Source organism: Bacteroides sp. 2_2_4 (assembly GCF_000157055.1).
GTDB lineage: Bacteria > Bacteroidota > Bacteroidia > Bacteroidales > Bacteroidaceae > Bacteroides > Bacteroides ovatus.
In genome coordinates this window covers 433,356-491,026 of the sequence record NZ_EQ973359.1, presented here as the reverse complement: position 1 = coordinate 491,026, position 57,671 = coordinate 433,356, and the positions used below count along the sequence as shown (strand labels likewise).

53 protein-coding genes and 1 tRNA gene (1 of these 54 only partly in view) are annotated in these 57,671 nt (G+C 41.9%); 34 read left to right on the top strand and 20 right to left on the bottom strand.

All coding sequences use genetic code 11. The features are described 5' to 3' along the window. The 27 genes from BSCG_RS14995 to BSCG_RS15120 form a co-directional block, all read left to right on the top strand. Positions 1-758: the 3' portion of a phage major capsid protein gene (locus BSCG_RS14995; RefSeq protein ID WP_008775916.1), read on the top strand. 817 nt of this gene lie to the left of the window's left edge; the window shows 758 of its 1,575 coding nt (coding positions 818-1,575); its start codon lies beyond the left edge, outside the window; it ends in the stop codon at positions 756-758. Positions 759-762: 4 nt separating this feature from the next. Further along, a complete protein-coding gene (locus BSCG_RS15000; protein WP_008775915.1) occupies positions 763-1,185 on the top strand; it encodes a hypothetical protein in 423 nt (140 codons plus the stop codon). Between the two features lie 8 nt (positions 1,186-1,193). Next, positions 1,194-1,736 carry a hypothetical protein gene (locus BSCG_RS15005; RefSeq protein ID WP_008775914.1) on the top strand — a complete coding sequence of 181 codons (543 nt, stop codon included), beginning with the start codon at positions 1,194-1,196 and terminating at the stop codon, positions 1,734-1,736. Further along, complete coding sequence (locus tag BSCG_RS15010; protein ID WP_032849492.1) at positions 1,733-2,305, top strand: hypothetical protein; 573 nt, start codon at positions 1,733-1,735, stop codon at positions 2,303-2,305. The genes BSCG_RS15005 and BSCG_RS15010 overlap by 4 nt, the downstream gene beginning before the upstream one ends. Continuing rightward, a complete protein-coding gene (locus BSCG_RS15015) occupies positions 2,302-3,141 on the top strand; it encodes a hypothetical protein (protein WP_004300278.1) in 840 nt (279 codons plus the stop codon). The genes BSCG_RS15010 and BSCG_RS15015 overlap by 4 nt, the downstream gene beginning before the upstream one ends. After that, entirely contained in the window at positions 3,138-3,293 is a 156-nt protein-coding gene (locus tag BSCG_RS29965; protein WP_004300280.1) for a hypothetical protein, read from the top strand. Before BSCG_RS15015 ends, BSCG_RS29965 begins: the two co-directional genes overlap by 4 nt. A gap of 49 nt (positions 3,294-3,342) precedes the next feature. Then, positions 3,343-3,864 (top strand): hypothetical protein, encoded by a 522-nt coding sequence (locus BSCG_RS15020; RefSeq protein ID WP_008775912.1) that lies wholly within the window; start codon positions 3,343-3,345, stop codon positions 3,862-3,864. A gap of 30 nt (positions 3,865-3,894) precedes the next feature. After that, positions 3,895-4,056 carry a hypothetical protein gene (locus BSCG_RS29960; RefSeq protein WP_171034495.1) on the top strand — a complete coding sequence of 54 codons (162 nt, stop codon included), beginning with the start codon at positions 3,895-3,897 and terminating at the stop codon, positions 4,054-4,056. Then, the gene (locus tag BSCG_RS15025; RefSeq protein ID WP_032849491.1) at positions 4,056-7,982 is read left to right on the top strand and encodes a phage tail tape measure protein; all 3,927 of its coding nucleotides are present in this window, start codon (positions 4,056-4,058) and stop codon (positions 7,980-7,982) included. The genes BSCG_RS29960 and BSCG_RS15025 overlap by 1 nt, the downstream gene beginning before the upstream one ends. A 2-nt stretch (positions 7,983-7,984) precedes the next feature. Next, positions 7,985-8,566 (top strand): hypothetical protein, encoded by a 582-nt coding sequence (locus BSCG_RS15030; RefSeq protein ID WP_008775909.1) that lies wholly within the window; start codon positions 7,985-7,987, stop codon positions 8,564-8,566. 384 nt (positions 8,567-8,950) lie between these two features. Next, positions 8,951-9,424: an RNA polymerase sigma factor gene (locus tag BSCG_RS15040; RefSeq protein WP_008999349.1), complete on the top strand. Its 474-nt coding sequence runs from the start codon at positions 8,951-8,953 to the stop codon at positions 9,422-9,424. Between the two features lie 160 nt (positions 9,425-9,584). Then, a complete protein-coding gene (locus BSCG_RS15045; protein WP_008775906.1) occupies positions 9,585-9,791 on the top strand; it encodes a hypothetical protein in 207 nt (68 codons plus the stop codon). Beyond that, positions 9,778-10,833, top strand: a complete 1,056-nt coding sequence (locus BSCG_RS15050) for an LPO_1073/Vpar_1526 family protein (RefSeq protein WP_008775905.1) — start codon at positions 9,778-9,780, stop codon at positions 10,831-10,833. Before BSCG_RS15045 ends, BSCG_RS15050 begins: the two co-directional genes overlap by 14 nt. A 112-nt stretch (positions 10,834-10,945) precedes the next feature. Further along, positions 10,946-11,134 carry a helix-turn-helix domain-containing protein gene (locus BSCG_RS15055; protein ID WP_008775904.1) on the top strand — a complete coding sequence of 63 codons (189 nt, stop codon included), beginning with the start codon at positions 10,946-10,948 and terminating at the stop codon, positions 11,132-11,134. A 104-nt stretch (positions 11,135-11,238) separates the two neighbouring features. Then, positions 11,239-13,230, top strand: a complete 1,992-nt coding sequence (locus tag BSCG_RS15060) for a hypothetical protein (protein ID WP_004311560.1) — start codon at positions 11,239-11,241, stop codon at positions 13,228-13,230. Between the two features lie 4 nt (positions 13,231-13,234). After that, positions 13,235-14,548: a hypothetical protein gene (locus BSCG_RS15065; RefSeq protein ID WP_008775903.1), complete on the top strand. Its 1,314-nt coding sequence runs from the start codon at positions 13,235-13,237 to the stop codon at positions 14,546-14,548. Between the two features lie 11 nt (positions 14,549-14,559). Continuing rightward, positions 14,560-20,733 (top strand): hypothetical protein, encoded by a 6,174-nt coding sequence (locus BSCG_RS15070; protein WP_008775902.1) that lies wholly within the window; start codon positions 14,560-14,562, stop codon positions 20,731-20,733. A 2-nt stretch (positions 20,734-20,735) separates the two neighbouring features. Beyond that, positions 20,736-21,524, top strand: a complete 789-nt coding sequence (locus BSCG_RS15075; protein ID WP_008775901.1) for a hypothetical protein — start codon at positions 20,736-20,738, stop codon at positions 21,522-21,524. Positions 21,525-21,549: 25 nt separating this feature from the next. Continuing rightward, on the top strand, positions 21,550-22,359 hold the full coding sequence (locus tag BSCG_RS15080; RefSeq protein ID WP_008775900.1) for a DUF1566 domain-containing protein: 810 nt from the start codon (positions 21,550-21,552) through the stop codon (positions 22,357-22,359). Positions 22,360-22,505: 146 nt separating this feature from the next. Next, complete coding sequence (locus BSCG_RS15085; protein ID WP_004300306.1) at positions 22,506-22,913, top strand: four helix bundle protein; 408 nt, start codon at positions 22,506-22,508, stop codon at positions 22,911-22,913. A gap of 14 nt (positions 22,914-22,927) precedes the next feature. Next, positions 22,928-24,349, top strand: coding sequence for an RNA-directed DNA polymerase (locus BSCG_RS15090; protein WP_008765933.1), 1,422 nt, complete (start codon positions 22,928-22,930; stop codon positions 24,347-24,349). Next, the gene (locus tag BSCG_RS15095; protein WP_004300310.1) at positions 24,312-24,590 is read left to right on the top strand and encodes a hypothetical protein; all 279 of its coding nucleotides are present in this window, start codon (positions 24,312-24,314) and stop codon (positions 24,588-24,590) included. Before BSCG_RS15090 ends, BSCG_RS15095 begins: the two co-directional genes overlap by 38 nt. A gap of 203 nt (positions 24,591-24,793) precedes the next feature. Next, complete coding sequence (locus BSCG_RS15100; protein WP_004300312.1) at positions 24,794-25,081, top strand: hypothetical protein; 288 nt, start codon at positions 24,794-24,796, stop codon at positions 25,079-25,081. Beyond that, positions 25,078-25,605 carry a hypothetical protein gene (locus tag BSCG_RS15105; protein WP_004311566.1) on the top strand — a complete coding sequence of 176 codons (528 nt, stop codon included), beginning with the start codon at positions 25,078-25,080 and terminating at the stop codon, positions 25,603-25,605. The genes BSCG_RS15100 and BSCG_RS15105 overlap by 4 nt, the downstream gene beginning before the upstream one ends. Then, on the top strand, positions 25,589-26,167 hold the full coding sequence (locus BSCG_RS15110) for an N-acetylmuramoyl-L-alanine amidase (RefSeq protein WP_008775898.1): 579 nt from the start codon (positions 25,589-25,591) through the stop codon (positions 26,165-26,167). The genes BSCG_RS15105 and BSCG_RS15110 overlap by 17 nt, the downstream gene beginning before the upstream one ends. After that, positions 26,164-26,634 carry a DUF6808 domain-containing protein gene (locus BSCG_RS15115; RefSeq protein WP_008775897.1) on the top strand — a complete coding sequence of 157 codons (471 nt, stop codon included), beginning with the start codon at positions 26,164-26,166 and terminating at the stop codon, positions 26,632-26,634. Before BSCG_RS15110 ends, BSCG_RS15115 begins: the two co-directional genes overlap by 4 nt. Before the next feature lie 158 nt (positions 26,635-26,792). Then, positions 26,793-27,506, top strand: a complete 714-nt coding sequence (locus BSCG_RS15120; protein WP_004318758.1) for a hypothetical protein — start codon at positions 26,793-26,795, stop codon at positions 27,504-27,506. A 301-nt stretch (positions 27,507-27,807) separates the two neighbouring features. Here the strand turns inward: BSCG_RS15120 and BSCG_RS15125 are convergent, their stop codons facing one another. From BSCG_RS15125 to BSCG_RS15160, 9 genes are all read right to left on the bottom strand, one after another. Continuing rightward, complete coding sequence (locus tag BSCG_RS15125; protein ID WP_032849490.1) at positions 27,808-28,257, bottom strand: DUF5053 domain-containing protein; 450 nt, start codon at positions 28,255-28,257, stop codon at positions 27,808-27,810. A 41-nt stretch (positions 28,258-28,298) separates the two neighbouring features. Next, complete coding sequence (locus tag BSCG_RS29955) at positions 28,299-28,469, bottom strand: hypothetical protein (RefSeq protein ID WP_004313367.1); 171 nt, start codon at positions 28,467-28,469, stop codon at positions 28,299-28,301. 97 nt (positions 28,470-28,566) lie between these two features. Beyond that, on the bottom strand, positions 28,567-29,790 hold the full coding sequence (locus tag BSCG_RS15130; RefSeq protein WP_004318751.1) for a tyrosine-type recombinase/integrase: 1,224 nt from the start codon (positions 29,788-29,790) through the stop codon (positions 28,567-28,569). Positions 29,791-30,157: 367 nt separating this feature from the next. Continuing rightward, positions 30,158-30,856 carry a LytR/AlgR family response regulator transcription factor gene (locus BSCG_RS15135; RefSeq protein ID WP_008775895.1) on the bottom strand — a complete coding sequence of 233 codons (699 nt, stop codon included), beginning with the start codon at positions 30,854-30,856 and terminating at the stop codon, positions 30,158-30,160. Positions 30,857-30,952: 96 nt separating this feature from the next. Further along, positions 30,953-32,014 carry a sensor histidine kinase gene (locus BSCG_RS15140; RefSeq protein ID WP_008643898.1) on the bottom strand — a complete coding sequence of 354 codons (1,062 nt, stop codon included), beginning with the start codon at positions 32,012-32,014 and terminating at the stop codon, positions 30,953-30,955. Between the two features lie 38 nt (positions 32,015-32,052). After that, complete coding sequence (locus tag BSCG_RS15145) at positions 32,053-33,273, bottom strand: ABC transporter permease (RefSeq protein ID WP_008775894.1); 1,221 nt, start codon at positions 33,271-33,273, stop codon at positions 32,053-32,055. Between the two features lie 177 nt (positions 33,274-33,450). Then, positions 33,451-34,194 (bottom strand): ABC transporter ATP-binding protein, encoded by a 744-nt coding sequence (locus BSCG_RS15150; RefSeq protein ID WP_004300330.1) that lies wholly within the window; start codon positions 34,192-34,194, stop codon positions 33,451-33,453. Positions 34,195-34,242: 48 nt separating this feature from the next. After that, the gene (locus tag BSCG_RS15155) at positions 34,243-35,463 is read right to left on the bottom strand and encodes an efflux RND transporter periplasmic adaptor subunit (protein WP_008775893.1); all 1,221 of its coding nucleotides are present in this window, start codon (positions 35,461-35,463) and stop codon (positions 34,243-34,245) included. A 46-nt stretch (positions 35,464-35,509) separates the two neighbouring features. Then, complete coding sequence (locus BSCG_RS15160) at positions 35,510-36,907, bottom strand: TolC family protein (RefSeq protein WP_032849489.1); 1,398 nt, start codon at positions 36,905-36,907, stop codon at positions 35,510-35,512. A 218-nt stretch (positions 36,908-37,125) separates the two neighbouring features. Between BSCG_RS15160 and BSCG_RS15165 the strand changes: the two genes are divergently transcribed. The 3 genes from BSCG_RS15165 to cydB are packed head-to-tail and all read left to right on the top strand — an operon-like array spanning position 37,126 to position 40,106. Further along, the gene (locus BSCG_RS15165) at positions 37,126-37,362 is read left to right on the top strand and encodes a DUF4492 domain-containing protein (RefSeq protein ID WP_004313359.1); all 237 of its coding nucleotides are present in this window, start codon (positions 37,126-37,128) and stop codon (positions 37,360-37,362) included. Between the two features lie 20 nt (positions 37,363-37,382). Beyond that, on the top strand, positions 37,383-38,930 hold the full coding sequence (locus BSCG_RS15170) for a cytochrome ubiquinol oxidase subunit I (protein WP_004313358.1): 1,548 nt from the start codon (positions 37,383-37,385) through the stop codon (positions 38,928-38,930). Between the two features lie 33 nt (positions 38,931-38,963). Further along, on the top strand, positions 38,964-40,106 hold the full coding sequence (gene cydB / locus BSCG_RS15175) for a cytochrome d ubiquinol oxidase subunit II (protein ID WP_004313357.1): 1,143 nt from the start codon (positions 38,964-38,966) through the stop codon (positions 40,104-40,106). Positions 40,107-40,355: 249 nt separating this feature from the next. Here cydB and BSCG_RS15180 read toward each other — a convergent pair whose 3' ends face one another. From BSCG_RS15180 to wecB, 4 genes are all read right to left on the bottom strand, one after another. Then, positions 40,356-41,312 (bottom strand): D-2-hydroxyacid dehydrogenase, encoded by a 957-nt coding sequence (locus BSCG_RS15180; RefSeq protein WP_008775891.1) that lies wholly within the window; start codon positions 41,310-41,312, stop codon positions 40,356-40,358. Positions 41,313-41,459: 147 nt separating this feature from the next. After that, on the bottom strand, positions 41,460-42,731 hold the full coding sequence (locus BSCG_RS15185; RefSeq protein ID WP_004316871.1) for a replication-associated recombination protein A: 1,272 nt from the start codon (positions 42,729-42,731) through the stop codon (positions 41,460-41,462). A gap of 6 nt (positions 42,732-42,737) precedes the next feature. Then, complete coding sequence (locus BSCG_RS15190; RefSeq protein ID WP_004311580.1) at positions 42,738-45,314, bottom strand: DUF5686 and carboxypeptidase-like regulatory domain-containing protein; 2,577 nt, start codon at positions 45,312-45,314, stop codon at positions 42,738-42,740. Between the two features lie 366 nt (positions 45,315-45,680). After that, on the bottom strand, positions 45,681-46,766 hold the full coding sequence (gene wecB / locus BSCG_RS15195) for a non-hydrolyzing UDP-N-acetylglucosamine 2-epimerase (RefSeq protein WP_004311581.1): 1,086 nt from the start codon (positions 46,764-46,766) through the stop codon (positions 45,681-45,683). Between the two features lie 92 nt (positions 46,767-46,858). On the opposite strand from wecB, the gene BSCG_RS15200 reads away from it, so the two are divergent. After that, a complete protein-coding gene (locus BSCG_RS15200; RefSeq protein WP_004311582.1) occupies positions 46,859-47,482 on the top strand; it encodes a trimeric intracellular cation channel family protein in 624 nt (207 codons plus the stop codon). Between the two features lie 198 nt (positions 47,483-47,680). On the opposite strand, the gene BSCG_RS15205 is transcribed toward BSCG_RS15200, so the two are convergent. The 3 genes from BSCG_RS15205 to BSCG_RS15215 all read right to left on the bottom strand — a co-directional run bounded on the left by BSCG_RS15205 (position 47,681) and on the right by BSCG_RS15215 (position 49,929). Continuing rightward, positions 47,681-48,178 (bottom strand): DUF4251 domain-containing protein, encoded by a 498-nt coding sequence (locus BSCG_RS15205; protein ID WP_008775890.1) that lies wholly within the window; start codon positions 48,176-48,178, stop codon positions 47,681-47,683. 182 nt (positions 48,179-48,360) lie between these two features. Next, positions 48,361-49,323, bottom strand: coding sequence for a M48 family metallopeptidase (locus BSCG_RS15210; protein ID WP_008643886.1), 963 nt, complete (start codon positions 49,321-49,323; stop codon positions 48,361-48,363). Between the two features lie 45 nt (positions 49,324-49,368). After that, positions 49,369-49,929, bottom strand: a complete 561-nt coding sequence (locus BSCG_RS15215; RefSeq protein WP_004311585.1) for a LemA family protein — start codon at positions 49,927-49,929, stop codon at positions 49,369-49,371. Positions 49,930-50,169: 240 nt separating this feature from the next. Between BSCG_RS15215 and BSCG_RS15220 the strand changes: the two genes are divergently transcribed. Then, the gene (locus tag BSCG_RS15220) at positions 50,170-50,673 is read left to right on the top strand and encodes an RNA polymerase sigma factor (RefSeq protein ID WP_004300346.1); all 504 of its coding nucleotides are present in this window, start codon (positions 50,170-50,172) and stop codon (positions 50,671-50,673) included. A 270-nt stretch (positions 50,674-50,943) separates the two neighbouring features. On the opposite strand, the gene mtgA is transcribed toward BSCG_RS15220, so the two are convergent. The 3 genes from mtgA to BSCG_RS15235 all read right to left on the bottom strand — a co-directional run bounded on the left by mtgA (position 50,944) and on the right by BSCG_RS15235 (position 53,896). Then, positions 50,944-51,687: a monofunctional biosynthetic peptidoglycan transglycosylase gene (mtgA, locus tag BSCG_RS15225; protein ID WP_004311587.1), complete on the bottom strand. Its 744-nt coding sequence runs from the start codon at positions 51,685-51,687 to the stop codon at positions 50,944-50,946. Then, complete coding sequence (locus tag BSCG_RS15230; protein WP_004311588.1) at positions 51,665-52,381, bottom strand: OmpA family protein; 717 nt, start codon at positions 52,379-52,381, stop codon at positions 51,665-51,667. Before BSCG_RS15230 ends, mtgA begins: the two co-directional genes overlap by 23 nt. A 162-nt stretch (positions 52,382-52,543) precedes the next feature. Further along, entirely contained in the window at positions 52,544-53,896 is a 1,353-nt protein-coding gene (locus BSCG_RS15235; protein WP_008643882.1) for an MATE family efflux transporter, read from the bottom strand. Positions 53,897-53,987: 91 nt separating this feature from the next. Here BSCG_RS15235 and BSCG_RS15240 point away from each other — a divergent pair, with 91 nt between their 5' ends. Together BSCG_RS15240 and BSCG_RS15245 are read left to right on the top strand one after the other, a co-directional pair. Then, positions 53,988-55,373, top strand: coding sequence for a GDSL-type esterase/lipase family protein (locus BSCG_RS15240; RefSeq protein ID WP_004315933.1), 1,386 nt, complete (start codon positions 53,988-53,990; stop codon positions 55,371-55,373). A gap of 192 nt (positions 55,374-55,565) precedes the next feature. Continuing rightward, positions 55,566-57,437: a PAS domain-containing sensor histidine kinase gene (locus BSCG_RS15245; RefSeq protein WP_032849488.1), complete on the top strand. Its 1,872-nt coding sequence runs from the start codon at positions 55,566-55,568 to the stop codon at positions 57,435-57,437. A gap of 72 nt (positions 57,438-57,509) precedes the next feature. Here BSCG_RS15245 and BSCG_RS15250 read toward each other — a convergent pair. Then, positions 57,510-57,582, bottom strand: a tRNA-Lys gene (locus BSCG_RS15250). Between the last annotated feature and the right edge of the window lie 89 nt (positions 57,583-57,671).

Genomic DNA, 57,671 nt, shown 5'->3' with positions numbered 1-57,671 from the left:
TTGGTATTATTAATAATACTGGGGTGACTTCTGTAGAGAAGATTATCAGTACAGCCATTGTTACAGGTGCCGCCGGTGCTGTAAAAGCTATTACCGGATATAACGGTGATAAGGATGTGATTGTAGAGTTTGCAGAACCACAGGATTTGATTCTTGATGGAATGAGTATCACGTTCGCTGGTGCCGCTGTTCTTACAGAACTGAACAAAACACACGCTCTTGTGAAAATGGAAGATGGTCGTATCCTTATTTCTGGTGTCGCGTTCTCCGGTGCTGAAACGGCTACGGATAAAATGACATTCAGTGTTCATGAAGCCGGCTTTAAGAACATTGAGGAACCCAACTCTGAAGATGTAGTGAAAACAGCTTTCGCCGCAATGACATATGCCCAGTATTTTCCGAATGCTATTATTCTTAATCCAATGACTGTTAACGGTATGGAATCAGAAAAAGATACGACAGGACGTAATCTTGGTATCGTTAAAATGGTTGATGGGGTGAAATATATTGCCGGTCGTCCGATTATCGAGTATGGTGGTATTCTTCCAGGTAAGTATCTTTTAGGTGACTTTAACCAAGCCGCAAATTTGGTTGATTATACCACTTTGACACTTGAATGGGCTGAAGATGTGGAGACCAAGCTTTGCAATGAGGTTGTGTTGATGGCACAAGAAGAAGTTATCTTCCCGATTTATATGCCGTGGGCTTTCGCTTATGGGGATTTGGCCGCATTGAAGACTGCAATAACTAAAGCGTAGGATTATGGATTACATACTTAGAGGTAATGATAAGGATGTAGCCAATGTGCTTAAAGAGCAACGCATTCGGATTGGTAGAGGGGTGGTTTCATTCACCCCTATTTCCGAGTGTGGTCTTGTTACAGAAGAAGATGCTCGAAAGACATTGGAATGTATGCTCACAGAGAAAGATGCGAAAATCGGTGAACTTACTGAATCCATTACGGAGAAAGATAAAGCTATTGTTGAACTGACAGATGAACGTGATACAATGAAAGCTCGTATTGCAGAACTTGAAGCCCTGATTCCTTCTGATAACAAGAATCTTCCGGCTGCCGATTCAAAAGAATTGCCTGCTGGAGATGCTAAGGAAGTAACTGTTGTTGATGATAAAACCGTTTCCGTGGAAGATGAAAAGAAAACCGGAAAGGGTAAGGCTTCTAAATAACTATTGCCATGTTGATTGATGTTTCATATTTTACGTCAGGTCCCAGGCATATTGAGAATGCTTCGGTCGCTGAAATGCCTTCGCCCCAGTCTCTTGCAGTAAATGAGGTGATAAACGGGTATATCAAGGCATTTCAGACCGAATTTCTTCATACTGCTGTCGGTTTTAGTCTTTCACAAGCTATTACTGATTATTTGGAGATCGTAGAACAGGAAAAAGAGGATTCTTCAGATGAGGTTGATATCTTGGAAAAAGATGAACCTCAATCCGGATATGCACTTTTATGTGAAAAGCTAAGTGAACCGTTCGCCGATTATGTGTTCTTTCACATTTTACGTGATATGAATACACAGGCTACTATCACTGGTCTTGTAAGATTGAAATGTGCTAACGAGTATATATCTCCGATTAAGAGACAGGTTAGTGTCTGGAACAGCATGGTGAAGAAGAACCGACTCTTTGTAGAATGGGCGATGTCCGATGATTGTCCTTTCACCGGTTTGAAGATTCAAAAGAACCTATTAACTCCCATTAATGCTTTCAATTTATGATGGAATTGGATATAACAGAACTGTTTGAAGAAGTAGTTAGAAAACTTCCTGAAGGACTTGAAATCCTCTACCCTAATGGGAAAGGTGGGGCAAAAATTGTAAAGTCACCAAGATTGAATTACATCTTTGGTAGCAGTCAATATATCAAAGATATTTTAGATGAATACAGTAAGTCTTCTGCCCAGTCTGAAAGGAAGTTTCCATTGGTTGCACTATTCACTCCAATTAGTGAGGATAGAGGTGATGCGGATTATTTTTCAAAAGCAAAGGTTTCGTTAATTATAGCATGTTCTTCTTGTAAAGAGTGGAGCAATGAGATGCGCAGAACCACATCTTTTAAAAATATCCTTCGGCCAATCTATAAACGTTTATTGGAAGTATTATATGAAGATTCTCGGTTCGACTGCGACTATGACGAAAAAGTGAAACATAGTTATTCAGAAAACTATTCATATGGCAGATACGGAGCCTATACAGATTCCGGTGAGGCTGTGAGCGAGCCGATTGATGCCATAAATATACGCTCGATGGAAATAAAAATTAATAATCTTAATTGTAGAAGAAAATGAGAAAGATTAGAACGTGTAAGGGTTCCCGGATGAACACTGGTAGTTCTGCCTGTAGCATTGACTGGAAAAAAGTCAAAGGTGCTATCTTGACAGAACATGGTGTCAAACTCCCTGCTGATATAACAGGTGAGAAGTTGCTCGAATTGTGCCATGCAGACCGTCCCGGGCGTATTTACCCTATTTTGCCATTCCTGGAGTATGCCAAGAATGGTGGAGAGCCTCAAGTTAATCCTGTAGGGTACGGTGCAAGTGAATACAACGGGCTTAGCGCTCAAACAGACACCTTCACTTTGAAGAAATTTGATGAGGTTTTGAATGCCCAGCTTCTGAAATGTGCCAATAAAGGATGGGACGTTTACTTTTGGAATCAGGATAATATGTTGATCGGTTATAATGATGACACTGATATCCTTGCCGGTATTCCGATGTCTACTGTTTACCCGACCGTGACACAGTACCCGACCAGTAGTGCTAAGTCTGCGATGACTGTTAGTTTTTCACATGAAGATGTGGAAGACAGCCAATTGCACTTTGACTACGTGCAGTTAGACTTCAATCCCAAGAATTTCGTTAAAGGCTTGGTTGATGTTGTGTTTCAAAAGTTGGAGGCCGAAAATACTTACAAAATAGTTGAAGTTGTTGGTGGTTATGACCGTACAGAAGAATTTGGCAGTCTTATTGCTGATGGTGCTGCTGAAGTTATGAATAACGTAACTTCTGCTACATATTCGGATGGTATCATTACCATTGTTCCTAAAGCCGGGGCGGTTCCTTCGTTGAAAGCTCCTTCTGTATTGTATGAAAAAGGAATCAGAGGTATCGAGCAGGTGTCATGAAGGTAGATAATGTTACGTTCGTCGAGGTTGCTGTGAAGGGCATGACGAAGGAAGAGTTTATTAATGCGCACATTAAAGTCGTGTGGCAGGAACTGAAGGAAGCTGACCGTAAGAAGAAGCTCTCGGAAGTGTACGATGCGATAACTAAGTAACCGACGGGCTGGGGTGTGATTACAGCCCAGCCCGTTATATTTTTACTGTATGGCAGATTTTGATGAATTACATAGAGTTATTCATTCCATTGCATCCGGGTTTGAAGAGGAATGTATTAGGTGTATGGAAGAACATAAGAATGTGCTCGTTGATTGTATTCAGGAACAATTATATTCCGGCTTGGACGGTACCGAACATCTATTGAATCCTGATTATGATACTGACACCTATTTTAACGAGCCCGGTCCCTGGCAGAACCGTGCGGAACAATATAAACGATGGAAGGAGAGGATAACTCCACCTCTTAGAAGTGAGATACTTTATTTGCCACCGCGTCCGGTTGAGGTACCTAACCTCTTTATTACTGGTACTTTCTATGATAGCATAACTGCCGATAGAATTGATTCCGGGCTTCGATTCTCAACGAAAGGATTTACGGACGGTAGTTCTATTGAGAAGAAATACGGTGAGCAGATTTTAGGCATTGGTGATACAGCTAAAGAGTACTTTAATATTATGTATCTCCGTCCCTGGATGGAACGTTTCTTTTCAGAATGTGGATATCGGTAGAAAATGGCTTGTAGTTGCGAAATAAAAAAGATGCAGAGTGAACTGGAACGTATCAGTGATCTTGCAAAGAAAGCAGCTGTCTTGGATGGTTGCATGTATGTTGTTTATCAGAAAGAAGATGGTACCTATGCTTTTGATAAACTTGGAGTTGAGATAAAAGGAAAGATTATTGAATATAGACATTATCTGTAATTATGGATTTAAAATTGAAAGATTTCGTTGATGAGAGCGATTTGCAGAAATTGGTGGAGCTTGATAATACTATTGAGCGTGTGAGGGCTGATTATGTTAATGCGGCCAAAGAATTAGCAAAAGGTTTGAAACTAAATGTAGAAGGTGTTGCTGATCTTGAAAAGTTGAGTAACCTTTATAATACTCAAGCAAAAACGGCTGGTTCTGCATCTGCTGAATTAACCGAAGCTCTTAGAAAACAGTCTGAAATAACTCAAACTGTCAGTAAGAAGATAGAGGAAAAGCTAAATGTAGAGAAATTATCTGCTGCTGAACTGAAGAAACTAACCAAAGCAAACTCGGATAATGCTGTGTCCTTGGAAAAGGCTGCTAAAGCAGAAGCTAACTTGACAAAAGCGCAGAATGCCGGTAATACTACTCGTAAGAAAGCTGTTCTATCTGAAGAAGAACGTTTAAAACTTATCAGAACTGCTATTATCTTGACTAATCAGGAAGTACATAGCCGTTCACAAGCAAAGGAAATGAATAAGCAGCTGCAAAAGGCTGTTGATGTTTTGAAAGATACGGATGAAAACTATATTCGTACACTTGCCCGTCTTAATTCTACAATCGGAATCAATACCGATTACATAAAGCGAAATTCCGATCGATATAGTCAACAGAAAATGACTATCGGTGCATACCGGGAAGAAGTAAAGGCTGCATGGGTTGAGATACAGAACGGTAATAAATCCATGCAGAATATGGGTGTTATTGCCCGGAATGCCGGTAGGATGCTTAATACAGAGCTTGCTCCTGGGTTAAGTAAAGTTGGTGCTGGTTTAAAAGGGTGGGCAGCTGGATATATTGGTGCACAAGCTGTTGTTAGTGGAGTTGTTGCTTTATTTACAAAACTGCGTGAAGGAGTAGGTGATATTGTTAAATTTGAATTAGCTAATAGTAGGCTTGCTGCAATATTAGGAACCACTTCTGATAAAGTGAAGGAGTTAACTGCGGATGCTCAACGTTTGGGTGCTACAACGAAATACACTGCATCCGAAGCTACGGATTTGCAAATAGAACTTGCTAAACTAGGTTTTACTCGAAAAGAAATATTAGATGCAACAGAGCACGTTCTAAAATTTGCACAAGCTACCGGGGCAGAATTAGCAGATGCGGCTTCATTGGCAGGTGCTTCTCTTCGTATGTTTAATGCTGATACAAGAGAAACTGAAAGATATGTGTCTGCGATGGCTGTCGCAACAACCAAAAGCGCATTGTCGTTTTCATATCTCGCTACTGCATTACCAATTGTTGGACCGGTTGCAAAAGCCTTTAATTTCAGTATTGAAGATACTTTGGCTTTGTTGGGTAAATTATCGGATGCCGGTTTTGATGCTTCAATGGCTGCTACTGCTACTCGTAATGTTTTTCTAAATTTAGCTGATAGTAATGGAAAGCTGGCAAAGGCGTTAGGTAAGCCCGTTAAAACATTGCCTGAGTTAGTTGAAGGATTGAAATCGCTAAAAGAAAAAGGGGTAGACTTGAATACTACTCTTGAATTAACTGATAAGCGTAGTGTTGCCGCTTTTAATGCCTTTCTCACCGCTGTTGATAAAATATTACCACTTAGAGAACAGATTACTGGTGTAGAACGTGAATTGGGCGATATGGCTCACACGATGGGAGATAATGTTCATGGAGCTCTTGCTAACTTATCTTCAGCATGGGAAGCGTTTATGCTTTCTTTCTCCGAGTCAACGGGACCTGCTAAGGAGTTTCTTAATTGGATGGCTGATAAAATAAGAGGTATCGCCAATGATTTGAAATCTCCTGAAGAAAAAATAGAAAAGATAGATTATAATTTTAGAACACTTGCAAAAAAAGATGCGAACAAAAAGTTATTGGAAGTAGAAAAAGATTTTCAGGCAGAATATAAGAGGCTTATTGATGCTGGTGATACAGAGGAACAAGCATACACAAAAGCTGTTATTCAAATGAAAAATAAACGTATTGAAGTAACGGCCCAAGAGAGAGAAGCTTTAAAACGGATGAAAACTCGTGCTCAATATGCAACATCAGAGTTTGAAGATATGTCTTGGATAAAGAATGGTGCTGCTAAAATGTTTGGCTATTACACATCGGAAGCAGAAAAAGCGGATAAGGCTCAGTTGGAATTTTCTAAAAACTTATTTAAAATAGCATCTAGCGATGAGTTTAATCGTGGACTTGATGTGATTGCAGAAAAGTTCCGTCCAAAGGGTAACGACAAAAATGGTTCAGGTATAACAGTCCTTACTGATAAAGAAAAACGTGAACAGGAAAAAGCTCTCAAAGAGAAGCTGAAAATTCATGAAACTTATCAGGAATCAGAACTAGCTCTTATGGATGAGGGACTGGAGAAAGAACTTGCTAAAATTGGTGTTGCTTACTCAAAGAAGATTGCTGCCGTCAAGGGTAATAGCAAAGAGGAAATTGCTACTCGTCAGAATTTGGCGAAAGAAATGCAGGATAAATTAGATGAATTCTCTATTAAGTATAATTCTGACCGTGAAAAGAAAGATGTTGAGAACGCTCTTGCTGTTGTAAAAAAGGGGTCCCAGGAAGAACTTGATTTGAAATTGCACCAGTTGGAGTTGCAACGTGAAGCAGAAATTGATGCAGCAGAGAAAACAGGTGAAGATGTTTTTCTCATTGACGACAAATATGCAAAAAAGAAACAAGAACTTTACGAAAGACATGCATCCGATCAGGTGCAATTAATAGCAGAGAATGCAGCGCATGAGCAGGAAATCCGGGATGCTGCATATGTTATGGATACGCTTGCTCTTAAAAAACAGTTAGCTTCTAAGGAAATAACCCAGCAAGAGTATGCAGAACTTGAGTATCAGTTAAAATTAGATTATGTACGTAAAACCTCGGAAGCTGCCATTGACGCTTTGGAATCCGAACTTGCTACTGCCAACTTGAGTACGGACAAAAGGGAGAAACTTGAGGAGAAACTTGCAAAATTGAAAGCGGACCTTGCCCAAAAAGAAGCAGAAATAGAAATAGATGCTATCAATAAAGTTACTAAAGCGGATGAGAAAGCACAGAAAGAACGTCAGAAGAACTTGAAAAAATGGCTTCAAACTGCATCTCAAGCTGTGGGAGCTATTGGAAACTTAGTCTCTTCTATTTATGATGGTCAGATTCAGAAAATAGAAGAAGAGCGGGAAGCTAATGAGGAAAAGTATGATGAGGATATTGAACGAATTGAGAATCTGGCAGAGTCTGGAGCTATATCCGAAGAGGAAGCAGAAGCGCGTAAACGGGCAGCAAAGGATCAGACAGAAGCCAAGAATAAGGAGTTGGAAAAACAAAAGCAAGAGATTGCCCATAAACAAGCTGTTTGGCATAAGGGAGTACAAGTTGCAGAAACTGGAATTGCAACAGCTCGTGGTATTATGGAAGCTTTCCAGTTAGGTCCGATTGCCGGTGCTGTAATGGCTGCTGTTATTGGGGCGATGGGGGCTATGCAAGTAGCAACAATTCTTGCCACTCCTATTCCTTCTTATGCAGAAGGTACTAAAGGTAATGATAGGCATCCCGGCGGTGCTGCTTTGGTTGGTGATGCCGGTAAACATGAAGTTATCATGTATTCCGGAAAAGCATGGATTACTCCTGATACTCCAACTTTAGTTGATATTCCTAAAGGTGCGCAAGTCTTTCCTGATGTTGATAAGGTAGATATCTCTAATTTTGATATACCGGATTGGGACTTTCCCACATTTTCACCGACATATTTTGCATCCTCTTCCGGTGATACCACTGTTTTCAATGATTATTCCCGATTAGAAAAAAGGGTTGATAAAACAAATCTCCTTTTGATGAAGAGTCTTAAAATGCAGCGTCAGGATGCGTCTAACCGTGAATTTGAACTGTATAAGTTGTCTAAACTGAAATAGCTATGATTGAAAGATTAAATCAGATAACATTGAATGATTTCATTGAGCTTTCATGTGGAAACTATGCTTGTTTGCTTTCGGACCGCGGATCTATGTCTGAAAGCACGCTTAAAGAGATGGCATCTAAATTAATTATCGAATACAGAAGCATTGTTAATCCTTCAGGTATGCAGGCTATGATTATGGACAAAGAGGATATGGTGAAGGAACGTGCCAAACTATTGAGCCTTCGTATATGTCAGACTCTTGTTTCTCTTGGCTTTTATGATGATGTTCGTCAGGTGTTGGGTCAACTAAATGTAGATATCCGAAATATGAGTGATGAGCAAGTTATATCGAAGCTTGATTATTTGCTTCATTCTGCAATTTTTGAGCAAAAACGGAACGAGGAAAGACGCAGTGAGGGACATAAAGGAAGTAAGGCTACTCCTGAACAAATTCGTTCTTCTTTTGATGCCGAGATTGCTTTTCTAATGACATTCTTTAAAATGAGTATTGATTCCCGCGTAATTAATGCTGCTGTCTATGCGAATATCGTTCATCAAGCTGATGTTGAAATATCGATCAGAAAAAGAAGCACATGATAATATTGGTATTACATATATGCTGTAATTCGATTAATTTTTAATTAAAGCGAATTATTTCATACAGTCGTTTGTACATCTCCTTTAGAATCACAAACGACTTTTTTATGAATAGAAAAAACAGCATCCATTGTATAAATAGGCATTTATACAATGTCTTATTGTCAGAATTACGTACATTAGAGACGAAGTGTAATCGGATAACGGCAGAAGTGTCCGAGGTAAAAAAAATGATTGCCTTATTGCCCCCCGATATAGGCACTCTTATTAGTTCAATCGAGCGTTCTGCTAAGGAAATGCACGAACAAAGTATCATGCACCGGAAATATGTGGAAAGGTGCATTAATGGCGAACCGAAGATACACCTAATAAGGAGGGCTGACGATGGACTTTGAAAAGGAATTATCAGAAATATATCCTTGGATATTAAAGGTGGCAAGAAAATTCTGCTGTTCCATGCAAGATGCTGAAGACTTAGCCGGTGATACAGTTTATAAGCTACTTGTGAATCGTGATAAATTTGATTGTTCTAAACCACTTCAACCGTGGTGCCTTATTATAATGAGGAATACTTATATAATAAGATACAATAGAAATTCCCTTATACATTTTACAGGGCTTGATATGGTAGACGGAAGTGCCATTTCTAACTGTACAGCTCATTCAATACTGTTTGATGATTTGGTTTCCACAATACAACAGTGTGCTAAAAAATCCCGTTGTATTGACAGTGTGATGTACTATGCAGAAGGGTATTCTTATGAAGAAATAAGCGAAATATTAAATATACCAGTTGGAACTGTTAGGAGCCGTATTTCCTCTGGTCGGAAGTTTCTTCTTCAAGAAATAAGTTCTTAAACAGTTAAATAGCGTTTGAAAAAGGTTGCAGAAGAAAGAAACTTTAGATAAGTTATGTTATAGCGTAACTTTTGGCTATATTTGCAATAAAATTAAAGTGATATATTTGAACGTTTTTTCTAGTAGGAACTTATTATGTATTTATTAAATGTAAATAAAAATGGAAGCTCAAGATTTGATAACTATTATTTTTTCATTTTGCAGAAATAATGCTGGCTGGCTTTTTTCTGGAATAGGCGTAAGTCTTTTGGGATTTATAATAAAGAAAGTATTGTCGAGAAAGAAAAAAACAACAATACATCAGGAAGCTAATTCTAATAAACAATCTAAAATTACACAGGTAGGAGGGCATTATGAAAGACACTAAGCAAAATGCAAATAATAATACAAATACTACTGTTATTCAAGTGAATGGTGATTATTATTCAGGAATTACAGAAAGCCAGGCCAAAGAGATAGCCCTTGCTACTGTTAGAAATGAATTTTCCATATTATATGGGGAAGCCCAAAATATATTTGAAAAGCGTGTTCAAGAAATCGTCGATGAATCATTACTTAGAATACAACATGATAGCCCAGAATCGTTTAAAAGATTTAATGAACCCGCTATCCAAATGATTTTAAATACTGTTTATAAAGAATATGCAAAAAGTGGAGATTCTGATTTAAAGCAAAGATTAATAGATTTGCTTATTGCTAGAATTAAAGTTTCCGAGCATACTTTTACCCAAGTTCTTATTGATGATGCTATAAGAATAACCCCTAAAATAAGAATACAACATTTACAATTTCTGACATCTTTATTTTTTATATATAGTGGTTTGGTAACTTTTACTTGTATAGCAGAATATGACGAATGTATAACTATGTTGGCTAAGAATTATCCACTTTATCCTAAAGAAGCTTCTCTTTTCAATGTAAACGATGTCTATTTTCTTGCACTGTTAAAACATACCGGCTGTATTACGTATGCAGAAAGTTCTTCTTCATTAGTAGAAGAAGAAATATTAATTTGCTTTGGAGGTATTTTTAACAAAGGATTTAAAATATCTGATATAGATTCAGCTTTAAAAAAAGAGTTGGAAGAACATAATTTAATATGTACTAGTGAAATACAACCTGGTAATGTAAGAATAAATACACGAAATGAATTTGTTCTTCGTTTGGATGTTAATAAAATATCGAAAAAATATAGGAAAAATATGTATGATTTATACGTCAACAATTGTAGTACAGTAGAAGATTTAAGAAATTACAATAAATCATTAGATAATAGAGTTCACGCTATGTTTGAATCCGTGAATTTCCTAAATAGAACGGAACATTACAGTTTATCGGAATTTGGTCTTTTCTTAGGACAACAGAATTTTTATAAAATGTTTCCTCGTTATTATACTTCTTTTGATTAGAGTTAAACAATGTGCCTTTGGAAACAAGAATCTGAAAGAGGTTAGACAGGTTTGCCCTACTTTAGGGTGAATTGTCGTTCAAGAATCATATATTTGTCTCAAAATACTATTTATGATACGTGAAGTGATATTAGAAGCTCTTAAAAAGAGAGGAATAAAACAGATTGAATTAGCCGATCATTTAGGGATAAATAAAAGCCCTTTGAATGCTTTTTTGAAGGGAAAAGGAAAGATTAGTATGGAGAACATTGAAAAGTCCTTTCTATTTCTTGGTATAGATATTATTTTGAAAAACAAATAGTTATATCATATTTTAGCAAAGCGTGATTTTCAAGAATTTAGCCAATCGGAAAACCGGTTGGCTTTTTCTATATATTTGCTCGTGAACGTTCAAAAGGAGTTAAAATGCTTTGTAAATATGTACTTACCGTTGATAGTATTTCCTATGATATTCCCAAATCTTGTATTCAGAATTGGGATGAAATAAAGTTTTCCCGTAAACGCTCCGGACTTGAAGGAATAACTAGAACCTTTACTTCAAAATTCCAGTTTGTTGGAGAAGCCTATGATCTCATATTGGAGGAGTATTTGAGCAAATACCTGGCTTCCAATGCTAGTATCACCGTTTATACTATAACTAATTCTCATACTTATGAAGAATTCTTCAGTTGCCGACTGGATTTCGGTTCATTGACCTATGATGGAAATACTGTTTCTATTAATTCGATAGATGATAGTGTCGCTAATATCATAAAGGCTAACAAAGGAACGCAGTACGAATATTCGGTAGATGAGATAAAAGATGTATATCAGCTTTATTATGATTCTGTAAGTATGAATTATAGTCAACCGCATACATTAGGTGGTAATACTGTAGAAAATGATGCTTCTTTGCAATATATTGTAATTGACAAAGGAATATATGTAGAAGCTATAACATATTCGCTTCCCTTATATATTTCAGGTGGTGAACTTCCGTCACGGGATTCACCTCTTGAGTTTTATGATGCACCACAGGAATCGAAAGATGATCCAAATGTATTTGTTAAAGCCTTGTCCGACATTGATATAGTATTGAATTTTAGTTTTGAATACTATATCAGTTATAGTGATGCGTATACAACTAAAGCTGAAATTGTTCTAGGTGGGCGTTACGAAGATGGTCGTTTAGTCGAGTTGAAAAGATGGGGGTATAATAAGGGGGATGTTACTCCAAGTAATCTGAATGAATCCATCAAGATTCATCTGACTAAAGGGCAGGCTTTATTTTTTGATTTGAAGGTAACATTTAACAGAGTTAATGCTTCTACTGGCAATATTTATTTTCGTAATTTCAAATTTGAGACACGCTTTACTTCTCGAGCTAACCCTATCTATGTGGATGCAATAAGACCTATTGATGTGTTAAACCGATTGCTTAAAAGCATGAATGGTGGAAATGAAGGTATCTATGGTGAAATAGCTTCAGGTGTTGATGAAAGGTTAGATAATTGCGTGATATTAGCTGCTGAAAGTATTCGTGGAATCCCCCAAGCTAAGCTATATACTTCTTATACAAAGTTTAAAAACTGGATGGAAACAGTTTTTGGCTTTGTGCCTGTGATCAATGGTGTCACTGTTTTTTTTAAACACCGGGACAAATTGTTTAGTGATAACAATGTAAAGGATTTAAACAGCAGCTTTTCTAGTTTTGAGTATAAGGTTGATTCATCAAGAATATATTCTTTGGTTAGGGTAGGATATGATAAACAGGACTATGAAAGTATGAATGGTCGTGACGAATTCCGATTTACTACTGAATATACTACTGGCATTGATATAACTGATAATGTATTAGAGTTGATTAGCCCTTACCGTGCTGATGTTTATGGAATTGAATTCTTATCGCAAAAGAGAGGCCAAGATACAACGGATAGTGAAAGTGACAATGATGTGTTTTTTGTTTGTGCCAGTACTACATTACATGATAATGGCGGAGTACAAACATATAAAGAGTATAGGCTTATAAGGAGCGGTTGGGAAATAAGTGGTGTACTTGATCCTGAAACGATGTTTAATACCATGTATTGGCAAGGAGGCATATTGCAAGCAAATGCCGGCTATATTGGTATGTTCACTAAAAAACTATCTTATTCTTCTTCTGACGGTAATAGTGATGTTGTTGTCAATGGTATAGGAATGAAAGATGATTTTAACGTTGAAAGTGGTATTATAACTTGTGGAGATGTTTCATTCACAACTTATAATGAAGATATTCCACCAACAGATGATGAAACGATTAAAATCTTAAAAGATGATCTAGTTTACGAGGGCTACATCAAAGAGGTGAGTAGTACAGTTGAGAGAAACGAGGGAGTGAAGTATGATTTATTTGTCCGTTCAATAACAAAAGCCTAGAAATATGATTATAAGCCCGTTTACCCCACTGTTTTTTTCTCCGTCTACCGATAAATTTGGAGCGAAGAGTAAATATGTGCAATTATTCGCACGTACAGACAGGATTTTTGTTGAATTGATTTTGACAGCCAAAGAGCAGGAGCCTATAGTTTACATTAATAATCTTTTAAGTAATATATCTACACCTGTATCATTAAGCTCATGGAAGATGAATGATGATAAGATTCTTTATTTCTATAACATTTCATTGCTTCCATGTGGATACTATACTGTAACAGTTAATGGGAATACGAGTGAGATTTTTAAAGTTACGGACGATGAATGTGAGTTATCAGAAACCAGCCTTATTCAGTATTCAATGAAAGATAATAAGCAGCGTCTTGATGCTGTCTGGTGGATAGATGGGATGCAATACTTTTTTGATTTTCGCGTTCCTGGTGGTTTCAAAGATAACGGATGGACGTTCGGTGTGGATAATGAGCAGTTCGTGACCTCTGATGAGGATATTGTTGAGCTATTCAGCCACGAATATACAACAGTATTATTCACGCTTGGAAATGGGATGGGATGCCCTGTGTGGTTTGCTGAATTATTGAATCGTGTCTTATGCTGTAATTACGTCTACTTTGATGGTGTTCGATATACCAGAAAGGAAAGTAATGTTCCGGAACTTAACCAGCAAATAGAGGGATTGAAGAGTTTTGTGTTCAATCAAATGTTACAGAAGGTAAGAACGATGAATCCAGTTTTGGAATGGAATAACCAGCTTGCTATGAGGTGTGTACAAAGCGGTGCTTATAGGATAGCAGATGATGAAGGAATGCGTAGTATCAAGTATGGTTCAGAAAGTGGGGTTGCAGAGGTCGGAGCATATATCAATATGACTAAGGCTATTCCTAATACTGGAGTTTCTATTAATAGTGATACTATGGTTACTGTCAACAGTATTCATCACCCAGGTGTTGATAAAAATTCATATTGGGATTTGATTGCAATCAAGACGACTGACATAGATAACAAGTATATTGGTAGAAGAGGTTACGGTAAACTTACAGTTAATGGACTGGATAGACTAAAGAACGATTTGGACAACGGTTCGATAAATTTGCGTGCTGTACTATATAAAGGAGATTCGTATACTAACCTCATTGAAGGGAGTGTAATCAGTAGGGATGGTGTATGTGTCTTGAAAGGTATTAACGGTGGAGATATTGGTGCTCTGAAGGAGTTCCAACTTTATCTTGATAATGTCTATGATTGCGACATAGATAATCTTGGTATGACCATTGAGCTTGTATGGGTATATGAAAATGATTAAAAAAGAGAATTATGACAGAAACAGAAAAACAACAGATTATTAGCCTTGTGTTACAAGCGTTGAAGACAAACAGTCTTACAATAGAGCAACTGACTGATACAACAGAGCTATCCAAAGATATGTACGTTGAAGTTAGTGGCGGTCGGAAAATATCTATTGATTTACTTTCAAGTACCATTGCTAAAATGGTGAATGGTGATTTTGATGCATTAGTGGAGAATGTCAATAAGATTGCAAAAGATTTATCGGATGGAGACGCCGAGTTATTGAAACGTATAACAGGAGTGTCTGATAAATCCAATCCTTTGACTGACCCATTTAAAAGTATTGGCTCTTTTACTACTATTGGTAGCTTTAAAGATAAATTAAAAACAATGTATTCCGGGGATTCTTCTATTGGGAATTATCGGTGTATTTTGTCTGTTGATTCGTCTAAGATTCCTGTAAATATACAAATTGAACGGTTGGAGCTTAATAAGGTTTGTCAATCATTCACTTCGTGTATACAACTGGCTACCATGTCAGACAATGCCGAAGGTGTATATTTAGGTACAGTTTGTACAATCTCACGAATAGGTATTGTTTCCAATGAGAGTGTTACATGGGGCAAATGGACCTCTGTAATAAATGACTTTGAGGAAAGGATAGGAAAAGCGAACGGTATCGCTCCTTTGAACGAAGAAAGTAAAGTTCCTTCTGAATGTCTGCCTGAACCGTTGTCTCTTGGGGAAGATGAAGAAGAAGCTTTCCCCGGCAACCGTGGAAAGTCTTTGGAAGATACAATGAAAAATATCCCTTCCGATATAATCAAACCGGGTTCTTTCTCCGTCCTGTCTGACGATTCCTATCTCAATGTGTATTTTAAGAAAGTGTCCAAAACAACCGGTAAAGAAACGGATGACAGCTTCCGTCTGCCTTCTGCTACCCTTGAACAAGCCGGCCTTTTGTCCGCCGAGGATAAGCAAGCCCTTGAGGATATGAAGAGCGGCACGCCCGCTGACGATGTAACACACCCCATCGTCATTGTTGATGAGATCCGCCCATTGAAAGACGGCTACTATACCCTTGAAACCGCTATTGCCGCCATTGTCTCCTATCAACAGGAATCTGGCGTCAAATATGAGCGAACGGGTCTCATCATTACTTACAAAACAGGCGAGTATGAAATGGAAACCCGGCAGTTCCAGGGTGCTGTGTCCGATTTTGCGACCCCTTCTCTTTGGAAACCCTTCGGGAATGGTGGTGGCGGTTCCGTTTTTGAAACTTCCGATGAACCGGCGGAAGGGGGAAAGGACGCCTTTTCAACTGGTGGCGCCTATGCCTATGTTCCGGCCAACCTCGACGTAAACGTGGAAACAGAAGGCATTGTAAAACTTCAGATGAAGAACGCTGCCGGTGAAACCCTTGGCGATGAAGTGCAGTTCGCTATCGGCACGGGTGGCGGCGGTCAAACTGGTGGTACCATTGTTGCCATTGCTTTCCAGTCGACACCTGTCTATGGCTCTTACGGCTCCACGCTACTAACCTTTGCCGCCATCCGTTCCGTGACCTCGAACGGTGTCGAATCCTCTGACAACCTGATTGAGAAACTGGAACTCGTAGACCGTGAAAGCGGGCTTACCGTCTGGACTGAAACCGTCAACAAAGCATCTTCCGGTGACATGAAGGACTTCTCCTTTGAACTGGACTTCACCACATACTTTACGGCTGCTGGTACTCGGAAATTCAAGCTGATAGCTACTGACGAAAGCGGCAACACTGGTTCCAAGAATGTCAATGTAACAGCTGTTGATATTACCTGTACCTGTGTGCAGGTGCTCAACTATACCCCTGAAACTCTGCTTACTCCGACAACTGAAAGTTTCAGCCTTCCACTCTATAAGTTCGGAAACAACACCTCTGATAAAGGTATCAGTGCCCAGGTTGACATCAAGATTAATGGTGAATGGCAATCCCTGTCTACCACCGTTGTAAATGACAACTACTCGCACTCCGTTGTAATCCGCCCTGCTTCCCTCGGCCTAGAACACGGTACCTATCCCTTGCGCATCCAAGGAACGGATGTCGCATCCGGAGTGAAAGGAAATGTCATCTACACGGCTGTCATGGTAATTGACCCGAATAGTTCCACACCTCTTGTCGCCTTGAGATACGATGATAAAAACGGTGGAGTAGTCCGACTGTACGAAACCGTAGAACTTGATGTTGCCTGTTATGACCCGTTGGAAATGACTTCACCCGTCAGCGTGAAAGCCAATAACGTGCAGGTAACACAAATTGCTGCCAGTCGTAACAAAACCTATCAGGTCAAACAACAACTGCAGGGCTACAAGGCTGACGGCACCGATACGGTCAACTATACTGCCGTATGCAAGGACGTGACTAGCGAACCTGTCCGGGTGACAGTTAGCGGTTCCGCCATTGACGCCGCCATAAAAGAAGGCGCCATCTATAACTTTGACTTCTCATCCCGTACCAATCAGGAAACTGACCATAGCATTGTCAGCGGTAATTATGAAATGAAAGTGGACGGTGCCAACTGGACTACCAACGGTTTTGGCACATTCTTGGGTGAGAACTGCCTTCGCGTAGCCGAGAATGTGGGCGTGTCATTAAACCATGCCCCGTTTGCCGGCTCGTCCATCGAATCCAACGGTGCCGCCATCCAGTTCGCTTTCGCTTCCAAGAACGTGACCGATGATGATGCCCTGCTCCTTAGCTGCTATGACGAAACGTCCGGTGCCGGCTTCTATGTCACCGGCCGGGTGGTCGGCATCTTCTGTAACAATGGTGTCGCCCGTCGTGAAGAACGCGCCTACCGGCAGGGTGAAAAGATAACCGTAGCCGTAGTTGTTGAACCTGCAAGCAACTACGTCGAACGTGACGGCACACGATATTCCATGATGAAACTCTTCCTCAACGGTGAGGAAGTCGCCTGTCTTGGTTATGTTCCGGGCGGCGGCTCCCTGATTCAAACCAAGTATATAACGATGGACGGCAAACTGGGTGATTTGTATCTTTATTACATGATGGCCTGGAACTCCTATATGGAATGGGCACAGGCGTTCAAGAACTACCTTGTCCGTCTGACCGATACAGAGGTAATGGTGAAGGAATACGCCTTTGAGGACGTCCTTAAAAGCCAGACAGCCGAGGGTAGTACCCAAAGCCGCCCGTCAGCTGCCGAAATCTATTCACGCGGTATGCCTTACATTGTCGAATGCCCCTATGAAGGCTCCGATATAGAAGCACTGGACAGCACCACTTCCACCAGTACGAAGATATACATCACGCTCTATTACTTTGACCCCGAACGCCCGTGGCGTAATTTCAAGGCCGTGAGTGTCCAAACCCGCAACCAGGGAACCACCTCTGCCAAACGCCCGGTAAAGAATAAACGCTACTACCTCGCCAAGAGTAAAGGCAAAAACAAGGACACTCGAATCATACTACTTAATCCGGACGATACGACGGAGGAAGGACGCCGTGCAATAGCCTTGGCTGCCATCAACAAAGTACAGGTCGGTGATAATACAATCCCGGTCGATGTCATTACCGTAAAAGTCGATTACTCCGATTCCGGCAATGCGAACGACTGCGGCGCCTGTGAAATGATGAACGTTACATACCGTGCCTTGGGTGGTAACTATATGACACCTGTCCAACGTGCATTTGACGGAACATTTGACAGCGGTGACTTGCATATCGAAGGCTTGCAGATGAACCACTCCACCGCCAATCACCCGGTAGCCACCTATCGGTGTAAGGATGACAGCCTGCAAAACGTCTATTTCCATGCCAAAGGCAACTGGAAAGAAGACAAAGGGGAACAGTTCGCCCTCGGTTTCAAAGATACCCCCGGCTATAATAAAGGTTGCCTGAATTATGGTGACTTCATAGAGTTCTTCGGTACTCCTGACGAAACTTTAGACGCAATTGAGATACGCTTCAAACAGACTGACGGACTCGATACGGACAGCGTGTACCTGCTTTCCCTATATTGCGGTAGTTCGTACCGAATAATGAGGTATCAGGACGGCTCATGGAAAAAGCAGTCCGGTTCCATGAAGTATGAAAACGGCAAATGGAATGTCACCGGTGATGTCCTTAATCCCGTTGAAGGCTTCGAACTTCTTAATTACCAAGGTATGGACTGGTTTCAGGGCGTCGGTTCTGTTCAGGATATGATGGCCATGAAAACGGACAAGTCCTCATGGGTTCAAAAACTCGTGGATAACGGAACTATCTCTGCTGATACCTTCCCGGCATGGACTTACTACTTTGAATCGCTTGTCGATGATGACCAGCTCGCCATTGATTACGCTTTGGGTAAGAAAGTGCCCTATAACCTCTACCGATGGTTGCGCTTCTGTGATTCCTGCGATTACTCCAAAGGCGGGAACTGGCAAAGAACATGGAAGGAAAACCTGTATAAATACGCCTGCCCAGAAAGTGTCTTGAGTTATGACATCTTCACCGACTACCTTGCCGCCACTGACCAACGCGCCAAGAATATGCAGCCGATGTGGTTCTTGGAAGAGTATGCTTCCGTAACAGACGGTGTGTACAGCTCCGAGGATGCCATGCGCATGTACCTGAATAAAATCTATGACTGCGATACGCTCAATAGCAAGGACAACGACGGTGGTTGCACGGTTGACGCCGAGGTGGACCCCAACCGGACGAGCGATGAAACATTCACTAACCCTTATGCTGGCTACGGCTCCGTTCTGTTTAATAACATCTATCTCCAGCAAGTAGTGTGGACTGACTCATCCGGTACGGAACTCTCCCTGCGTACCGTTGCCGCCGCCATGCGTAACGTTCAGGCGACCATTGACGGCGTCACCCTGCACCCGTTCTCACCCGAAGGAGCTACGCATTTCTTCATTGATAAACGGCTCAAAAAATGGCAGAAACTGGTTAGTTCTTACGACGGTGAACGGAAATACATCTCCTATACCGCCACCTCTGATGCTATTTACTTCTATGCCCTGCAAGGTCTTGGACTTACCGCCCTTCCGTCTTTCATCGAAAGACGTTGGCGTATTCGTGACGGCTATTTCCAAACCGGTGATTTCTTCAGCGGTGTAATTTCCGGGCGCGTATCTTCCAAATCAAACGCCACCATCCGGATTGTCGCTGCTAAAAACGGTTACTTCGGTGTCGGCAATGACGCTAGCGGCAACCTTTCCGAAAGCTGCTTCCTTGAAGCGGGCGAAGAATATGTATTCACCAACTTCTCACATGAGGAAGGTGCCTTGCTGTATATCTATCAGGCTGACCGCATGAAGTTGCTCGACCTGTCTGAAATCTCCCTGTCAAGTACGGTGAGCTTCTCCGCCATGCAACTTGTGGAAACCCTTATCTTGGGCTCTGACACCCATACAGAACAATCCATCGGTTCTTACGCACCGCTTACCTCGCTGAACTGCGGCGAAATGCCCTTCCTCGTATCACTCGATATCCGGAACACACAAATCGCTACGCTCGTTACCGACAAATGCCCACGTATCGCCCATATCAATGCGTCCGGTAGCAAACTGGAGAACATCACTCTTGCAGAGACTTCTCCGATTAATGACATCTCTCTTCCACCAACAATGACAAGCCTCCGTTTTGTCGGTCTTCCTGAACTGACCTATACAGGTCTTTCCGCCCCGTCCGGCCTGCAAATAGAATCCATGCCGAACGTCCAACGCCTGCGTCTTGAAACGTCGCCTAAACTTGACGCCATTCAGATGCTCCGTGACGTCCTCGCTTCACAAACGGCATCCCGTAAACTTTCCATGCTCCGTATCTCGAACATGACCCTGAAGGCTGACGGCTCCGAGCTTCTTGCCATTCTCGAATATGGAGTTGCCGGAATGGATGAGGACGGCAACAGACAGGATAAACCGGTAGTCAACGGCACGTATGAACTGACAGTTATCCGTGAAACGGATGAAATCGAATCCCTTGAATCCGGTATCGACGGCCTTGTCATCCTTACCGTCATAGATGCCTACATCGACCTGATCAACTGGTTCAATAATGAGTCTTATGGCGGGGAACCGTACTACGATAACGTAACGCTGGACAACATCAATGAAGTCCTTGAATATTATAACGGCGAAACCTACGAAGAATATCTCGAACGGTTTGCTGAAGACAATATGGATATTAATGATTTAATAAACAAGTAACTATGACTAATGAACAAAGCGCCACGCTGCTTCGCTTGAACAAACAGGCACAAGTAGCAGCACTGAACGCCGTTGGATTCTCGGATATCACCGAGAATTCCCGCGCATCTGAATTTGGACAACGTATCAAGTGGGCTGCCGGCCTGCTTGATTTGAATCTTGCCTGTAACCGCATCTCGGATAACTCCAAATGGTATTTCACCCGTGAGGAATGGGATTCCCTCACGGTTACCAACAAACAGTTGTTTATCAAACGCGGTCTTCGTATCCGGGCACATGGACACTCCTTCGTAATTTCCGCCCAGGAGTGCTATAATGCCGACATGACTACCACCTTCTACTGGGGCGGTCAGGGCAAAGCCATAGATGGCCTGAATCAAAAAGGACTGGGCGCCATGTATGGCTGCTTCACGGGTGAGGAAGATACCGACCTGATTATCACTGGCCTGAAAGACCAAAACAATAGCGGTGTAATCGGTGCGCCGGCTGCCGAAGCCGCCCGTGCATACCGTGCCTACACTTTGGAAAGTGACGGTATCGAGGATGAATCCAACTGGTTCCTTCCTTCATCCGGCCAAATGCTTCTGATGTACCGCTATCGCGATAAAATCAATGAGATGATGCGTACCTTCTGGAGTAGTGACAGTATGCTGATGACCGATAAATACTACTGGTCATCAACAATTTGGGATGTTAACTCCGTCTGGACGTTCGAACTGAATACCGGACGTATTACGAACCAAAACAAAAATTCAAATCTTCTCCATGTGAGAGCTGTTGCTTCTGAATAGTATTAACCTAAAATTATATAATAAAATGGATAAAAATATCGCTAACGCAATGCTTATGCGCCTGAATAAACAAGACCAAGTTGCAGCTTTGCAATCAATCGGTTTTACAACCGTCAATGAAAATACCCCGGCGAGTGACATCGCCAAATATATGCAATGGGCAGGTACGCTTCTTGACCTTTCTTTGGCTACTCTCCGAATTGAAGACGGTGAACAAGTCTTTTTCACGGCTTCCGAATGGAACTCCATGAGCGCTAATAACCGCTCCAAGTATATCCGTATCGGCATCCGACTTCGTGCCGAATGCCACCAGTTCATTATCGCCAAAAGTGACTGCGTTGACGCAGGCGGCAACAAAACGTTCAAATGGGGTGGCTACGGAACCGACCTACGCGGCCTGAAAAACTACGGTAGTGGTAACCAAGGACTCTATGATACCTTCGACGGCAAGGAAAATACCGATGTTATAATAGAAACCCTTGCAGGCGTCAAGGACACCCAGGGAACTGTCGGCGCCCCTGCCGCCGAAGCTGCCAGAGCCTATAAAGCCTGTACGCTTGAATCTGACGGAATTGAAGATACAACCGTGTGGAACCTGCCCGCACTGGGTGAACTTATGCTTATGGCCAAGTATAAAACCGAAATCAATGAGCTCATAACTTCTATGTTTGGTAATCAAAATATATTTACGAACGACTGGTATTGGTCTAGTACCGAATATGACGCTTCCAGCAGTTGGTGCGTGGGCTTCAACGGCGGCAGCGTCGGCACGAACGGCCGCCAGTACGCGTACCGGGTTCGTCCCCTCGCCGCAATAAACACTTTATCCCTTTAATTCTTTATCCCTTAGAGAGTTAGCTAAATAAAAGCCCCGGTAGGGGCTTTTTAGTTTCACTTTTTTGAGCTAAAATTGTGTTAATTGCTTTACAGTTATTAACTTTGCGCCCTCTAATACATACATTAAAATATTAAAAAATTAACATGGCACTTACACAAGACCTTCCTATATCAAATTCGATGTATAAGCTTCTGAACCTTATCATTGATGCCCGGCAACAATTCCCCAAGGCGTTCCGGTATGAATTTGGTACGGAGTTGATGATGCTTGCCGTCCATTGTTGCGAATATATCCGTTATGCAAATACAGATATGAACCTTGAGCACCGTGCAGATTATCTGATGAAGTTTTTGTGTGAGTTTGATGCATTGAAATTACTGCTAAGAGTGTGTGAAGAACGACATTTGACCAGCCTGACTCAAACTGCCGAAATCTGTCTGCTTGCAGAGAGCATCGGTAAGCAAAGTACCGGTTGGTACAAAAAAACGGTTGCAGATCTCCAACGGCAAAAAGCTAACGGATCGCAACAAGTCGCAAAGCCGGAGTCATAATCGCCAAGGGGATTATGAGTGAGCAATTAGAATTATTTATTGGGCATCCCCCCGGTGATGAGCCGGGAAAGACTAAGATAGCGGATGCAACGGCTTCCAGCAGTTGGAACGTGAACTTCAACAACGGCAACGTCAACACGAACAACCGCCAGAACGCGAACCGGGTTCGTCCCCTCGCCGCAACAGGTAATATAATCTATGACATACTTCTTAGCAGTATTTTCGAAGCATCCGAAGATTGTGCCAGACAGAAAAGAACGAGTACAGATTGTGTTGAGTTCTATAATGATTATCAGTCTGCATTGGTGCGGCTATGGTATTCTATTATTTACGGTGAATATGTACCGGACTTTTCAAAAGTATTCATACGGACTTACCCTGTATATCGGGAAGTCTTTGCCGCCGCTTTTATTGATCGCGTTGTCCATCACTGGATCGCTCTTCGTATCGAGCCGATCTTAGAGGAACGCTTCCGGGAACAAGGAAACGTCTCCAAGAACTGCCGGAAGGGTGAGGGATGCTTGTCTGCCGTGCACTATCTGAATAACATGATAGTCGAGGTCAGTGAGAATTATACTGCCGATGCGTACATTTTCAAAGATGACCTGTTCAGTTTCTTCATGTCTATCTCGAAATCGTTGGTATGGGAAATGCTGAACATATTCGTAAGGGACAATTATAAAGGTGATGATATTGAATGTTTGCTTTACCTTCTAGCCGTTACTATCTTTCATTGTCCACAAAATAAGTGTATCAGACGCTCTCCCGTCTCCATGTGGGACAGACTTCCCAGTAATAAAAGTCTGTTTCATAATGATCCTGACAGGGGAGTGGCTATCGGGAACCTGCCGTCACAACTCATAGCCAACTTTCTGGCGTCTGTATATGATTATTTCGTGATGGAAATATTGGGATTCATGTATTATGTACGCTTTGTTGATGACTTTTGTATCGTAGTGAAATCACCGGAAGAAATATTGTCTAAAGTCCATCTTCTTGATGGTTTCCTGAAGGAACAACTCCTTTTACGGTTGCATCCACGCAAACTGTATCTTCAGCACTATAAAAAAGGAGTCTTGTTTGTTGGGGCGTTCATTTTGCCGGGTAGAATTTATGTATCTAACAGGGTGGTTGGTAACACATATAACGCTGTCAGGAAATTTAATAGAATAGCTGAAAATGGATTTGCAGAAGCGTATGTTGAGAAGTTTGTGAGTACGATGAACTCTTATTATGGCCTGATGAAACACTTTGCAACGTACAATATCCGCCGTAAAATTGCAGCGATGTTGCTTCCTGAATGGTGGGAATATGTTTATATCGAAGGACATTTTGAAAAGTTTGTATTGAAGAATAAATATAACCATAGAAAACAACTAATTAAACATATCAAAAAACATGGATCAAAAAAATATCTTACCGCGTGGGATTGCTAAGCCTATCGAGCAACAGCCGGACGGAACTTGGATTGTACGTCATCACTTTCGGGTGGTTGGTACCAGTGAGAATGGTGAAGAACTGGTAACTTTTGCCAGTTCGGAATATCCCGAGAAACCTACCTTGCAACAGATTCAAAGAAGTATTGACCGTTATCGGGTGTGTCTAACAATGTATGGAGATACAATTTCAGACGAAATAGAAAAGGTTGATCTTTCCGTGTATATGTTTACGGATTAATAGTTCAATCTGTTGGTTGTTTAGGGGTGCTTATCAAGCATCCCTTTTTTATTTATGGAAAAAGTGAAAATTATAATGTCTTGTTTTATAGATATTTATCATAGAATTGATTTCCAAGATTTTCCATTTTTGTAAAACTCGTTATTATACTCAATACATTTGTTCCATACAGAATATTTTATTAATAATTAAACGCTATGAGTATGGGTATAAAAGTATTGTATGATTGGCTTTTGCAATCTAACCGACCGGCACACGTCAAAGCCGGGATGTTCGTCTTTGTTGTAATGCTTGTTTTCTGTTTCCTTCTATTAGGCATTGATTTCTGTAAATCTGCTATTGTTTCTTTAACGACAACCGCCATTGCCGCAATAGTGGTTGAGTACATTCAGAAAAAGTGCGGGTTCATCTTTGATTGGCTTGACGCATTAGCTACTGTTTTGCTTCCTGGGCTGATTACTGTGTTTTCAATATTGGTAGTAACTTTATGATTAATATTATGAGATGGCTATATGAGTTATTTAATGTAGACCAGATACGAATTATTTTCGTTTCGATGTTCAGTTCTCTTCTTGCTTATTTAACGCCGACTAAAGGTTTTCTTATAGCATTAGTTGTAATGTTTGGATTTAATATTTGGTGCGGAATGAGGGCTGATGGTGTTTCAATTATACGTTGTAAAAATTTTAAGTGGGATAAGTTTAAAAATGCCTTGGTCGAACTTCTCCTCTATCTTATAATCATTGAAGTAGTCTTCTCCTTTATGAGCTTGATAGGAGATGGTGAGAACTCATTGTTAGTTATTAAGACTATTACGTATGTATTTTCTTATGTATATCTTCAGAACGCATTTAAGAATCTGATTATTGCTTATCCTAGAAACAAAGGGTTTCGTATAATTTACCATGTAATACGTTTTGAATTTAAGCGGGCTACGCCTACACATGTACAAGGAATTATTGATAGAATCGAAAACGAACTAGATAAAGAGGAAAGATATGAAAATATTGATTGATAACGGTCACGGTAGTAATACTCCGGGTAAGTGTTCTCCAGATGGCAGGTTAAGGGAATACTCCTATACCCGTGAAATTGCTGGGCGTGTAGTATTTGAATTGCGTAAATTAGGTATTGATGCGGAACTGGTCGTGAAAGAGGAAATAGATGTTCCTTTGTCAGAACGTTGTAGGCGAGTGAATGAATATAAAACTTCTGAAGCAATTCTTATTTCTATCCATTGCAATGCAGCCGGTAATGGTTCAAATTGGATGCAAGCACGTGGTTGGGAAGCATGGACCAGTGTGGGACAGACAAAAGCCGATAAGCTGGCTGACTGTCTGTATGCTACTGCTGAAGAATGTTTGTTTGGAATGAAAATACGGAAGGATATGGCAGACGGTGATCCAGATAAGGAGAGTCGTTTTTATATCTTGAAACATACGAAGTGTCCGGCTGTTCTGACGGAGAATCTGTTTCAGGATAACAAAGAAGATGTGGATTTCCTGCTGTCAGAGGAGGGGAAACGGACTATTGTTTCTCTTCATGTGAAAGGCATTTGTAAATATCTAGGCATATGAAGTCTCTTCCGTGGATATTAGTCTGTCTATTGTTTGGCGTGATCGTGTGGATGCGTTGTCATCTGCACGATCTGTCAACTGTGTACATTAAGGGAGATACTGTACATGTCCGGGACACAGTAAGAGACACAATACCCAAACCGGCAAAGAGAACTCCAAAGCGTATCGATACGGTATATTTACCTATCTTGATAGATACTACGACTGACAGAACCGTAGAAGGTGATTCAATTCCGGTACTTGTACCTATTGTAAGCAAGGAATATAAAACTGATAATTACCGGGCCATAGTTAGTGGATATAAGCCTAGTCTTGATTTCATGGAGGTGTACAGAGACAAGGAAATTATTACTCTTTCACCTTTACAGAAGAAAAAACGTTGGGGATTAGGCTTACAGACAGGATATAGTTATCCGGGCGGTTGGTATGTTGGGGTGGGAATAAGCTGTAATTTGCTTATGTGGTAATGAAAAAGGAAATACAATACACTAGTATTCGTAGATTACTTCTCCATTATTTTTTTTACTGCTAAATTCTTTTTGGATATTTCACATATTATTTATAATTTCGTATTTACATTTTAATCTAATCTTATGATGTAACTTATATAAATTATATTGAAGGTATGAAATATATATGTTTATTTCTTTTTGCGTGTATTTCAATAATATCCAAAGCACAAACTTTAATTCTATCAGAAAATGATTCTACGGTTATGACAGAATATAATGATGGGAATCTTTGGGCATATAGAAATGCGAATGGTTTTATCGTTGGCCTTACGACTTATGAAACGAAGGATGATTATGGAAAATATTATCGGATTGATGTTTTCATCAAGAATCAGTGTGATTCGTCGGTCATATTTACGCCGGACGATGTTACTTCTCATTTGCTGACTAATAGAGGAGATAATTATCAATTAATGGTATACACAAATGAAGCTTTTCAGAAAAAGATAAGAAAGTCTCAAAACTGGGCTATGGCCTTATATGGCTTTTCTTCTGGGCTTAGTGCAGGAAGTGCCGGATATTCTACATCTTATTCCACATCGTATTCGTCAAATGGTACCGCTTATACAACAGTGACCAACCATTATGATGCAAATGCGGCTTTTCAAGCTAATATGGCATCATCTTATCAACTACAAACATTGGGTAAAATGATGGATAATGATAGGGAAATAAAAAGGCAAGGATATCTAAAGAAGACAACAGTACATCCCAATGAGGGTATAATAGGATATATGAACATTAAAAGAAAAAAGGGAAAGATTCTAACTATAAATATACCTATCAATGGTTATGTTTATTCTTTTGATTGGGATGTAAGTAAATAATTGGATTGAAGGTAAATGAAAGGCAGCTTATTAGGCTGCCTTTTTTGTAATCCTTCCTATCAACAACACACGAATCAACAAACTCTCAAGAAGGGTTACATAAGATAGTACTAATATATAAATGAAAAGTTCGATCGTGGATATAAAAAAAGTGAGGGGAACCACCCCCTCACCAAAGTCAAACCAAAATAATCCGAATTATGTCCGTATTATCTTGATGTTGCAAAGATACAATTATTTTTCGATTAGACAATAAAAATCCCTGCATCGGCTCAATGCAGGGATGGTGTCAAATAAGAGCTTAACTGATTTTTAATGATGTCTGATGAATCATTTCGCTAACATCATTCAAAGCGTTCAGGAACGTTTTGAGTTCATTGTCAGTAAAGCGAGCCTTTTTCCCGTTGACTATATTCCCGTTAATACGCTGATATAGCCAGTTTCTACTTTTACCAAAATATTTCTTTGCAATATAACTGAATGAGATTGCTTCGGGCAATTCTCCAAGTTTATCACGTAATATGGCTTCTTCCGCTCTTTCTATATAATCATTGCAGGCGTTTACCGTTGCTTTTAGCCCAGCTTCAGATACTTTTTTGTAGGCTTCCTTTTGGGCTTCCGGTAGTTTATTATATTTATCCTGCATTTCCTTTTTGAAAGCTTCTTTTTCTTCTGTGGTTTTTAGTTCTTTGAATCTTTCAAAGTCAGCCTGCATTTCTTTTGTTGGCAGGCAATCATTCCAATCTATCATAGCTTTTAATGTTTGTCCCTCCCCGAAGGGAGGGATGTTAATTACAACTTTTTTAATTTCTCTTGGATTTCGTTCATCCGATCGAGTATGTCATTTATAAGCGCTTCCCGTTCTTTGGCATTTTCAGGAACCCCATAGGCCTCGTGAAATGAAGCGAGAAGTTTTAAATTCTCATACTCTTGTTCTAATTCTTTTTTTTCTTCATCTTTCATCAGTTAAACATTAAAATTAAGAACTCTTATTTGACACTACAAAGATAATAAGCATTTGGTTATTATGCAAATTCTTAGTGATTTATTTTATATGTGATTATTCATTTTTCAAGTTGTCAAGTATTTCCCTGATTGCTTTATCAGCGTGTTTTCTCATTATTGTGACATAGTTGAAGATTGGTCTATCTTCTTTCATTGATTGCCCGATACAGTATTCCAGTGTACTAAGAGGAATTCCCAGGTCATATCCATGTTGGACGAAAGATTTGCGGGCTGAATATAGGGTGAATTTATGCCTGATTCCTGCCACCTTGCCTAATTGACTGATTTTCCTGGCCAGCAGGTTATAGCAGGAGGTATAGTTCTTGTATTTCCCGAATATGATTTTCCCTGTATTCTTTTTCATATACTTTTTTATAATGGGCTTTGCTTCTTCGGGAATGGAAAAGGAAATCAGGGAGTCCCCCTCTTTGGTGTTTTTGGTCTTTTTTCGGATGTAGTTTATTTCATCCGTCCGGAAATCGTATGCTAGTATGTCTACTAGGTTCATGCCGGCAAGATAATAAGTAAGCATGAAAATGTCCCGTGTGACGTTGAGATTGTAATGCTCTAAATTGGCGTCCCTGATTGTCTTGAGTTCTTCGACGGTGATTTGCGTTTCCCTCTTTTGGGCTGATGGAATTCTGGCTGTGATGAAAGGGTCGATATCGTAGGTGACGTATCTCATCTTTATAGCATAGTTAATGATAACCTTTAGCAGGGTTATGTAGATGTTGATTGTGGTGCTTGACAGCTTTGTCTTTTTGAGCCATGATATGTACTGGTTCATTCTGATAGGGGTAATATGTTCCATGAGAGAACCGTTCCCGATGAATTGCATAAACTTGTTTGTGGCCAGCCGATAGAGTTTGTATGTCTTGGTACGTTCTTCTTCATCTATTTGGGACAGATATTCATCCACGATATCCTCGAACTTACGATGCTTTTCTCCGTTTAACGGGTTAGTTATCATTTTGACTAATTGCGTGCACGTGAGTGAATCAGGGTAGTCCAGTTCCATGTATCGCTTGAAATAAAGGTTGTATAGCTGTTGTAATTTTGTATTGAGAAAATCCTTGTCTGGACGGTGTACTATTTTACCGTTCTTAAACTCGTTTTCCCTTACCACTATATCCGTGGTGATGAATCTCGTTTCAGAGTTGTGTGCGACTCGAATTCTTATTTTGTGTGTCCCGTCTGATAACCTTTTTGCGGGAACTATTACCAATGTTAATGTAGCCATAATTTGTGTTTTTAGGGTAAAAATGGCGTTTTCGACCATTATTTTTTTAACATCCTATTGTAATTTACTTATAATCAGATTCTAATCCGGGAATTTTCCGACCATAATCCGACCATTTTATAGCGTCAAAAGTGACGTTTTTGCTCTCTATTATAGACTACTAATTGATAGGAAAAATAGTTCGATTGTGCTTTTAATATGCTGTATATCAATAAAATAAAAATCGGAAGCTCATGCTCGCTCGCAGGCTTCCGATCAACACAAAAACTAAACTAGACTTAACTAAACTATTCTATTCTTGGAATTTCACAATCCCTTTCTGTTCTTTGCAAAGGTAGATATAAAACGGATTTTGGCAAACTATAATCGACAAAAATCACTTTTTTACCGATAAAATAATGAATAATCAGCTCCTTTCGTCAAGAAAAGTCTGAAAAACTTGCTTGTAACTATCGCTGATAGGAATATATGTCTTGTCAAACACGATACGTCCGCGGTCAATCACACGTATTTTATCTTTCTGTACGATGAAGGAGCGGTGCACACGTATGAAACGACTGGATGGCAAGAGCTCTTCCATGGCTTTCATACTCATCAGTGACAGGATAGGTTTGGGAGCGTCTTCCGTATATATTTTGATGTAATCTTTCAGTCCTTCGATATACATGATTTTCTTCAAGTCCACTTGTACCAGTTTGTAGTCACTTTTCACAAAGATACTGTCTATCTCTTCCGGTTTCTGCACGAGTTCGAACCATTGGAGAGCTTTGTTGGCAGCTTGCAGGAAATCAACGTATGAGATTGGTTTCAGCAGGTAATCGAGTGCGTTGACACGATAACCGTCGATGGCATACTGTCCGAAAGCGGTGGTAAACACAATACGGGTATGCGGATCTACCATCTTCGAGAACTCCAGACCGTTAAGCTCCGGCATCTGAATGTCCAGAAACAGGAGGTCGACCTCTTCGCCCGGCAATTCTTTCATCGCCTGAACCGCACTGGAATACTTTCCTGCAAGTTGCAGGAACGGAGTCTTACTCACATAACTCTCTAACAAGCTAAGAGCTAAAGGCTCATCGTCAACGATTGCACAACGTAACATCATACTATTTTATATCTAAAGTTTTATATCCAAAATCTTGTACTTGACGCTTTATACTAAACATTGGTACTTGACATTTTATACTGAACGTTTTTCTTTCTACTCTCTAATCTTGATACTCAATCTCGATTCGTATACCTTTTCGTCTTTTGAGACGCCTTTCAACCACGTATAAGCTCCGGGATAAAGTATCTCCAACCGACGGCTGACTTGTTCCAATCCCACGCCCGATCCACTCTTATCCTCCACTGTCTTAGGATGATTACTATTGCGGATTTCACAAATCACTTCCTTATCATTCTCCAAAATATGAATACTGATGAAACTCGATTCAGTAGGGGAGATGCCATGCTTGAAAGCATTCTCTATCAAAGAGATAAAGATAAGCGGGGCAATGAGCGTCTGACTGTCGGGCTGAATATCGAATTTAGTAATCATCTGCACGTTGGCGGACAGACGGATGCGCATCAGTTCGATGTAATTGCGGATAAAATCGACCTCCTTACAGAGAGGAACGTATGTCTGCTGGTTATCATATAACACATAACGAAGCAGTTTGCTCAACTCCTGAACTGCCTGTTGCGCCTTGTCCGAATCAAATGCAATCAATGCATAGATGTTATTCAGCGTATTCAGCAGAAAGTGAGGGTTCAGTTGGTTCCGCAGGTTCTTCAGTTCCGCTTCCGCACGGTTCCGTTCCGCCTCTTTTCGGGCAGCTTCATTCTGTGTCCATCGGGCACTCATGCGGATAGCGGCACTTAGTCCGATAGTGAATACGAGACTCAACATATCCCTAAGGAAAAACAACCATCCCGGAGGCATCCCTGGTCTTTTTGATTTGGGAGCGAATGACGGATCGAACGTCAGACTTTGCCAGAGATGAAGCAACACACCGATGGCACATAAAAAGATAATATTGTAGACCACATATCTTTTGGCCTGACTCTGGAAAAGATAGCGCGGCACAAGAATGAAATAATTCACGTAGAACACAATCATGAAAGAGAGTGGTACGGCAAGGTGGCGTGTATAAGCCATCCAATTAATGTTCCCGTTCCCACGTTCGACGAAGAAGAACGGGAAACCGAACATAATCCCCCAGCTGATAATATGTATCAGTACTTCTAGGGGACGACGTGCGGATGTAAAGGTTTGTTTCATAAAGACAAAGATAATTCTTTTATTGGTAATTATCCATTTTATTCGTATCTGATGGCTTCTATCGGATCTAAATCTGCTGCTTTCTTAGCCGGATACCATCCGAAGAAGACTCCTGTAACTGTACATACTGCGAAGGAGAGGAATACGCTCCACGGCTGGATATAGATAGGCCAATGCGCTACGCTCTTGACAATCCAGCTGGCTCCGCAGCCGATAATCACTCCGATGATACCTCCCGTGATACTAATCATGATGGCTTCGATGAGGAATTGACTTAGAATGTCGACCCCGCGTGCGCCGACAGACATACGCAGACCGATTTCACGGGTGCGCTCCGTAACGGATACATACATGATGTTCATAATTCCGATACCACCCACTACCAGCGAAATACCTGCGATGCAAGCAAGCAGGGTAGTCATCAAATCGGTGGTTGAGTTGAGCATCGTGCTCAATTCCTGTTGGGTGCGGATGGTGAAATCATCGTTATCCGAAGCCTTCAGTTTATGGTTGCGGCGGAGGATTGTACTGATTTCGTCAGTTGCATAGTCCGTCATATCTTCGGTGAGGGCAGAGACAAACACTCCCTGCAAATACGTAACGGCAAGCAGACGTTTCATCACGGTGGTATATGGCGCAAGCACTACGGCATCCTGGTCTTGTCCCATAGAGTTGTATCCTTTTGCTTTGAGCACTCCTACTACACGGAAAGGTATTTTGTTGAAACGGATAATCTTACCAACCGGATCACTTCCGTCCGGAAACAGATTGTCGACTATGGTCTTTCCAATCACGCACACTTTGGCCGAGCTCTGTATGTCAGCTTCTGTAAACATATCTCCGTTCTCAACAGTCAGTTGGCGAATATCGAGATATTCTGTTCCGACACCGTTCACCGAAGCCGGATAGTTGTTGTTACCGGCAATAAGCTGTCCCGATGACGAAACATTGGGACTGATGGCAGACAGGAAACTGGTCTCATCGCGCAAGGCCTCGTAATCGGCAAGCTTCAAGGTCTGCATCGCAGACGGGTCCTGCCGGACACCTCCACGCATATCGGCTCCCGGATGAATCATAATCATGTTCGATCCCATTTCGGAAATCTGCTGCTGGATGCTTTTCTTCGAACCTTGTCCGATAGCCAGCATCGTGATGACGGAAGCAACACCGATAATGATCCCGAGCATGGTTAGAAAAGCACGCAGCTTATTGTTCGCTAATGCCCGGAGAGCTATCTTTAATAAATTAGTTCCATTCATGTTTATAAAGTTATGGAGTTATTAATGGAGTTCTGAAGGTATAAGGCTATTATAAGGTTATAAAGTTATGAGACTGTAAAATGTTGGCGTGATGCTCTAAGCATATCATCTTATAACTTCATTGTTCCTTATCACATGAATTGCCTCTTATAACTTCATTACTCCTTATCACATTAATTAATCCTCGTCATTCTTTGGCAATGCAGCCAGCGCTTCGGCAGCAGACAGAATTTTGGGATTGGTCGTATCTTCTATAACCTGACCGTCACGCAGCCGGATATTCCGGCTGCTATATTGCGAAAGTTCGGGATTATGTGTCACAAAGATAATCGTACGTCCCTCTGCATGAAGTTTCTGAAACAGTACAAGTATCTCGAAGGAAGTACGGCTATCGAGGTTTCCGGTCGCTTCGTCGGCAAGAATTACTGCTGGATTGTTGACCAAGGCACGTGCAATGGCTACCCGTTGCATCTGTCCGCCGGACATCTGGTTGGATTTGTGTTCCAGACGATCCCCTAATCCTACGGCCTGTAAAGACTCGATGGCACGTCGGCGACGTTCGGAAGCACTGACGGCAGAGTTATACATCAGCGGTAGTTCCACATTTTCCACAGCCGTTGTTTTAGGCAACAGGTTGTAGCTTTGGAACACGAATCCAATCTTCCGGTTTCTTAGTACCGCACGTTGAGGCTTGCTCATCGTACGTACGGGAATATCGTCGAGCAGATACTCTCCGCTTGTTGGGGTGTCCAGGCAGCCTAATATATTAAGCAGCGTGGATTTTCCCGAACCGGAAGTACCCATGATGGTGACAAACTCCCCTTCATTGATATTGAACGAAACGCCCCGCAATGCGTGAACGGTTTCGTCGCCTACCTGAAAGTTACGTTTGATATTTTGTATTTCAATTACTTTTTTCATCGTCAATAATGTGCTAATGCGCCAATTCGTTATTGGCACATTGAATAATTATTTTTTCTTCTTACTTCCCGGAGGGCCTGGCATGAACGGGCTTCTTTCTCCGCCATTTTCCATATTTCCTTCAGGTCCCATGTTTTCACCGGGCATTACACCTATAGTAGCTTCGGTTACCACCTTTGTCCCTTCGGGAATACCACTGATAATTTCGGTGGATATGCCGTTGCTGATTCCCACTTCTATCGGATGAGCGGTGAATGTAGTTCCTTCGCGCGTCCAAAGTTTATGTTCGCCTTCGCAATCTTTCACGATGTCATTTTTACCGATCAGCGGTTTTTCCGGTGTGAATCGTAAGGCTTTGTTCGGAACGGACAATACGTCTTTTTTGTCAAGGATATAAATCGTGACATTAGCCGTCAAACGCGGTTTTAGTTTCAAGTCGGGGTTGGGGGCAGAGATGACTACTTCGTAAGTGACTACTGTTGAAGTGCTGTTCGTGCTGCTCGTACTGCTTGCGTCGCCCAAACGAATCTGGGTAACGATCCCTTCGAATACATCATTCGGATAAGCATCTACCGTGAAGCTGGCACGTTGGCCTTCTATGATACCACCTATATCAGCTTCATCTACGTCGGCTACTACTTGCATCTGTGTCAGGTCGGCAGCAATGGTGAATAGTGTCGGAGTTTCGAATCCGGAAGCAACGGTTTGTCCTGCTTCTACATCACGGCTGATGACTACTCCGTCAATCGGTGAAGTAATGGTAGCGTAAGATAGGTTACGTTCCGCTTTCGCGAGCGATGCCTTACTGCTGTCATAGCTGCTTTTCGCTTTCTGATAATTGTAGAGTGCCTGTTCGAAGTCCGTATCACTAATCAGTGACTTTTCGTGCAAGCCTTTGCTGCGTTCATAATTCTTTTTCTGATATTCATATTCAGCTTTCGCACCATCGTAAGTTGCCTGCTGTGAGGCCAGTTCACTTTGCAATGTGACGCGGTCCATCTCAGCAATCAGTTGTCCTTTGGTTACTTCCGAGTTGTAGTCTACGTAAATTTTGTCGATGATACCGGACACCTGCGTACCGACTTCTACTTCCGTCACCGGTTCGATCGTTCCGGTAGCAGTCACCGAATTTGAAATATCGCCTTTACTGACAGTAGCGGTGGCGTACGTCACTTTGTGCTTGGCGGGTGAACCGGCAAAGAGCCATATTCCTGCTCCTACAACCACAACGACTACTACGGCGATTAGAATAATCTTTTTCGTTTTCATTCGTTTATTATGCTTTTACTTATTTATAATGCTGATTTTATACTCTTTATAAAGCTAATTGATCTCCCTGATAGAATTTCAGCAACTGTGTATTCAGTATAGCCATATATTTAGCCTGAAGCTGTTCCTGTTGTGCTTGCAGCAAATTATTCTTTTCAGTAAGGAGTTCTACGGTATTCTTCATTCCCAGATTAAACTGTTCGCTAATCAACTCATAGCTGATTTGTGTACTTTTCAACTTTTCGTTTGCGGCAGCATAACGCTGTTGCGCGCTGTTGGCATCCAGCCAAAGGCTTTCAATGGTTTTGTACAGTGCCTTTTGTTCGTCAAGCAAGGATAACATGCTCGTTTCGTACTGCAATTTAGCTTTTTGTACGGCACTTTTCGTTTGACGGTTATTGAAGATAGGCACACTGACAGACAATCCGATAGAGTTGTTCCATCCGTTCTTCACTTGTTCTCCGAAGGTAAAGTCGCTGCCGCTGGTATGGTTGGTTCCGATTCCTGCGCTAAGGCTGATGGTGGGGAAATAGCTTGATTTGGCGATATTGATACCCAGTTCGGAAGCTTCTACATTCAGTTTGCTCGCTTCAATCTCCGGACGAAAGCTCAATGCGCTGATGTACACATCTCTTTTGGTAGGCAGCGGAGCCAGCACATTTTCGTCGGACAGGGCAGGGAGGTAGATGTTCATTTCATTCTCCCCATCCAGTTCGAGCAGTTGTTTCAGTTGTAATTTGTAATCTTCAAGAGTGGCTTGCGCTGTGACAAGTTGGTATCGGTCGGTGCTCACCTGTGCTTCCAGTTGCGCGAGGTCGCTTTTGGCAATACTTCCGGCATTCAGAAGTTCCTGTCCTCGGTCGCGCTGTGCAATGGAAACTTGCAGGGTGTTTTCGTTTACTTTCACAGATTCGGCTGCATAAAGAATCTGGATATATACTTGGGCGATGGACTCCTGAATATTATTTTCGGAAGTCGCCACATCCAGCTCGGCCATCTGATTATTCAACTTCTCCTGTTGGATGGTTTTCAACCGTTTATTACCATTATATAGAGTCCACGAAGCATTCAGTCCATAATTACCGTTGTAGCTCGTTTTGCTGTTGCTACTGATAATCTCGCTACCGCTCACCCGGCTACTTGTCTCTTGGTACGGACGATTCACCACCTGATGGCCGGTAGAAAACGAAAGACTGGGGAACAAGGCAGCTTTAGCTGTCTTCACATCAATCTGCGTGCTGGCCGCAGTGATCCGGTTTTTGCGAATTGTAATGTTCTGCTCCTTTGCATAGTCGATGCATGACTGCAAGTCCCATTGATCCGGGATTTTCGTTTCTTTCAGCGTATCGACTTGCAGCGGAGAAACCTGGGCAGATATGCCGGACAGCATACCTGCTCCAAGAAATGTCATCACTGTCAATCTTCTTACATTTATCATATTCATACTTCTATTGATTTACTGTTAGCGAAGGTACGTACATATTATATATGCCGCAAAAACGATAGACGGATGACGTTATTTCGCCGTTAAATGATTTTTTTCTGTCGATAGGTAGGTTTTTGAAGAAAAACACGACAAATCTTGCAACTTTTTTGACTACTTGTTTGTTTTAATTATAAAAAATGTATATTTGTACTCATTACAAATTATAACGTAAATATATGAAGAATACACTGCTTACGATCTGGAATTTCTATTTGGAGGGCTTCCGTAGTATGACCTTAGGACGTACCCTATGGGTTATTATTTTGCTGAAATTATTCGTCATGTTCTTCATCCTCAAAATGTTCTTTTTCCCTGATTTCCTCGGCGACCACCCAACGGATGCCGATAAAGGTACATACGTGGGAAATGAACTGATAGAACGTGCCATCCCCGATAAATCTACTGATTTTTAACTCTTAAACTACATAGGATTATGATTGAAAGTATTGACACCTCGCTGATCGATTGGTCGAGAGCCCAATTTGCGATGACAGCCATGTACCACTGGATTTTTGTTCCCCTCACACTTGGACTGGCAGTGGTGATGGGAATCATGGAGACGCTGTATTATAAAACAGGCAACGAATTTTGGAAAAAGACTGCCCAGTTTTGGATGAAACTTTTCGGTATTAACTTTGCCATCGGTGTGGCAACGGGGTTGATTCTGGAGTTTGAATTCGGTACGAACTGGAGCAATTATTCGTGGTTTGTAGGGGATATCTTCGGTGCTCCGTTGGCTATTGAAGGTATTCTGGCATTCTTTATGGAAGCTACGTTTATCGCGGTTATGTTCTTCGGATGGGGAAAAGTAAGTAAACGTTTCCACTTGGCTTCCACCTGGCTGACAGGATTGGGAGCTACGATTTCTGCGTGGTGGATTCTCGTTGCCAACGCATGGATGCAGCATCCGGTAGGCATGGAATTCAATCCTGACACTGTCCGTAATGAGATGGTTGATTTTTGGGCGGTGGCTACCTCGCCTGTAGCAGTCAATAAGTTCTTCCACACGGTATTGTCCGGCTGGGTGTTGGGTGCTATTTTTGTGGTCGGTATCAGTTGTTGGTACTTGCTGAAGAAACGAAATCGTGAGTTTGCACTGGCCAGTATCAAGATTGGTGCAATCTTCGGATTGGTAGCATCGTTGCTTTCTGTTTGGACGGGTGACGGTTCCGGTTATCAGATTGCCCAGACACAACCGATGAAACTGGCAGCAGTGGAAGGTCTGTATGAAGGCGGAACGAATGTCGGTCTGGTCGGAATAGGAGTATTGAACCCTGAAAAGAAGACTTACAACGATGGGAAAGATCCTTTCCTCTTCCGTTTTGAAATCCCGAGTATGCTTTCTTTCCTTGCCGAGCGTAATGTGGACGGTTACGTTCCGGGCATTACGAATATCATCGAAGGTGGGTATCAGTTGAAAGACGGATCGAAGGCTCTCTCTGCTGCCGAGAAGATAGAACGTGGTAAAACGGCTATCGGCGCATTAGCTGCCTATCGTGCTGCAAAGAGTGCCGGACACGAGGAGGATGCAAAGATTGCATATAATGTATTGCAGGAAAATATTCCCTATTTTGGCTACGGATATATCAAAGACGTGAACCAACTGGTTCCGAATGTTCCTCTCAACTTCTACGCATTCCGTATAATGGTAATCTTGGGCGGATATTTCATCCTGTTCTTTATAGTCGTTCTTTTCTTTATCTATAAAAAGGATTTGAGTAAGATGCGCTGGATGCACTGGATTGCTTTGCTGACAATTCCTTTGGGTTACATCGCCGGACAAGCCGGATGGGTGGTTGCCGAATGTGGTCGTCAGCCGTGGGCTATCCGCGATATGTTGCCTACGATGGCTGCTATCTCCAAACTGGATGTAAGCTCCGTGCAAACTACGTTCTTTATCTTCCTGCTCCTGTTTACAGTGATGCTGATTGCAGGTGTCGGAATTATGGTGAAAGCTATCAAGAAAGGACCGGACGCATAATACTTAATACTTATTACTTAATACTTGAAACTTATGTATATATTTTTGCAACAATATTGGTGGCTTGTCGTTTCCTTGCTGGGAGCCATACTCGTGTTCTTATTGTTTGTGCAGGGAGGTAATTCATTATTGTTCTGTCTGGGTAAAACCGAAGAGCATCGTAAGATGATGGTGAATTCTACCGGGCGTAAGTGGGAGTTTACGTTTACTACGTTGGTGACGTTTGGAGGAGCTTTCTTTGCTTCTTTTCCGTTGTTCTACAGTACCAGTTTCGGTGGTGCTTATTGGCTTTGGATGATTATACTTTTCAGTTTTGTATTGCAGGCTGTCAGTTATGAGTTTCAGAGTAAGGCAGGAAATCTGTTAGGTAAAAAGACATATCAGACTTTCTTGGTGATTAATGGGGTAGTGGGTCCTGTGTTACTTGGCGGGGCGGTGGCTACTTTCTTCACCGGTTCTGATTTCTATATTAATAAGGCCAATATGACAGACACTATTATGCCGGTAATCAGTCATTGGGGAAATGGCTGGCACGGATTGGATGCGTTGACGAATATCTGGAATGTAATTCTCGGATTGGCTGTCTTCTTCCTTGCCCGTGTATTGGGAGCACTCTATTTCATTAATAATATTGATGACAAAGAACTGACCGACAAATGTCGTCGTGCAGTACGCAATAACACAGTCTTGTTCCTTGTATTCTTTTTGTCGTTTGTCATTCGTACATTGGTGTCCGAAGGCTTTGCTGTTAACCCGGAAACACAGGAGATTTATATGCAGCCATACAAGTATCTCACAAACTTTATCGAAATGCCGGTAGTGCTGGCTTTATTCCTGATTGGAGTGGTACTGGTTCTTTTCGGTATCGGAAAGACATTGCTTAAAAAGACTTTTGATAAAGGTATCTGGTTTGCAGGAATCGGTACGGTGCTGACTGTTTTGTCTTTGCTACTGGTAGCAGGGTATAACAACACTGCCTATTATCCGTCATACACTGACCTGCAAAGCTCATTAACATTAGCCAATAGCTGCTCCAGTGAATTTACACTGAAGACAATGGCTTATGTTTCTATTCTTGTTCCGTTCGTGATTGCTTATATTTTCTACGCTTGGCGTAGTATCGACCGGCATAAGATTACCGAGAAAGAAATGGATGAAGGAGGACACTCATACTAATATATTAATTTGTATATTAGTCTTGTGTCTGTGTACTAATAATTTTGTCCATACACTCATACATTGTCCATATAGAATTTTGAAATAGAGATTCTAGTCGGAACAAATAAACTCCCCTTATTTAACATCACTCTAAGTCATGGTAGAGAGATAAAATAAAGGGAGCTTTTTATATATTTTATACTTAACGTGTGTGCCTAAACACTTCGGGCATTATGACACCCTCGTTATGAATTACACTAATGCTAATTATTTATTGACTACATTCTCCGGTTTGCCAGAAATGTAAGCCTGAAGATTGCTGATTGCAATATTCATCAGACGTTCACGAGCCTCTATGGTTGCCCAGGCAATGTGCGGAGTGATGTAGCAGTTCTTTGCTGTCAGCAATGGATTGTCGGCACAAGGCGGTTCGGTAGAAAGCACGTCTACGCCGGCTGCATAAATCTTACCGCTGTTCAAAGCATCTGCAAGATCTTGTTCGTTGATAAGCGGTCCGCGACCGGTATTGATTAAGATGGCTGTCGGCTTCATCATGGCAAGACGGCGTGCATTCACCATTTCGCGTGTTTCCGGCGTAAGCGGGCAGTGCAAACTGATAATATCACACTCGCTGAACAATTGATCCAAATCCATCTTCTTGATTTCCGGTGGCAATTGGAAGTGGGATTTAGAAGTCAATGCGTACACTTGCATACCGAATCCGATAGCAACACGCGCTGTGGTATATCCGGTGTTTCCCAATCCTACCAGACCGATTTTCTTATCCCGAAGTTCCATCAACGGAGTGTCCCAAAAACAGAAATCCTTGTTGTTTGTCCAACGGCCTTTGTGCACTTCTTCGGAGTGGTGTTGCACTTGTTGAGTGATGTTCAGGATATGCGAAAATACCATTTGAGCAACGGAAGCGGTGCTGTATGAAGGAATATTAGTAACGACGATTCCCCGTTCTTTGGCAGCAGCTGTGTCTACCACGTTGTATCCGGTAGCCAATACACCGATATATTTCAGTTCGGGCAGTGCAGCCATGTGGTCTGCATTGATGATTACCTTGTTAGTCAGAATTGCTTCTGCACTGGCTGCACGTTCTAATACCTCTTCCGGAGCTGTACGATCATAAATTGTACATTCTCCAAGAACTTTCATACCTTCCCAGGATAAATCTCCGGGATTGGCGGCAAAGCCGTCTAAAACTACAATCTTCATTTCAATTTCAATATTAATAATAAGTTATACGTGTTTTCTTAACAATATATTGATATTATAGGCGCGGATTACACGGATTTCACGTTTTCTTAAAATATGCTTTGCATGAAGCATCTGCGTAATCCGTGTAATCTATGCCTGAAAATATCATTTCTTGAATTTGTCTCCCCACAACTGTATCATCCGTTCGGCATGCTTCTGCTCTGCCGGATTGTTTTGCGGTTGCCATATCCGTTTGTCTTTCAGTTCGTCCGGGAGGAATTGCTGTTTGACAAAGTTACCTTCATAGCTGTGTGCATATTTATATTCCTGTCCGTAGCCCAGTTGCTTCATCAGTTTGGTCGGAGCATTGCGCAGATGCAAGGGGACAGGCAGATTACCGGTTGAACGGACTAACTCTAGTGCGTCATTGATCGCGCTGTATGCCGAATTACTCTTCGGACTGGTAGCCAGATAAATCGTTGTTTCAGCCAAAGGAATCCGTCCTTCGGGCCAGCCGATTTTCATCAATGTTTCAAAGCAGGCGTTAGCGAGAAGCAGTGCGTTCGGGTTTGCCAAACCAATGTCCTCGGCAGCCGAAATCACCAGTCGGCGGGCAATGAAAGCAGGATCTTCGCCTCCTTCCACCATACGGGCCAGCCAGTAGATCGCTCCGTCGGGATCACTGCCACGAATAGACTTGATGAAAGCGGAGATAATGTCATAATGCATCTCCCCATCCTTGTCGTATGCCAGCGGATTTTGTTGCAACCGTTCGGTCACCATTTCATCGGTGATGACGACAGTCTCTTCCGTTTCCGATTGCACAACGAGTTCCAATATATTAAGCAGCTTGCGGGCGTCTCCACCGGAAAAACGCAACATGGCGGTTGTTTCTTTCAATTCAATTTTGCGCTCTTTCAATACGGCATCCGTGGTGATGGCACGTTGCAGAAGTTCCAATAAATCTTCTTTCTCCAAAGATTTGAGCACATAAAGCTGGCAGCGGGACAGGAGAGGGCGGATGACCTCAAACGACGGATTCTCCGTTGTTGCGCCAATCAGCGTGACTGTTCCGTTCTCTACCGCTCCCAACAGAGAATCCTGCTGCGACTTGCTGAACCGATGGATTTCATCGATAAACAGAATCGGGCTGGACTGTGAAAAGAAGCGGTTGCTCTTGGCACGTTCTATCACTTCGCGCACATCCTTCACACCGGAAGTCACGGCACTTAACGTATAGAAAGGTGTTTCCAGTTTGTTGGCAATGATTTGCGCAAGGGTTGTTTTACCCACTCCGGGAGGTCCCCAGAGAATAAACGAAGAGATGCGTCCTGCGTCAATCATTTTCCGCAAGATAGCCCCCGGTCCAACTAAATGTTTCTGACCGATATAATCATCCAAAGTCTTTGGCCGTAACCGTTCTGCTAGTGGTTGCATAATTTTTTAGAATACCATTAATACCATGAAGCGGATACCGTTTTTGTTGATACCCGGATTATCACGATAAGTGAAACGATGTACATACTCAACGTGCAGCAACTTGAAAATGTTGTAGATACCTACACTTGCTTCGACATACGGCACTTTCGGGTCCATCACGAAACTGGTGAACTTACCGTCGCGTGTCGGGAAACGGAACAAATCGGGATTGTTGCTCTTGAACGGATTGTTCTTGTCCGTCAATGTTCCCCACAAAGCACGTACACGGAACATTTCCCTCCATTTCAGGTTCTTGATAAGAGGAATACGGTTGAAGAGTTTTCCATTCATGTCGTAGGATAATGACATGGAAGCGTAACGGTCGTTCAGGAATTCCATGTTATTAATCAAGTTGAACGTTTCGCGCTGGGTGATGTAGGACAAGTTGGCTTCCGGCAGGATTAACAACGGGAAAGGAACTGTGTTCCATTCTGCACCTGCTTTCACGCTGCAATCAATCTTTCCCCAGGAAGCCGGGAGCCAGAAACGTTTCCACACACTTGCTTCCGTACGGTTAAAGTTGTAATCCCCACCCAATACTCCTTTGAAACCCATGGCATGAGTGAGCGTAAAGATAGGAGCGTCCAGCGACACAGGCACGCGGCGTTGCTTGGAGTTGACAAATGATTCGCCCGGCGCATAGCGCAGCGTCAGACTAGCTTCGGAAGTCGTGACATCGTGCACACGGGTTTGTGCAGCATCATTACGCAGATATTCCAGTTTGCCGGTAGGCTCGTCGTTACGGTGTCGCAACATGGCTTTCACTCCGAATCCGGTCAGCGTTTCGAGTTCATAATTAATGGTGGCGTCGCGCATATACGACATCTGGTCTACTGTCGTTGTCTTGACCGACAGGAAGATATTATCTTTATCCGTAAACAGGAATTTGTCCATCGGAGACATTACGTCATAACTGTACGTTGCCGAAAGATAATGTTTCGGGAACTCCCAAACCACATAATCGCGTTTGTTGAACGAATAAGTCACCGTTCCGCTATATTTCCAGCGTTCGTCTTTCAGACCGTACGCTCCGTATCCGCTCAAGAACCAGTGCTTGTCGAAATGAGCCGTAGTCATACCGCTCAACCGGAAACGGGTACCATCAATGTAATTGCTCGAAATCATGGTGTTGATAGGGCCGATGTCCACTTTGCTCGGATGCTCTTTGCTTCCTGTCTCTACAAAGTTCTCAATCAGTGCTTTCGCTCCGAAGATGATGTATTTGAATCCCGGAATCTGTTCGAGACGGTTGACGAATACGTCCATCGAACTTTCTTTCTTTGTCAATGGTACTTGACGGACACTCGCCCAGTACTCATCGCTTTTCGAGAGCATATCCGCTTCTTTTATCACGCTGCCTTTCAACCGGAACAGTCGTTGTTCAATAGGATCGAATTTATAGTTACTATATTTCGTGGTTCGTTCCACCTGCAATCCACCTGCTGTTTTGTTAGAATTCCAGGAAAGGTCTACGGTCATGTCATCATCCGCCAACACCCAGTTGCCGTTGGGCAGTTGCTCATACTGTTGCGTGATGTCCATGCGGTTGACAAAGTTGACTCCGGTCTTTTTAGGCAGGTTCATTGTACATTTCTGAACGGCGTATGTAGAATCATTCAATACATACAGATGTCCGGTGAATCCGAAGTCTTGCGAGTTTTGCGGAACAAAAGTGAGGTGGACACATTCGCGTTTGTTTACCATCAATGTGTCCATCAGATAATATTTATAAAATGAGATGGCATTGTTACCGATCGGACTGACGAAACGCTGCTGAAGCAACCGGATATCATCATCGTAGATATTGATGTCGGCAAATACGTCTTTCAGTACGGTGCCAAGCATATCTCCCGTAGAGAAAAATTCTTCTATACCATTGGAGTTCTTTCCTTTGATAATCGTTTTCTTGTTTTCGGGATTTTTGCGGTAGATGGTTTGCGAGGACGTTTCCTGTACGGAAATAGGGAGAATCAACTTATTGGTTGTTTCCGACACTTCCACTTGGTCTCTTAAGAATGAATATTTTTTGTAGATACCTTTTTCGAGCTTTTCCGGTGTGAGGTCGTTGATAGACATTTTCATTTTCTCGTACTTGTCGTACTGATAGTACTCGTTCACTTCGAGGACTTGTGCCTTTTTGTGTTCGATTACCTTCTTCATGAATTCCACTGCCGGATTGTTCTTGCGGGAATATTTCTCCTTTTGAGGTTTCACGACAACCTCGTTCAGGAGCACATTATCCGGAGCTAACTTAACGTTCACTGTCTGATTGTTGGAACCAACCCGAACCGTTTTACTGATATAACCTACAGCGGAGAACACCAGTGTTCCTCCGTTTCTGCGGGTGTCAAGACTGTATTCTCCGTCAATATTGGTGATGGTACCCATATCTCTCTTTTCTTGGTAGTAAACAGAGATATACATCAATGGCTCGTGGGTAATCGAATCAGTGACTACCCCTTTAATTTGCTGCGCAAAAGCATTGGAAGCTACCAATACGAGTAAGAACAGTATAAGTATTTTGTTATATCGTTGTATCATAACGTTCGTAGTAGGGCTGCAAAGTTAACAAATAACTCTAAGGATAACAGAATATATAACTTTTTTTACCCATCGTTTTTTGTTGTTTACAAGCATATATCGTCCGATAATTCAAGGAACATCCCGCTGTTAATCCTTTTGATAAGGGCGTTTCCGCATTTCGTTCTCCCGGTTTCGGTATTTGAAACCTTTGCTCCCGTTGTAGGGCACTTTTTGTTTCGACCCTTGAAACTTTTTGTTTCCCGGCATGAAACTGTTGGTTTCTCGGTGTGAAACACTTTGTTTCTCGGTGTGAAACTATTAGTTTCATTGCTTGAAACTAACAGTCCCATGCCGGGAAACGGAATGGAACATGCCGGGTAAATATTATTTGCTCGTAAGTATCTGTACAATACGCTCTGCGGTACGTCCGTCCCAACGTTCGGGAAGTTCGCCACGTTTCCATTCACCGTGCATCAGTGTATCCATGGTTTTGGCAAGCAGGGCAGGATCTTCTCCGACAAGTTCGTTGGTGCCCATGCGCCACGTTTCCGGATGTTCGGCATACGTGTTGAGTGTGATACAAGGAATACCCAGGAAGGTCGCTTCTTCGGCTACGTTTCCCGAATCTGTTATGATTCCTTTCGCCTTGTTTATCAGATAACCGAAGAATAGGTAGTTCTGCGGTGGCATGATATGGAGATTCGGAGCTTCGATGTCCAACTCTTTAATGGCATTACGTACGTAGGTATGTAGCGGTGCAACGATAGGCATACCGGCGGACTTGTCGATGATTGTTTTCATCAACTGACGCAGATTCTCCTTATTGCCGAGTAATACACGACGGTTGAGAGTAAATAGGAGATAATTTCCTTCTTGCAGTCCCAGGACGGAGAACCATATCGGTTTGAGCAAGCGGTTCCGGTTATAGCGGATGGCATCAATCAGAATGTTGCCTACATAATATACGTTTTCGCTTTCCGTTCCCGTCTGGTTTAGGTTGCGGTTGGCAACCATGCCGGCTGTGAACAGATAGTCGGATAGTCCGTCTGTAATCATGCGGTTGACTTCTTTCGGCATTTTCATATCGAAAGAACGGGTTCCGGCTACGAGATGCGCTACCTTGATGCCTTGTTTCTTGGCAACGATGGCACAACTCATGGTTGCGGTCAAGTCGTCTACCACAAGGACTACGTGTGCCGGATTTTCCGTCAGTTCTTGTTCAAAGGCTACCATGATTCCGGCTGTCAAACTCGTTGGATTACTGCTTTCCACTCCCAGATATACATCAGGAGCTTTCATGTCGAGATCCGAAAAGAGAGAAGCATCCAGACTCGTATCGTCTTTCCTCCCGGTATAAACCAGTCGGTAAGAGATACTTTTACCCAGCGCCCGTGCGGCTTCAATAGCGCGTGTAATGGGAGCTATCTTCATAAAATTGGGGCGTGCCCCCGCAACAATTGTTATTTTCATATTGTTTCTACCTAATTCGGTTTAATTCGTGAAGCAAAAGTACATTTTCTTACGGAATTTATTCGTTACTTTGCATACAAAATAACAAATATATGCCCACATTCGTTCAAATTCTTGATTTTATAGGCACATTTGCCTTTGCTATTAGTGGTATCCGGCTAGCTTCGGCGAAACGTTTCGACTGGTTCGGCGCTTATGTGGTAGGACTTGCTACGGCTATCGGCGGCGGTACTATCCGTGATGTGCTGCTCGACGTGACACCGGGATGGATGACCGACCCTATCTATCTGATTTGTACAGGACTGGCTTTGTTATGGGTCATCTGTTTCGGACGCTGGCTCATCCGGCTCAATAATACTTTCTTCATTTTCGATACCATCGGTCTGGCACTGTTTACCGTGGTAGGTGTAGGCAAGAGCATTGCTCTGGGTTATCCTTTCTGGGTGGCGATTATCATGGGTAGCATTACGGGAGCGGCCGGTGGGGTCATTCGTGACGTATTTATCAATGAAATACCTCTTATCTTCCGAAAGGAGATTTACGCAATGGCTTGCGTGGTAGGCGGTATAGCATATTGGATTTGCGATCTCGCAGGTATGGAGTCCTACGCTTGTCAGTTGATTGGCGGATCAGCCGTATTTCTGACTCGCATCTTAGCTGTAAAATATCACATTTGCCTGCCTATATTAAAAGGTGGGGAAGAGCCGGAAGAATAAAAAAGATACTGCCCGAGTGAATGTGTTCATCTTGTTTCTATCGGATAGCTAATAATTAATAGTTTATATTATAAAATTAGGCACGGATTACACGGTTGCTGTATGGTAATCATCATTCTAACAACCGTGTAATCCGTGCAATCCACGCTTAATAATACAAAATTATTTAGCCCGTTTCTCTTACTTGTTTTTTGTTTCTTACTTCTCTTCCTTTATATACAGCTCCCCCTGAAAACTAATGGACTGACGGTTTTGCATATTGACATCAATGCTTGCCGAACCATTGGGGAATACTTTGACTCTGTATTCATACCTGTCTTCGGGATTGCGTGCGATAAACTCGATGACGGCATTTCCTTTCTTATCCATTTTCATACTGTATTCTTTGAGCACAGTTTTAAAATTTAGCCCGTCGCCTCCGCCATAGGGGATGCTGTAAGCCCGTCCATAATAAGGCAGATAAGAAATGACCGAATCGTTTCTGATTTCCAGTGAGTAGGAAGATGTCAAAGGGATGGAGCGTCCGCGCATCGGCATGGCGGTGTTGACATCTATCTTGTAGTTTTCAGATTCAATCAGCTTCTTTACGGCTTCTTTCTTCTGTTCTTTCTTTTCCTTTTTACTTTGAGCCGAAAGGGTAGGGATGCCCACTAGCAAGGCTAGTAACAGCATAAAGATTTGTTTCTTCGTTCTCATATCAGTTGTATTTAGGTTGATGTATATATGTATAACAACCAAATATAAGAAAAAGACAGGGATAGTTCTGTTTCCTTTAATGAAAATTAAACAGAAATCCCTGTTATTTATAAGTTTAGACCAATTAAGGGCATAATCAACTTTTGAATAAAAACGCTTGGGAAGAAAATTAGAACAGGCTTTTAGAACTGTTCCAGTATTTCAATTCGTTTTTCAATGGGAGGATGAGTGGCAAACAATCCGTTGATTCCGCTGAATATACTTTTCGATTTCTTTTTAGGATTCTGTATAAATAATTGCGCCACGTCTTTCCTTTCTACTGCCTCGATAGCAGGATCTGCTGATATTTTGCGGAGAGCGCTGGCCAGTGCCAACGGATTCTTTGTCATTTCTGCCGATCCCGCGTCTGCCATGTATTCGCGTTTGCGTGAAATGGCAAAACGCATCAGGCTTGAGAAAAGATAACCGATGGCGGCTATCACTAAAGCGAGTAGAATGAAAAGAAAAATACCGCCACTACCTTTGCTGTTGCTGCGTACACGTATGTGCGTGATGGTATATAATGTGATTTCTGTCAGCATGGAGAAGATACCGACAAAGACGATGGATATTATCAGCAAGCGCACGTCACGGTTGCGGATATGACTTAGCTCATGTGCAATCACTGCTTCCAGTTCTTCATCATTCAGTTTTTTGATGATACCTTCCGAGAGGGTAACAGTGTATGTACGTTCATTGATGCCGCTTGCAAATGCATTCAGAGAACTGTCATAGATGATATTGATTTTCGGCATCTTCATGCCTTGCGACATACATAGGTTTTCTACCAGGTTGTAAACGCGCTTATTCTCTATACGATCCAGCGGTTTGGAACCGGTGGCAGAATTGATAATGCTTGTGTTAGCCCAGTAGGCAATCAGAAACCAGATGATTACGATTCCCATGGTGTATGGCAACGAAGAGAGGAAGAAATGATTGACCATTGGCATTATTTCTATTTCCATACTCTTTCCGTATCCAAAAAGAACCAACAGGTAGCAGGATAAATAGAGGAGTGCTGCCACGAGACAGGGAAACAGGAACAGTAGAAACGCAGAGCGCAGATTATTCCGGCTCTGCTGTGTTTGGATTCCGACGTATTGCATGCGTGTTCAACTTTTGTAATTGAGTGGACGGTGTGAATAAAGAGTTTAGAAACTTATTTTAGGTGCCTGATCCAGATTCGCACGTTCATTCTTCCCCAGGTCGAACATGATTTCTCTTTGGAATCCGGTCATTCCTGCTACTATATTCGATGGGAATGTCTGTACGGCGTTATTATATTCTTTGGTTGCCGAGTTGAAGTAACGGCGGACAGCAGCCAGTTTATTCTCTACATCAGCAATTTCTTCCTGTAATTGCAGGAAATTCTGATTAGCTTTCAAATCGGGATAAGCCTCGAGAGTGATTTTCAATCCTGCAAGAGCAGAGCTTAACTGGTTTTCGGCAGCTATCTTATCATCAATCGTTTTTGCGCCGACTGCACCGTTACGTGCCTGAATCACCCGGTCGAGCGTTTCCTTTTCGTGTGCGGCATATCCTTTCACGGTGTCTACCAGTTGGGGAATGAGATCATGGCGTTGTTTCAACTGTACATCGATGTCGGCGAACGCATTTTCACGATTGTTTCTCAATTTCACTAATGAGTTGTACATGGAAGCAAAGAAGATGCCCAGTAATACAATAATCCCTACAATAATAAGTATGGTCATAGCTTTTTGTTTTATTTAATAATATAAAATCAAAAGTAATCTATTTGGTTCTTTTAACCAAGTAGTAGGGGGTAAATTTCGCTAATACCACCTAAAAACTGTCAGAAAGCACCCAAAATCTGTCAATTGATAGAATTTCACCCTAAAAAATAACGGATCCTACCCTGCTTGATAAGCAAAATACCTTTAAACTTGCAAACATCGAGAAAAACGAAATATTAACCATAAAACCATTAAAGTATGAAAAGTTTAAGTTTCAGAAAAGATTTAATTGGAGTACAGGAAGAGTTGCTTCGTTTTGCTTATAAATTGACGGCCAACCGTGAAGAAGCAAATGACTTATTGCAGGAAACATCTTTAAAAGCATTAGATAATGAAGAAAAATATGTTCCGGACACAAATTTCAAAGGATGGATGTACACTATCATGCGCAACATCTTTATAAATAACTACCGTAAAATAGTACGCGATCAAACTTTTGTTGACACAACCGATAATTATTATCACTTAAATCTGCCACAAGATTCAGGATTTGAAAGTACGGAAGGTGCTTACGACCTGAAAGAAATGCACCGCATCGTCAACGCACTCCCCCGGGAGTATAAGATTCCTTTCTCTATGCACGTATCTGGTTTTAAATACCGCGAAATCGCAGAGAAATTAGGATTACCATTAGGCACAGTGAAGAGCCGCATATTCTTCACACGTCAACGTTTACAACAGGAATTGAAAGATTTTGTATAAATGAGGATAGCGCATACAAACAAGCTTATTAGCAGAAGGAGCAAAGAGATAGATTCTCATTGCTCCTTCCTTTTTTATAACCTAATTTTATTTACGATTAAACGATTTACGATGTACGATTGAAATTTGAATTGTGAATGAGGAGATACTTATGCAAAGATAAGTACTTATAATTCCAAAAGTTATTTCAATCGTACATCGTAAATTGTCTAATCGTAAATCACCTATTCGTCTAATCGTAAATTAAACTAGGTTATAAATTCTTTCTTGTTATTTGCTTTTCTTTTTTTTGCTTTTTTTCTTTTCAACGGCCTTCTCTTCCGGTGGGAATTTAGGAACCAGATTCATTAGCCGTAATATCTGACTTTGTCGTTTTAGTATGTATGACGAAGGTTTCGCCGAGTTAAATCGTATCGGGTTGGGGAGGGTGGCGGCGATGAGTGCACATTGTCCCCGGGTCAGTTTGTCGGCTGTTGTTCCGAACTTATTTTTTGCGGTTGCTTGTGCGCCGTAGATGCCATTTCCCATTTCTATAGAGTTGAGATAGACTTCCATGATTCGCTCTTTCGACCAGAAGAGTTCGATGAGAAACGTAAAGTAGACTTCGAGCCCTTTGCGTACCCACGACGATTGCGGCCATAAGAACACATTCTTGGCTGTCTGCTGACTGATGGTGCTTGCTCCCCGTTTCCGTTTGCGTGTTTCGTTTTCTTTCATCGCTTTCTTGATTTCTACGAGGTCGAACCCGTTGTGTTCGGCAAAACGGTTATCTTCGGAGGCTATGACCGCCATCGGCAGGTTGGGAGATATCTTATCAAAAGAAACCCACGTGTGCTTCCACGTGGGTTTATCTCCTGAAAAAACTTGCTGAACGCTTCGGATAACCATCAACGGAGTTACATAAACCGGCATGAAACGATAAATAATCACTGCCAGTAGCGTTGATGCAAAGAAGAAAATCAGCAGGTTGCGCGTATAGCGCAGTAATTTTTTAATGAGTAGCTGCTTGTGCATCTTTAATCATTTGCTCACTTGCGTACATGTATACTTCTACACGACGGTTTTGTTCGCGACCGGCAGCAGTGTCATTGCTTGCAACGGGATCGCTTTCACCCATTCCTTGTACACTCTTGATCTGATTGGTGGAAACACCGCAACTCAACAAGTAACTGGACACACTTTGCGCACGTTCTTGTGATAAGTTCAGGTTCTTTTGCTGGCTTTGTGCAGCAGTACTGTTCTTCCAGCCCTGGTTGTCGGTATATCCGTAGATAGACACGTCCATATCCCGGTTCTGGTTGAGCACATTGTTGGCAAACTTGCTTAAAGCAGATTTAGCAGCAGCACTTAGATTTGCATTACCGGTAGTGAAAAGAATACCCGAGTCGAATGTTACTTTCACGGCTTGCAATCCGTTGTTGTCTGTTATCTGTTCTACTTGTGCGCCTTCAATTTGTTTTGCTTCTGCTGCTGCTTTGTCCATCTTCTTACCGATAAGAGCACCTGTACCTGCACCTACTGCCGTACCAATAGCAGCACCGATAGCAGCACCTTTACCTTTACCGATAACACCTCCCAGGATCGCACCTAGTGCAGCACCCGAACCACCACCGATAGCAGCACCTTTACCAGTGTTGTTCATACTTCCACAGCTACCAAATATCATGGCAATACTCATGAAGAGAACCATAAATTTCATCTTGTTCATAATGTTGATGTTTTTTAATTGGTTTATAAAAAATGTTTTTATACGAATCACTTCGCATTATTAATAACAATGCAAAGATACATATTATTTGGCAAGCGTGTACTTTTTAAGTTAAAATAACTCGGACGAGCCCCTTTGTTTGTTAATAAAGGGAAATGATAATTATCCTTTTATCGTTGAAGGAATACTCAAACACTTCTTTTTAATAATAATGAACCAACTCAAAAGAATTAACCCTTTGGCAACCGTGGTGATGCAGACTGCCCACCAGATTCCTTCCACTCCCATGCCCATCCGTACAAACAGGATGGCAAGCGGAATACGCATATAGTTGCAACTGATGCTGATAATGGCAGGAGGGATGGTGCGTCCGATGCCGTAGAATACTCCCTGCATGGTGATTTCGAGCATCATAAAAAGTTGCGAATATCCGTCGATACGGAGGAACACACCTCCGGCTTCGTAGGCCGCCTGTTCGGGGACGAATATGGCAAAAACTTCATTCCCGAAGAAAACGAATAGTAATGTGCAGAATGTACCGAAGATTCCCGTCATCCATAAAGTCGTATACCAGGCTCTAAGTACCCGTTCCACTCGTCCGGCGGCGTAGTTTTGGGCGATGAAGGCACTTAGAGCGGTGGAGAATCCCTGTGAGGTATTCCAGGTGATTGCTTCAATTTGCCCTCCGGTGGTGAAAGTCATCAGTCCGATGTGTCCTCCCTGTTCCGAGGCGGTGCGGCAAAGGAACATATTGACGAAAGCAAATAGCGTATTCAAAGTAGCTACGGGCAATCCCAGTTTAAAGATTCTCCGTGTATATTTTTTCTTTAGCCGCGTGAAGAAAGGGAAACCGCCAAGCAGGGCATCCCGGCAACGCAACTGATAAACGAAAATCAGGAAAACACTTGCTTCCGCAATCCAGGTAGCGTATGCCGCACCATTGGTTCCCAGCCCGAAACCGAAAATGAAGAGCGGGTCCAGAATGATGTTCAGTATCAATCCTGTGCCGCTGATAAAGAACGGGACTTTACTGCGCCCTGCTGCATTATAAATTCCGGTGAAGGCGGCGGAGAGGAAGACAAAAGGTAATCCGGTAGAAACAATCCGCAGATATTGGATGGCATTGGCCGTAATATGATCCTCGAGTTCATAGATGCGTATGATAGGTTCTGCAAATATAAAAAGGAGTGTGCCCCAACAGATGGAAATAATCAAAGCAATCGTGATGTTATGAGACGCGAAACTGCGGGCATCTTCCTGGCTTTGCGCACCGATGGATTGTCCGACACTCACTTCAGATCCCACCTTATTTAATAAGGAGATAGAACCGGACATCCAGGTCAGGATTCCGACAGAACCGATGGCGGCTACGGCTTCACTTCCCAGTCGTCCTACCCACGCCATATCTGTGAGGCTATATGCCATTTGGATAAACGACGTTGCCATGATCGGCATTGCCAGATTAAACAGTTGACGATTGATAGGGCCTTGTGTCAGATTCTTTATTCCTTGCATATAATTTTTCTAATCAAAATGGGGTGCAAAGATACGCAAAATTACTATCTTCGCGCATCTAATTATTCATTAATCAAAGTACATAGATACTATGAAACAGAAATTTTCTACTATTTTTATCTTGCTGCTTCTCTTTTTTGCTGGTTCACGAGTGGTAGCGCAAAATGCTCCGAAACCTTTTGATATTGAACAACCTTCACTTCGCGTATTTCTTCCTGCGCCGGAACTGGCTACAGGACGTGCTGTGGTTGCGTGTCCGGGAGGTGGATATTCACATTTGGCATTCGAACACGAAGGCTGTGATTGGGCTCCCTACTTTAATAAACAAGGTATTGCATTGATTGTGCTAAAATACCGGATGCCGAACGGTGATCGTACATTACCCATTTCGGATGCTGAAGCAGCAATGAAATTGGTGCGTGACAGTGCCAATGTCTGGAATTTGAACCCGAATGACATTGGTATCATGGGCTCTTCTGCCGGTGGACATCTGGCTTCTACCATTGCCACTCATGCTAAGCCCGAACTTCGTCCGAACTTTCAGATTCTTTTTTATCCTGTGATTACGATGGATAAATCTTATACCCATAGGGGCTCTCACGACAACCTTTTGGGAAAAGATGCTTCTGCTGAATTGGAACTTGAATATTCTAATGAAAAGCAAGTGACGAAAGATACACCGCGTGCTTTTATCGTATATAGTGATGATGATAAAGTCGTTCCGCCTGCTAACGGAGTTAATTATTATTTGGCGCTGAACAAGAACAATGTTCCTTCGGTACTTCATATTTACCCTTCCGGCGGACATGGATGGGGAATTCGCGAGGGTTTCCTCTATAAGAATGAAATGTTGGACGAACTGACGTCTTGGCTCCGTAGTTTCAAAGTTCCTCATAAAGATGCTATCCGTGTAGCTTGCATTGGAAATAGTATTACGTATGGAGCACGTATCAAGAATCGTGATCGTGACAGTTATCCGGCCGTGTTGAGCCGTATGTTGGGAGAGGCTTATTGGGTAAAGAATTTCGGAGTCAGTGCCCGCACTCTGCTGAACAAGGGCGATCATCCTTATATGAATGAAAAAGCTTATCAGGATGCGCTGGCTTTCAATCCTAATATCGTTGTTATCAAGTTGGGTACGAATGACAGTAAATCATTCAACTGGAAATATAAGGCCGACTTCACGAAAGATCTGCAAACAATGGTCGATGCTTTCAAAGCGCTGCCAGCTCAACCGAAGATTTATCTTTGTTATCCTTCTAAAGCCTATCAGACCGGTGATAATATCAACGATGATATCATCTCTAAACAAATCATTCCGATGATAAAGAAGGTTGCCAAGAAAAATAACTTGTCTGTCATCGATCTTCACGCAGCAATGGACGGAATGCCCCAATTGTTTCCGGATAAGATCCATCCGAATGAAGAAGGGGCTAAAGTGATGGCAAAAGCTGTTTATCAGTCCTTGAAAAAGTAAAATAAGGAACTTGACGATTGTAAAATTTCCGGTTGAAATAATCTCTTTTAGAGAAAGTTTCAACCGGAAATTTTTTAGTTTAATCACAAATAATCTTCTTATAATATGCTAAAAAAGTGTCTTTCTGAAAGTTAGATTTGTCGCTAATCTATATTTTTGCGCCCGAAAAATAATAAAATGATAAATAGCGTTATGAATAGACTACAAGATTTTACCTTTTTCTCGCAGTTGATGGCTAACGCTAATATGGGATGGTGGAAAGCCAATTTATCAACTGCGAATTATGAATGTTCTGACTTTATAGTAGAGTTATTAGGTCTGGATCAGACCGGAGTTATTAGTTTTGAAGATTTCAATAAACGTATTCAGAAAGAGGAACAACTTTCTACAACTGTTCATTCTTATGGTGTGTATCAACGGCCGGAGGTGGTGTATTTGCTTGATACGGTGAAAGGATCTGTTTGGGTACGTAGCAAGGTATGCTTTCAAGAAACGGATGAAGACGGAAACGAAATCGTCTATGGTATATCTGAAGTGCAAGATGGTCCTGATATGGCATCTGCTTACCAAGCTTTGCAATACAGTGAGCGTCTCTTATCTAACATTTTCAAGTATTTGCCTATTGGTATCGAGTTATATGATATGGATGGGGTATTGGTGGATCTGAACGATAAGGAATTAGAAATGTTTCATATAGAGAAGAAAGAAGACGTATTGGGTATCAATATTTTTGATAATCCTATTTTTCCGAAAGAAATGAAAGAACGGCTGAAGAAAAATGAAGATGCCGACTTTACTTTCCGTTATGACTTCTCGAAGGTTGGTTCGTATTATCAGAATACCCAAAAACAGGGTACAATTGATTTAGTGACTAAAGTGACTACATTATATGATAGTGAGCATCAACCGATAAACTATCTATTGATTAATGCGGATAAGACAGAAACAACGGTAGCCTATAATAAGATTCAGGAGTTTGAGGAGTTCTTTGAACTGGTCGGTGATTATGCCAAGGTCGGTTATGCCCACTTCAATATTTTGAGTGGACACGGCTATGCTCAAAAAAGTTGGTACAGAAATGTGGGTGAAGCGGATGAAACTCCGTTGTCCGACATCTTTGGCACATACCGGCATTTCCACCCCGATGACCGTGCCTTGTTGATTCGGTTTTTGGACGACGCACGAAAGGGACTTACCACCCAACTTAGCAAAGAGATGCGTGTCCTTAGGGAGGATGGCACATACACATGGACGCATGTCAATCTGTTAGTAAAGAAATATGCCCCGCAAGACCGGATTATCGAAATTATCAGCATCAATTATGATATCACAGAACTGAAAAGGACAGAAGAAATGCTTGTCAAGGCACGTGATAAAGCTGAAGCGTCCGATCGGTTAAAGTCCGCTTTCCTGGCTAATATGAGTCACGAAATCCGTACTCCTTTAAATGCTATTGTCGGCTTTTCAAGCCTGTTGACTAGTACGGAAAATGCAGCGGAAAAGGAACTATATAATTCTCTGATTGGACATAACAACAAACTATTATTAAATCTGATTAATGATGTAATTGATCTTTCTAAAATAGAATCCGGTTATCTGGAATTGCGTCTGGACTGGGTTAACCTTACCGAGCTTCTTGACGAGAGTGTAGCGGAGTATGCTCATCAAGTACCATCCGGCGTTGAACTTCTGACTAACTATCCGGCACATGATTCTCTGGTAGAACTGGATAGACTGCGTATCAAACAGATCTTGAGTAATTTCCTTTCGAATGCCTTAAAGAACACTACCACCGGACATGTGGAAGTCTTCTATGAGGTAGATCACCAATCTGTCAGAATCGGTGTTAAAGATACCGGTCGGGGCATCCCGCAGAATATGCTTGAAAAGATATTCGAAAGGTTTGAGAAATTGGATTCCTTTGCTCAAGGGGCCGGTCTGGGCTTACCTATCTGCAAACTGATCGTCGAGAAGATGAACGGGCGGATATTAGTCGATTCCCAACTGGGGATAGGTACTACTTTTATAATCGAATTACCGTGTCACTCTATGCTTGTAGAATAAGTATATGTGAAGAATATTAAAAGAAAATCCCTTGATAACGACTGATTATCAAGGGATTAATTTTATGTTTTGTGATCCGCCTGGGGCTCGAACCCAGGACCCCAACATTAAAAGTGTTGTGCTCTACCTGCTGAGCTAGCGAATCAATCCTACAGTGCTTTCTTTCGAATGCGGGTGCAAAGGTAGAACATTTTTTTATAACTCCAAAAGAATTCAAACCCTTTCGGTTCCAAC

What these genes read in the sequence shown, in the direction of transcription:
- cydB (WP_004313357.1), top strand. Translation starts at nt 38,964, where the DNA reads ATGTATATATTTTTGCAACAATATTGGTGGCTTGTCGTTTCCTTGCTG.
- BSCG_RS15110 (WP_008775898.1), top strand. Translation starts at nt 25,589, where the DNA reads ATGAAAATATTGATTGATAACGGTCACGGTAGTAATACTCCGGGTAAG.
- BSCG_RS15170 (WP_004313358.1), top strand. Translation starts at nt 37,383, where the DNA reads ATGATTGAAAGTATTGACACCTCGCTGATCGATTGGTCGAGAGCCCAA.
- BSCG_RS15100 (WP_004300312.1), top strand. Translation starts at nt 24,794, where the DNA reads ATGGGTATAAAAGTATTGTATGATTGGCTTTTGCAATCTAACCGACCG.
- BSCG_RS15230 (WP_004311588.1), bottom strand. Translation starts at nt 52,381, where the DNA reads ATGAACAAGATGAAATTTATGGTTCTCTTCATGAGTATTGCCATGATA.
- BSCG_RS15045 (WP_008775906.1), top strand. Translation starts at nt 9,585, where the DNA reads ATGGAAGCTCAAGATTTGATAACTATTATTTTTTCATTTTGCAGAAAT.
- BSCG_RS15060 (WP_004311560.1), top strand. Translation starts at nt 11,239, where the DNA reads ATGCTTTGTAAATATGTACTTACCGTTGATAGTATTTCCTATGATATT.
- BSCG_RS15235 (WP_008643882.1), bottom strand. Translation starts at nt 53,896, where the DNA reads ATGCAAGGAATAAAGAATCTGACACAAGGCCCTATCAATCGTCAACTG.
- BSCG_RS15135 (WP_008775895.1), bottom strand. Translation starts at nt 30,856, where the DNA reads ATGATGTTACGTTGTGCAATCGTTGACGATGAGCCTTTAGCTCTTAGC.
- BSCG_RS15095 (WP_004300310.1), top strand. Translation starts at nt 24,312, where the DNA reads ATGGATCAAAAAAATATCTTACCGCGTGGGATTGCTAAGCCTATCGAG.
- BSCG_RS15205 (WP_008775890.1), bottom strand. Translation starts at nt 48,178, where the DNA reads ATGAGAACGAAGAAACAAATCTTTATGCTGTTACTAGCCTTGCTAGTG.
- BSCG_RS15105 (WP_004311566.1), top strand. Translation starts at nt 25,078, where the DNA reads ATGATTAATATTATGAGATGGCTATATGAGTTATTTAATGTAGACCAG.
- BSCG_RS15015 (WP_004300278.1), top strand. Translation starts at nt 2,302, where the DNA reads ATGAGAAAGATTAGAACGTGTAAGGGTTCCCGGATGAACACTGGTAGT.
- BSCG_RS15215 (WP_004311585.1), bottom strand. Translation starts at nt 49,929, where the DNA reads ATGACCATACTTATTATTGTAGGGATTATTGTATTACTGGGCATCTTC.
- BSCG_RS15010 (WP_032849492.1), top strand. Translation starts at nt 1,733, where the DNA reads ATGATGGAATTGGATATAACAGAACTGTTTGAAGAAGTAGTTAGAAAA.
- BSCG_RS15180 (WP_008775891.1), bottom strand. Translation starts at nt 41,312, where the DNA reads ATGAAGATTGTAGTTTTAGACGGCTTTGCCGCCAATCCCGGAGATTTA.
- BSCG_RS29965 (WP_004300280.1), top strand. Translation starts at nt 3,138, where the DNA reads ATGAAGGTAGATAATGTTACGTTCGTCGAGGTTGCTGTGAAGGGCATG.
- BSCG_RS15125 (WP_032849490.1), bottom strand. Translation starts at nt 28,257, where the DNA reads ATGATAGATTGGAATGATTGCCTGCCAACAAAAGAAATGCAGGCTGAC.
- BSCG_RS15150 (WP_004300330.1), bottom strand. Translation starts at nt 34,194, where the DNA reads ATGAAAAAAGTAATTGAAATACAAAATATCAAACGTAACTTTCAGGTA.
- BSCG_RS15080 (WP_008775900.1), top strand. Translation starts at nt 21,550, where the DNA reads ATGGATAAAAATATCGCTAACGCAATGCTTATGCGCCTGAATAAACAA.
- BSCG_RS15190 (WP_004311580.1), bottom strand. Translation starts at nt 45,314, where the DNA reads ATGATACAACGATATAACAAAATACTTATACTGTTCTTACTCGTATTG.
- BSCG_RS15075 (WP_008775901.1), top strand. Translation starts at nt 20,736, where the DNA reads ATGACTAATGAACAAAGCGCCACGCTGCTTCGCTTGAACAAACAGGCA.
- BSCG_RS15155 (WP_008775893.1), bottom strand. Translation starts at nt 35,463, where the DNA reads ATGAAAACGAAAAAGATTATTCTAATCGCCGTAGTAGTCGTTGTGGTT.
- BSCG_RS15050 (WP_008775905.1), top strand. Translation starts at nt 9,778, where the DNA reads ATGAAAGACACTAAGCAAAATGCAAATAATAATACAAATACTACTGTT.
- BSCG_RS15120 (WP_004318758.1), top strand. Translation starts at nt 26,793, where the DNA reads ATGAAATATATATGTTTATTTCTTTTTGCGTGTATTTCAATAATATCC.
- BSCG_RS15070 (WP_008775902.1), top strand. Translation starts at nt 14,560, where the DNA reads ATGACAGAAACAGAAAAACAACAGATTATTAGCCTTGTGTTACAAGCG.
- BSCG_RS15220 (WP_004300346.1), top strand. Translation starts at nt 50,170, where the DNA reads ATGAAAAGTTTAAGTTTCAGAAAAGATTTAATTGGAGTACAGGAAGAG.
- BSCG_RS15055 (WP_008775904.1), top strand. Translation starts at nt 10,946, where the DNA reads ATGATACGTGAAGTGATATTAGAAGCTCTTAAAAAGAGAGGAATAAAA.
- BSCG_RS15115 (WP_008775897.1), top strand. Translation starts at nt 26,164, where the DNA reads ATGAAGTCTCTTCCGTGGATATTAGTCTGTCTATTGTTTGGCGTGATC.
- BSCG_RS15185 (WP_004316871.1), bottom strand. Translation starts at nt 42,731, where the DNA reads ATGCAACCACTAGCAGAACGGTTACGGCCAAAGACTTTGGATGATTAT.
- BSCG_RS15245 (WP_032849488.1), top strand. Translation starts at nt 55,566, where the DNA reads ATGAATAGACTACAAGATTTTACCTTTTTCTCGCAGTTGATGGCTAAC.
- mtgA (WP_004311587.1), bottom strand. Translation starts at nt 51,687, where the DNA reads ATGCACAAGCAGCTACTCATTAAAAAATTACTGCGCTATACGCGCAAC.
- BSCG_RS15065 (WP_008775903.1), top strand. Translation starts at nt 13,235, where the DNA reads ATGATTATAAGCCCGTTTACCCCACTGTTTTTTTCTCCGTCTACCGAT.
- BSCG_RS15200 (WP_004311582.1), top strand. Translation starts at nt 46,859, where the DNA reads ATGCCCACATTCGTTCAAATTCTTGATTTTATAGGCACATTTGCCTTT.
- BSCG_RS15085 (WP_004300306.1), top strand. Translation starts at nt 22,506, where the DNA reads ATGGCACTTACACAAGACCTTCCTATATCAAATTCGATGTATAAGCTT.
- BSCG_RS29960 (WP_171034495.1), top strand. Translation starts at nt 3,895, where the DNA reads ATGCAGAGTGAACTGGAACGTATCAGTGATCTTGCAAAGAAAGCAGCT.
- BSCG_RS15040 (WP_008999349.1), top strand. Translation starts at nt 8,951, where the DNA reads ATGGACTTTGAAAAGGAATTATCAGAAATATATCCTTGGATATTAAAG.
- BSCG_RS15165 (WP_004313359.1), top strand. Translation starts at nt 37,126, where the DNA reads ATGAAGAATACACTGCTTACGATCTGGAATTTCTATTTGGAGGGCTTC.
- BSCG_RS15145 (WP_008775894.1), bottom strand. Translation starts at nt 33,273, where the DNA reads ATGAATGGAACTAATTTATTAAAGATAGCTCTCCGGGCATTAGCGAAC.
- BSCG_RS15140 (WP_008643898.1), bottom strand. Translation starts at nt 32,014, where the DNA reads ATGAAACAAACCTTTACATCCGCACGTCGTCCCCTAGAAGTACTGATA.
- BSCG_RS15030 (WP_008775909.1), top strand. Translation starts at nt 7,985, where the DNA reads ATGATTGAAAGATTAAATCAGATAACATTGAATGATTTCATTGAGCTT.
- wecB (WP_004311581.1), bottom strand. Translation starts at nt 46,766, where the DNA reads ATGAAAATAACAATTGTTGCGGGGGCACGCCCCAATTTTATGAAGATA.
- BSCG_RS15160 (WP_032849489.1), bottom strand. Translation starts at nt 36,907, where the DNA reads ATGAATATGATAAATGTAAGAAGATTGACAGTGATGACATTTCTTGGA.
- BSCG_RS15005 (WP_008775914.1), top strand. Translation starts at nt 1,194, where the DNA reads ATGTTGATTGATGTTTCATATTTTACGTCAGGTCCCAGGCATATTGAG.
- BSCG_RS15240 (WP_004315933.1), top strand. Translation starts at nt 53,988, where the DNA reads ATGAAACAGAAATTTTCTACTATTTTTATCTTGCTGCTTCTCTTTTTT.
- BSCG_RS29955 (WP_004313367.1), bottom strand. Translation starts at nt 28,469, where the DNA reads ATGAAAGATGAAGAAAAAAAAGAATTAGAACAAGAGTATGAGAATTTA.
- BSCG_RS15000 (WP_008775915.1), top strand. Translation starts at nt 763, where the DNA reads ATGGATTACATACTTAGAGGTAATGATAAGGATGTAGCCAATGTGCTT.
- BSCG_RS15130 (WP_004318751.1), bottom strand. Translation starts at nt 29,790, where the DNA reads ATGGTCGAAAACGCCATTTTTACCCTAAAAACACAAATTATGGCTACA.
- BSCG_RS15020 (WP_008775912.1), top strand. Translation starts at nt 3,343, where the DNA reads ATGGCAGATTTTGATGAATTACATAGAGTTATTCATTCCATTGCATCC.
- BSCG_RS15210 (WP_008643886.1), bottom strand. Translation starts at nt 49,323, where the DNA reads ATGCAATACGTCGGAATCCAAACACAGCAGAGCCGGAATAATCTGCGC.
- BSCG_RS15090 (WP_008765933.1), top strand. Translation starts at nt 22,928, where the DNA reads ATGAGTGAGCAATTAGAATTATTTATTGGGCATCCCCCCGGTGATGAG.